Consider the following 45,748-nt stretch of genomic DNA (forward strand, 5'->3'; position numbering starts at 1 on the left):
GTTTGTTCCGCAATATTCGTAATCGCCTTTAAAGCTTTATCTATGTCTTGCGTACGCATAACAAGACGTTCTATCACCGTAGATGTTTCTTCAACAACTTTATGAACATTATTCATTTGCGTAATAGATTGCTTAATTACTTTACTTCCACTATTCACACGATCTGTTGTGACAACAGCAACTTCAGCAACTGTTGATGCTGATTCAGCTACTGTTTGAACCCCATCTGCTACGTTATTCATTGCTGTTGAACTCTCTTGAATACTCGTAACTTGTCCTACTATTTGTTTGTTCACCTCATGAATTATTTGAACTGCTTCATTAGAGATTTGAGATGCTTGATTTGTATTTTGCAACATGCTATCAGTTGAGGAAGTAACCTCGTGTGCCGTTACCTTTATTTTTCCCATTAGTTGTTGTAAGTTGTCTAACATATGATTAAAAGATGTAACGATACTTCCTAATTCATCATTTGCTTGATAAGACGTACGTATGACTAAATTCCCATCCGCTACTTCTTTCATATCGTGTTCTAATAAAGTAATTGGACGCTGAATAGCTGTTTTAATAATATATCCAATGAAGATAATAATTACAGTCGATATAACTGAAATAATAATAAACGTCGTTATTGTGGTTTCCGCACTGCTGGCATTGCTTTTCTGTAATTTTTCTGCATTATTACTATTATACTTAATAAGCTCGTCAATACTATTACTTGCTTTTTCCATGTCGGGCTCGACTTCTTTTAAATAATAAGTATACGCCTCTTCGTTTTTATTTTGCATTGCCAAATTTTTTGCTTCATTTATGTGCCTTCTTAATTCTTTAAGGTTTTTTTGGAGATTTTCATATAATTGCTTTTCTTCTTGTTCATCTATCTTAGATTCATATTCTTTTAATAATTGATTGTCAGCGCTCTGCAATTGATCCATTCTATCTATTAATTCTTTATTTCTGTTTTCATCAGTTGTGACCATAAGTTCCACAAGGTTCTTAATAGTATAATTAAAATTAGATTCCACAGACTCTATCCAGTAAATTGGAAGTAGTCTTTCTTCATACATGCTTGCAGAAGCTTCTCCTGTTTTTACTAATCCCTTATATCCTATAAACGATAAGAGAATACATGCAATACTAGCTATAATCATTAGTGCATTTAATTTCGTGCCGATTTTACTATTTTTCAACAATGACATTACTCTACACCTCTTTCTATCTTTATATTACGTTTTATAGTTTATAACAAAAAATTACAAAACACGATATATTATTTAAAAACTACCGTTTTTTTGTCATTTTTATTCCAAATTAATAACTCCTGTATTTAAACAAACGTTTGATTAATGCTGCCAAAGCGGAACGAACATGTTAATCAAACGTTTGTTTAAAAATTGTTTCACCCCTATCGACACCTTAAAATATGATATATATGAACCACTCCTACGCACAGCCGCCTATCTTAAAAAGAAAGGTTTTCAATTTTTCAGTTTTTCAATTTGCATTCATACAGTGACAAAACTGTAAGGTTATTTGCAAAAAATGTTAGAAAAATCGATGGTTCAGTTCCATTTTTTATATTATAATTTTTCAAGTTCCAAGTTATTACATTACAAACAGGAGAATTACTATGAAAAATAATAAGTTTTCAGCCTTTATCCCATTATCTTATCTACTCCTACTTATACCTGTAAGTGCTCTTTACGACGTACTAAATCACTCAACAGTAGGCGCTGTAAATGTAACAACAAAAATAGATGAATGGATTCCATTTACAAAAGAATTTATCGTTCCCTATTTACTTTGGTTTCCTTATTTGTATGGTACTCTTATTTATTACTGTTTTGCTGATCGAAAGCTCTATTATGTTACATTAAGTAGTATCTTATTTGGGAAACTCACTTCCTTTAGCGTCTATTATATGTGGCAAACAACGGTAACACGCCCTGAAGTAATCGGCAATGATATATTTGCTAATTTAGTGCGCTATATTTATAGTATCGATCAGCCCGTGAATTGTTTTCCTAGCATTCATGTACTTACAACATTTGTCATTATGATTACAGCCTATAAACGGAAAGAACAAAATAAATGGGTGTACGGCCTGCTAACATTTGTTGGTATACTCATTATTTTATCTACCTTATTTACAAAGCAGCACGCCTTTGTAGATGCGGTAGCAGGCGCTGTACTAGGAAGCTTCCTCTATGCCGCTATACACTATGTATTTGAATTACGCGAACAAAAGGTTACTGTGCAAGCCGGAGTATAATCTATAACAAAAAAAGCAGACTGCGGCTTCTTCAGTCTGCTTTTCTCTATGTAAGAGGAGATTTTCAAATTGGCATATTTTTAACGCTCTTACTAGTCTTTAAGATTGTGGCACAGTCATATCACCTGGTTTAATGCGACCGGCCTTTTTCAACATGATATACAGTATATAAGAAACAGCTACTGGAATTACGATATAAGTAATCACGATCGCTGGAACTACGCTAAGTCCTTGATTAGAAATTAAATTAATTGGTGCGATAAGGGAACTAAGCCCAAGACCGGCAATTTCTTTCCCTGCTGTAAGGTGGAATCCAAGTGCCGATACAGGCCCTACAATTGCACTCGCAACAACAGTTGGTACAAGAATCATTGGATTTTTAGTAATATTAGGGAGCTGCACTTTCGGTGTACAAAGAGCCTGGGCTAATATACCACCTAAATTATTTTCCTTCGCAGAGATAACAGCGAATCCAATAAATTGAGCAACGCATCCTGCTAGTGCAGCACCACCTGCCACGCCGTCTAAGCTAAGTGCAATTGCTAAAGCTGCTGATGACGCTGGAGAAATTAATAACAATCCCCAAACAACTGCAAGTACAATAGAAGCGATAAATGGACTACCAGCTGAGCTATCTTTAATAAATGCGCCAACTGCATTTAAGACCGGGTTAATATTTTGAGATAGCCAAATACCAACTAAACCTGAACCTAATATTGCCGCAAACGGAACGAGCATCATATCTAAAGCTGTTTTTCCGCTTAATCGTTTACCGATATAAACCGCTAAAGTCGCTGTTAATAACGCACCGATTGGTTCACCAGTTTTAATCATCAAACCAGCTGCAGTAATCGAAATCGATCCAGCTCCAATCGCTCCGGCAACCATCGCTGAGAAAATGACAAGTCCATTTGCTCCGAGCATAAAAGCAATTCCTGCTCCAATTGCCGGTGCCATAAGTGATTTCGCAACAACTCCTATTGTAATTAACATCGGAATATCAGCAATTCTTCCTATATTCTCAATAAGTAGGCCAATTCCAAGAGATACGAAAATACCTTGTGCAATTCCTGCAGACCCTTTAAATATACGAGGCATGATATATTTCTTCATCTGTTTTACCTTCCTCTAATCTAGCAACCAATTATTTTCATATAGTCCCGTAAAATATCATTTGATTGTGCAAATTGGCTTTCTTCAGCTTCTGTTAAGCTCAGCTCAACAATCTCTTTTACACCATCTCTTGTTATGATAGCTGGGACACCTGTACAAATTTCATATTCACCATATTCACCATCTAGAATTGTTGATACAGCCATAACACGATAATCATCATTAAAAATAGAACGTGCAATATAAGCTAAGGAATTCCCGGTACCGTAATAAGTTGTTCCTTTTCGTTTAGAAATTTCTAAACCCGCTTTTGCAGTTTGTTCGACAATTGCATCTAAATCAATATCTGCAAACCGTTCTTTTTGCTCTTCTAAAATTTGGAGAATTGGTTTTCCGCCAACTGTTACGTGAGACCAAGCAACCATTTGTGAATCGCCATGTTGTCCTAATGAGTAACCGTGAATGCTACGCGGATCTACCTCAAATATTTCAGACAAAATTGTTCGTAAGCGCGAAGAATCTAAAGATGTTCCAGTACCAATTACGCGGTTTCTCGGAAAACCGGATAACTTCCAAACCTGGTAAGTCATAATATCAACTGGATTAGAGGCAATTAAGAAAATACCTTGAAATCCGCTTTCCATAACCCCCGATACAACACTTTCCATAATTTTTGCACCTGCTCTTAAAGTATCAAGACGACTTTGTCCTGGTTTTGGAGTAGGTCCTGCTGTAATAATAACAATATCCATATCCTTACAATTTTCATAAGTTCCTGCATATACTTTTGTTCTTGTATTTATAAAATTCATGCTGTGTGACAAATCCATCGCTTCGCCAACTGCTCGTTCATGATTAATATCAATTAACACTAATTCTTCACAGATTCCTTGATTCACAATAGAATACGCACAGCTAGATCCAACTAACCCAGTACCTATAATTGCAACTTTTCTTGTACTTCTATTCATGATGATCTCCCCTGCTTCCTAATATAGCCTTCTTTGTTTTATATACCTAACACGTTTTATTATAGAAGCTTTTTCCATAGAAACCATGTACAACTTGTGAAAAGTATCACAAATAATATAGACATTTTATGTCCCTTTGCACATAATTCCGACAAAGTTCCGAATGTTTTATTTTCACAAAAAAGCGAATAACGTCTCGATTACGCTATCCGCTTTGAAATATTTCTGTTTTTATCCCGCTATTTGCAGGCAGTAATACTCCCACCTCAAAGTTCAGTGAAAGCAGAGAAGCTAAGTGGGGGATACACTGCCCGTAAAAGCCCGATTGGTGAGGGATGATAATCAGCGGGGATGAAGAAAACCCCCACTGATTAAAGTTGCACTTTATTGTGCATTCAATTGACTTTTTAACTGCTGTACAACCATTGGATTAGCCGGTGCTGCTGGTTGATAATAGCCCTTTTGCATCGCATATTCATATAGATTGCGCTGTCTTACTTCATCTTGATTACGAATTTGAATTAATGTTTGATGTAATTGTTCATTATTCGCTTGCGCAATATAGTTTGCATAACCCGTTAAACTTGCATTTAACCCAGCTAAATAATCATTCACCATATCTTTTTCATTCATATTCTCTGCACTCCTATCCTAGAAACAACATTAATTGTTGTTTCGTATTTTGTGCATCTTGCACATCTTTTTGCAACATCTGTTTCAGCTGCGGATCGGTACATGTCTGTGCATACTCTTGTAGTTTGTTAATAACTGTTGCATGCCCGCCAATCAGATGACGCAAATTTTCTACTTCAAGTTCCGTTAAATTTTGCATTGTGACGACCTTCCTTTCTTTGTTCATTCACGATTTAGTATTTATTTCTTTTGAAATTGTATGCACGAAAAAACCTTAGAATCGCTTCTAAGGTTTTATCCTTTCATCACATGCAGTCCTTTAATAAATGTTTCCAATAATAAATGTAAACTCACATCTAAATCCAGCGGCAACCCAAATCCGCCTTGCTGTTCGATCGACGCAAATCCGTGACAAATACTTCTTAGTCCGCGCGTCGCATGAAGTACATTCTCTCCTTCTAAGCCGTATTGCTGTAAAACCCGAAGACAAAGCTCTACAATTCCGTCTCCTGCTTGTTGCACTTCTTCATCTCGTAAAAAAGTTGCTTCATACAATCCAGGATGTTTTCGGACAAACGCCACGTACGCTTCTCCTAATGCATGAATTGCTTCGTCCATACTTTTATCCTCTACCGCCTCTTTCAGCGCCCCATGTAGCTGGTCTACTCCGTAAACACCAAGGTTTTTTCGTACGTCCTGTAAACTTTTCACATGATTATATAAAGAGGGAGAACGTACCCCCAGCCTTTGCGATAATGACGCTAATGTTACTTCTTGTATGCCATTTGTATCTGCGATTTCTGCCGCTGTGACTACGATTTTCTGTAATGTAAGTCCGATTCTCGGTGACATAAATTAACCCTCTTTCATACTTTCTATATTTCGCTTTGCTTCCTGAATAGCACGGTCTATTGCAGCACCTGGATTATTTATCATTTTTCCATGCCCTGCCGCAAGTAAGGACGGTTCATATTCTCTTAGCTTTTCTGCACTCTGTAATGCTACTTCTTTACTCCACGTTGCCATCGCAGGAAACGGGAACCAAAATTTCATTTGTCCCGAAACAGCTATGCCCCCTCTTGTTTGCAATGCATCCCCGGCAATAAGAGCTTTATTTCGCGTATCAAGAAATGACATGGAGCCTGGTGTATGTCCCGGCGCTGCTATCGCAAGAAGCGATCCAATTCGGTCTCCATCCTCTAATAAAACATCTGGCCCTGTCTTCACTTTTTTTGGTACACCGCCTTTTATCGGTGTATTTGGTTCATCTCTTTGTAATGTCGTATCTCCTTCTAACAAACGTGCATCCCGCTTAGAAATATAAACTGGAACATCAGGAAGTACTTCCTTTAATGCGTCTAGCGCACCGATGTGATCATCATGTGCATGTGTTAATACAATATTAATAATTGGTTTCCCTATTTTCTCAGCCGCTTGTAAAATATCTTTTGCGCTATATGGAAGTGCCGCATCAATTAAAGTTAACCCCTCTTCTTCCTCCACAAAGTAACAATTCACAGGAAACACTCTTGGTAAAAATGACAATTGATATACTGTTTTTTCGTGCATCATTCTCATATTTCCAGCTCCCTTTCCAAAAACTAATGTCATTAGTTTCATTATACTAATACCATTAGTTTTTGTCACCATAAATTCCATTTTCGGGCAAAAAAAGAAGAAGTAGTCGTTTTATATGACTACTTCCTTTCCCCTAATTAAATTACTCTTGGCAATCTTTGTATGCCTCATACCAATGATACGGCTGTATTTCTTGTAACGTCTTGAAAATAAGTTTTCCCTCTCGAGAATAAATTGCCGCTTTCACATCCGAGCCCCAATAAAATAAACGCTCTTGGCAAACGCCGCATGGGGTCAATACTTTGAATTCATCATGTTCGTCATCTCTTGTCACACAAATACTATGTGTGATCCTCTTATTTAACTTATGCGCCTCACATATCGCCCCAGTTTCCATACATAATTCGGTTGAAGCATTAATAACTTCAGGAGCAACACTAATCAATATATCGCCGTCTTCCGTACACATTGCCGCAGCTCCTCCCCATCCTACGGGATAGCGCTTCTTAATAAACTGAGTAGCTGCTTCATATAGTTCTTGTTCAATTGACATGACATCAATACCCTTCTACATTGTCTCTTTCTCTAAAAGCTGCTTCTTCATCGAGCTATATAAAAATAAACTTTGTGTAAAGTACATTCCCGCTAACAATAAAGTAATTGACCCGATTAAATACAATTGAGATGACGGTACATAATCAGCTAATACTCCGCCAAGTAAGTATCCTACAGAAGCCAGTGCACCTTGAATCGCATACACAACTGTTAATGCTCTCCCTAAATACTCCCCATCAATACTTGTTTGCAGTATAGTGGTACATACCTCCAACCTTTCTTTTCCATTTTTTATAGAATAACACAAATACGAGGGTTGTTCACTTAATTTTCAGACATTTTTCTTATGTCGAATATCGTCGAAGGGTCTTTATTTCATGTCGAAGCGCCGATATATCCCAAAAAGCGTTGATAAATCAGCAGCGGACACAAAAAGGAGCTGCCCTCCATGGCAGCTCCTTCATATTTATTAAACTGTATAACGCTCATCCTCTAATACTTTCGCTGCAATTTCACGCTTCTTCGGAATAACGTTAATTGGTGTGTGACGTGTTAGCTTACGAAGTGCAGATAACATCATGCGTAGCATGTCACCATTTTCAACTGCGATAACTGTTTCTTTTGCGTCTGCTTCGATTTGGTTGAACGCTTCTTGGCAGAATACTTCTGTATAAAGAACTTTTTGTTTGTTCTTCTCAAGGCCAGTTACTTTGATTGCTTTTTCTGTACGAAGAACAGCTGATTCCATTGCGTATAAGTTATTTACGATATCTGCAATGTTCACAAGAACTTCTTGTTCTTTGTCTAAGGCTTTACCGTATTTTTGAGCAGCTAAACCAGCAATCATTAAGCCGATTTTCTTCGCATTTTTTACTAAATGTTTTTGAGCTGCTAATGGCTCATCGCCTACTTCTTCTGGCATCATCATCATTAACTCTTCTTGTAATTTTTGTGCTTCTTGTAGAAGTGGTAATTCACCTTTCATTGCTTTACGCAAGAATGTTCCTGGTACGATTAAGCGGTTAATTTCATTCGTACCTTCGAAAATACGGTTAATACGAGAGTCGCGGTACATTCTTTCAATCTCGTACTCTGCCATAAATCCGTAACCACCATGGATTTGGACACCTTCATCTACTACGTAGTCTAGTACTTCAGAGCCGAATACTTTGTTTAAAGAACACTCAATTGCATATTCAGCGATAGAAGCTGCAACAGCTTTTCCGTCTTTTACTTCTTCTTCAGACAATGTGCTCATACGACTTTCAAATAAACCAACTGTACGATATACAGAGCTTTCTGCTGCATAAATTTTCGCTGCCATATTTGCAAGTTTCTCTTGAATTAATGGGAAGCGAGAAATTGGTTGTTTAAATTGTTGACGTTGATTTGCATATTGCGCTGAAATTTCTAACGCGCGTTTTGAAGAGCCAACTGTACCAACACCTAATTTATAGCGACCGATATTTAAAATGTTAAAGGCAATAACATGACCTTTACCAATTTCACCAAGTACATTTTCTTTCGGTACTAATGCATCTTCTAAAATTAATGTACGAGTAGAAGAACATTTAATACCCATTTTCTTTTCTTCTGGGCCCGTAGATACACCAGGGTATTCTTTTTCTACGATAAATGCTGTGAAATGTTCGCCGTCTACTTTCGCATATACAACGAATACATCAGCGAAAGCAGAGTTTGTAATCCATTGTTTTTCACCGTTTAATACGTAGTGTGTGCCTTCCGCATTTAAGCGAGCCGTTGTTTTTGCGCCTAACGCATCAGATCCAGAACCTGGCTCTGTTAATGCGTATGCAGCTAACTTTTCGCCTGTTGCTAACGCAGGTAAATATGTTTTCTTTTGCTCTTCGTTCCCGAATAATACGATTGGTAACGATCCAATCCCAACGTGAGCACCGTGCGTAATTGCAAAGCCGCCTGCAAGAGAAAACTTCTCTGAGATTAATGCCGAACTAATTTTATCAAGACCAATACCGCCGTATTCTTCTGGTACATCCGCACCTAATAAACCAAGCTCTCCGGCTTCTTTTAATAAGCGAACAGAGCGATCAAACTCATGTTTCTCTAAATATTCAAGCTCTGGTAATACTTCATTTACGATAAAATCTTCTGTCGTTTTCGCAATTAATTTATGCTCATCGCTATAATCTTCCGGCGTAAATACTTGCTCGATTGTAATATCATCAATTAAAAAGCTACCGCCTTTTACTGCACTTCCTACTGTTTTTTCCATGAAAAATTCCTCCTTCATATTTTCATAGGCTGCTTCTCTTGTTCTAAGAAAAGCTAGCCTTCTTTTTTCCTACCCTCTTGTTTCATCTGCTTTTTATCTATTAAATCTGTTTTGTTTATTCACCGTATAATGTGAAACAAAAGATGACCGCACCTTGCTTTCTCCCTTTGTTTTAAAACTCTTGCACGTGACAGAAAAGGGCCCTAACCGCTCCTGTTCTGAGCGAGCCGGCTCCGCTTTTATAATATCCAGTTCCAGCGGCTAGAACAGTCGGTGGCTTCGCGTCTTCCGCCGAGGCAAAAAGCGCCTCTATGTCAGAAGCTCCATCCCCCTCTTGTTCTGAGCGAGCCGCTTCCACTTTTAAAGTAATTCAAACACTCCAGCAGCACCCATTCCTCCGCCGATACACATTGTTACAATACCGAATTGCTCATTGCGGCGTTTCATCTCATGAATAAGAGATAATGTTAATTTCGATCCTGTACAGCCAAGTGGATGTCCAAGGGCAATCGCTCCGCCGTTTACGTTTACTTTTTCTTCATCTAGTCCAAGTTCACGAATAACTTGGATGGATTGCGATGCAAATGCCTCATTTAGTTCAAATAAGCCAATATCAGATAACTCTAAGCCCGCTAATTTTAATGCTTTTGGAATCGCTGCAATTGGACCAATTCCCATTACTTCTGGCGGTACACCAGCTACTGCGAAGGAGCGGAATTTCGCCAGCGGCTGTAATCCGTCGCTTACTGCTTTTTCACGATCCATCAGTAGTACTGCTGCTGCGCCGTCACTCATTTGTGATGAGTTACCAGCAGTTACAGTTCCGCGCACATTAAATGCTGGGCGCAGTTTCCCAAGTACATCTAACGTCGTATCTGCTCTTACGCCTTCATCTTGTGAGAACAAAATAGTCTCTTCTTGCAACTTGTTATTTGCTCCAACAGTGCGAAGCGTTACATCAACAGACACAGTTTCATCTGCAAACTTTCCTTCTGCTAATGCTTTTGCTGCACGCTGATGGCTTCTTACCGCAAATGCATCTTGCTCTTCGCGGGAAATACCATACTTTACAGCAACTTGTTCTGCAGTATGTCCCATGCCCATATAATATTCCGGAGCCGCTTCAACTAGGCGGCTATTCGGACGAACAACGTGCCCCATCATTGGCACTAAACTCATTGATTCAGCGCCGCCTGATAATACCGCCTCTGAATGACCAAGCATAATACGCTCTGCACCGTAAGCGATACTTTGCAGACCTGAAGAACAGTAGCGGTTAATCGTAATAGCTGGAACGTCATAAGAAAGTCCTGCTAGCCCGCCAATATTACGTGCCATATTTAAACCTTGCTCTGCTTCTGGCATCGCACAGCCAAAAATTAAATCGTCAATTGGACCGTCATAGTTATTTGCACGTTTTAGCGTTTCTTTTACAACTAATGCTCCTAAGTCATCAGGACGCACTGTATTTAATGATCCTCTCTTCGCTTTCCCGATAGGCGTTCTTGCCCCTGCAACAATAACAGCTTCTCTCATGAACAATCTTCCTCCTTAGTTACGTAATGGTTTTCCTTTTACAAGCATGTGCTGCATTCTTGCTTGTGATTTCATTTCGCTCACTAAACTAATAAACGCCTCGCGTTCAATATCTAATAAATATTGCTCATCCACTTCTGTTCCGTATGGGACTTTTCCGCCAGCAATGACATATGCGAGTTTTTTCGCAATGTGCAGATCATACTCGGAAATATAGCCAGATAAATGCATTGCTTCTGCTCCAAGCGCAAGCGTTGCATATCCTGTTTCCCCAACAACTGGAATCTTTTTACGAATTGGTGCTTTATAGCCTGCTTCATATAAAGTAAGTGCTTTTTGTTTTGCATCGTATAGTAAGTGATCACCATTGACACTAATGCCATCTTTATCACCTAAGAAGTTATGAGAGACTGCTTCTTGCGCAGATGTTGAAACTTTCGCCATCGCTACTGATTCAAACACTTTGTTTGCAACTTTTTGCAGATCAAACTCAACACCATTTGCCATTTTGTTCAGGTGTTTAATGTATAGCTCTTTGTTACCGCCTCCGCCAGGGATTAAACCAACACCAACTTCTACTAATCCCATATACGTTTCACTAGAAGCTTGAATGCTAGCTGCCGGTAAGCAAACTTCTGTACCGCCGCCAAGTGTCATACCGTAAGGCGCTGCCACAACTGGCTTTGAGCAGTACTTAATTTTCATCATTGCATCTTGGAAGCTTTTCACAACCCACTCAATTTCAAAGTAGTTGTCATCTTGTGCTTCCATTAAAATCATCGCAAGGTTTGCACCTACGCAGAAGTTTTTCGATTGGTTCCCGATTACAAGCCCTTTATAATTCTTTTCTACCTCATCAACAGCGTAGTTAATCATTTGCGTAATATCCATGCCAATTGCATTGCTCTTAGAATGGAACTCTAAGCAAAGAACGCCGTCCCCTAAGTCAATTAAGCTTGCACCGCTATTTTTCTTTAATACGCCATTTTTCTCTTTCAATTGTTTTAGAGAAATTGCTTTTTTATTACGAACGATTTGTTTGTATTCACCGTTATCATAGTAGTAGCTTTCGCCATTATCATGTTTATAGAATGATGTAACACCGTTCTCAATCATTTCTTTTACCCAATTTGGAACAACTCCGCCGTTCTCTTCCATCTTCTGAACGGACTTCTCAACGCCGATTGCATCCCAAATTTCAAACGGACCTTGCTCCCAGCCGAAGCCCCACTTCATCGCATTATCAATCGCAACAATATCATCAGCAATTTTTTTCGTAAGCTTTGCTGCATATAAAAGAGTTGGTGTAATAATGTTCCATAGCAATTCACCAGCGCGGTCTTTTGTATATACAAGCGCTTTCAATTTATTTGCTAATCCTTTTTCTTGTTTACTTATTTCAACAGAAGCTGCTTTTAATTTTCTGCGCGCTTCGTATTCCATCGTTTCAGGATTTAACTCTAAAATCTCTTTTCCTTGTTTTAAGAAGAAGCCTTGACCTGTTTTACTTCCAAGCCATTTTCTTTCTAACATGTCATGCATGAAAGCTGGCACTTTAAAGACTTCGCGCTCTTCTTCTTGTACATTTTCATATACGTTATTTGCAACGTGAACGAATGTATCTAATCCGACAACATCTAATGTGCGGAACGTTGCGCTTTTTGGACGGCCAATTAATGGACCTGTTACAGAATCTACTTCTCCAACGCTGTAGCCGCGTTTTACCATTTCTTGCAGCGTCACAAGCAGTCCGTACGTACCAATGCGGTTTCCAATAAAGTTTGGTGTGTCTTTTGCAACAACAACACCTTTACCAAGTACATCTTCGCCAAATAATTTCATGAAGTCTAACACATGTGGATCTGTATCTTTTGTTGGTATAATCTCAAGAAGTTTTAAATATCGTGGTGGATTAAAAAAGTGCGTTCCTAGGAAATGTTTTTTGAAGTCATCTGAACGCCCTTCAATCATCTTTTCAACGGAAATACCCGATGTATTTGAGCTAACAATAGAGCCTGGTTTACGAACAGCTTCTATCTTTTCAAATACTTTCTTTTTAATATCTAAATTTTCAACAACTACTTCAATAATCCAATCAACATCAGCAAGGCGTTCCATATCATCTTCCATATTGCCCGCCTCAATTAATGCTAAGTTTCCTTTTACAGTAAGAGGAGCGGGTTTTTGCTTTAACAACTTTTGCAGTGCTCCGTTACTGAAACGATTTCGTACACTTTTATGTTCTAATGTAAGTCCCTTCGCTTCTTCCTCTTTCGTAAGCGATGGTGGTACAATATCAAGCAATAATGTCGGTATACCGATGTTAGCTAAATGTGCAGCAATTCCAGAACCCATTACACCAGAACCAAGAACTGCAGCCTTTTTAATTTGGAACATCCAATTCTCCCCCTTATTCTTGAATGAATGCTCATTCAATTTTTCGACAAACGTCGCAATCAATGAGTGAGCCTCTACTAATAAATATATGCTAACATCGAAATTTTCGCAATATATTTAAAAATAAAATTTTCTGAACTTATTTCTTTTTTCATATTTTGGACATGATATGTAGTGAACTTCCTTTCTTAAAACACTTGTTCAAACGGAGGCATAACTTATGGCTAAAATGAAGAGAAATCCATCAAAAGCAGGTATTAGCTCAACAAGCGTAACAGGAAATGCCGGCCCAGTTGATCGCGGCATCGAAAAAGGACGCCAAGGAAATAATCAGCAATATAAGAAACAAAACATGGGTGAAAAATAATAGTACAAATATAGACAGCGAACATGGCATAATGAAAAATGGGCTATATCGCTGTCTATTTCATACATAAAAGAGGGTACATAATGAAACGAACCATTACACTACTTGTTATTTCAGCTACTTTATTTATTGCAATGATTTTTTCTTTATATTCGCATAGACAAATAGTTAAGGCCGACCAGCCTGATATATCTGGAAGATATGGCGTGACGATTGATGCGAAAACAGGAGATATTTTATACGGAAAACGTGAACATGAACGTTCCTATCCGGCAAGTGTAACGAAAATGATGACCACACTTCTTTTGCTGGAAAATGTAAAAGAAGATGAAGAAATTACGGTGACAGAACATGCGGTAAAAACAGAAAGCCAAAGCAAAAAAATTACATTACATGCTGGTGAAAAATTAAAGCGCGATGAAGCATTAAAACTCATGCTTGTCATTAGCGCCGATCCAATTGCCGAATCAATCGCAGAGCATATCGCCGGTTCCAAAGAAAAGTTTACAAAAATGATGAATGAACGTGCAAAACAACTCGGAGCAACACATACAACATTTAAAAACGCTAGCGGAGCTGATGCACTTGGAAATAAACTTTCACCATATGATCTAGCACTTATTACAAAAGAAGCATTAAAATACCCAATAGTGTTGCAAGATATGAATACCATTCATACAACGGTGCACACATCTATGCAAACGAAAAAGGTTGCAAACTATGGACGGGAAGAATTGTACGCTGATCCACATGCAATTGGAAGTAAGAGTGGCCTTTCAGCATTAGCAGAATACACAGTCGTTACAATAGATGAAAAAGACGGGAAAAGAGTGATTAACGTTGTCCTCTCTACTGGCCGCAAAACAGTGTATCCCGATACCAAAAAGATGGCAGAATATGCTTTTGAACAATTAAAATAACCAAGGAAGTTTATACTTCCTTGGTTATTTTTTAACCATTCCTTTTAATACGAACGCTACGTTAGCTGGACGTTCTGCTAAGCGGCGCATGAAATAACCGTACCAGTCGTTTCCATATGGTACATACACGCGCATTTTATATCCTTCTTTCACAAGCTCAAGTTGACGCTCTGTGCGAATACCGTATAACATTTGAAATTCAAACTGATCACGCGAAATGTTGTATTCTTCAGCAAGTTTTTTTGTATATTCAATAATTGCATCATCATGTGAAGCGACTGCTGTATAATTGCCATTTAATAAGTGCGTTTTAATAATCTTTTTATAATTTTCATCTACATCTTTCTTTTCTGGGAATGCAACTTCCTCGGGCTCTTTATATGCCCCTTTTACAAGACGTAAATTTGGTGTATACGCATTCAAATCATCTATATCTTTCTCTGTACGATATAAATACGCTTGAATTACTGTACCAACATTGTCATATTCTTCTTTTAACTTCTTGAAGATATCAATTGTTTTCCCACAACGTGAATAGTCTTCCATATCAATTGTTACAAACACACCGTTTTCTTTCGCTGCTTCTAAAATACGGCGCATATTATTCATAACTAAATTTTGTGAAATATCCAGACCCATAGATGTCATTTTTAATGAAAGCTGAGAATCTAGCTTTTCACGACCGATTGCACGAATTGCTTCAATCGATTCATCTGCCATCTCATTTGCCTCTGCTTCATTATCAACAAATTCCCCCAAATAGTCGATCGTAACACAAAGGTTTTGTCTGTTTAAATCTTTAATAGCCGCTACTGCTAAGTCGATTGTTTCTCCCGCAACAAAGCGCCCCGCTCCAAAGCGTAAGCCGTACTTTTTCGCTAGTTTTGTTAGCGCTTTATTTTTTGATAAAAACAGGAAAGAATTACGCATTAATTGTTCCATGTCTTTCACCCCTATGACTGTACTTTGTCTGTTTTTTGCCCCTCCTCTAAATTATATCACTGTTTAAAATTATTTGATACAAATAATTATTTAGATAATTAACACAATAATAGGGGAATGTTTACAACTCCAAATTTTAAAAGGAGAAATCATATAAAAAAATTTTCGACATCTAGAAATATTAAGAGATGAATAGCCTATTACATCTCTCAGCAGTAAATTCGACAAATGGTTTTCATATCCCATCCTATAGTCAAAACGAAGATACCCATTTGATTCCATACGACAAATGAACATTATATAAAAATAATTCGTAACTACTCAGTCGCTCTCTCCTCTCTAAAAAGAAAAGTGGTTTTCTGTTGCTTTTCAACTTATACATATTCATTTCGATTTACTAACAAACAAATCTCTGCTATAGAGGATACAACTGGCTCGCTCGGGGCAAAAAAAGGAACTGACCGCTACTATGCACGGCCAGTCCCTCTCGACCTCCCCTAAAAAGAAAAGCGTTCTTATGCTTGTTTTCTTTCCTTCTTACTTCTTTTGTCTATGCTCGTCATTCAGCTTCTTAATTTCTGCAATTAACTGGATCATCTCTTCTTTCGCATCTGGATACGTTTCATTCCAATGCTTGACAAGAGCTGGCATCGTTTTAGCGACATACGAATATAACGCCCATTTCTCAACCTTTTGCTTATATTCCTCATTGCTCTCTCCTAATAAGAGCTCTGTATACTTCTCTAACAAACCATCAAACTGTTCTTGAAATTTTTCGCTCATTCCGTTGATCTCCCCTTCACACTTCTTTTATGTTTAATATTAAAGAAATTACAAGATAGAAACAAATTTCCTATGCTACTTGTTTCCTCCCTTTATTTTCACATCGCCCGTGGCAGAAAAAAGGCACTAACCGCTCCAAGCATGACCAGACACTCTCGCCCATCTAAAAAAATCGGGTTTTATGTTGGTTTTCAAGTTACATTTATATATGAAAGGAAGCAGACTACTATAGCTGCTTCCCTTACACCTTATAACTTTGATTGTACAGATTGTAACTTCTTCTCCATTGAGCTAACCTTATCACGGCGATCATCAACGCGAATATTTGTTGCTACGCGGCCTGCACCTTTAGAAAACGGAACTTCATGCATTTGTTGAATCACTTCAAATAATACTGAGAGTTCTCCTTCAATAATTGTATTCATTGGTGTTAATTGATACTTCACACGATCTGCATTTTTCTCAAGTACTTTTTGTATTTCTGCTACATACTCACTTACACTTGTAGTACCTGTTCCAACTGGAATAATGGTAACATCAACAATTGCCATTTCTGTTCACCTCTTCTATAGATTCTTTACTATTGTACAAAATTTTCTTCCTCTTTAAAAATATATCGGCGCTTCGACACGATATAAAGTGAAACCTCCATCAGCGACGCTTTTCTCGCTGATGGAAAGCCCTACCCAAAAAAACAGCTGCCGAGAAACCTCGACAGCCTAACTCTCTATTTGTCTATTTTAAATTGTTCTACTACCTTTTCCAGATCGTTCATTTCCACTGTTAATTGCTTCATCGTTCCTGATACTTTTTCTAGATGAGTTACTTGCATTTCTGTTGCTGCATTCACTTCTTCTGATACAGCTGCACTCTCCTGACTCGTTTCAGCGATGGTTTGCATAACTTGTGTAATGTCTTTCTGTTCATGTCCAATCTTTTGTACTTCTGTCGAAATTCTTTCAACGGAAGTAATAATTGTATTTACAACAGAAATAACAATTTGGAATGATTGTTCCGCATCTTTCGTTACATGATCTTGCACATTAGCAATGTCTTTTAAACTTCCAATCACTTCTACAACGCGAGTTACTTCTTGTTGCACTTCTGCAATAATAGAAGCGATATCTCCAGTCGCTGCTTTTGATTGTTCTGCTAATTTTCGTACCTCTTCTGCGACAACAGCAAAACCTTTTCCTTGTTCTCCTGCGCGCGCTGCTTCAATGGAAGCATTTAATGCTAATAAGTTTGTTTGATCAGAAATTCCTTTAATGAGCTCAACAACATTTTGAATCGATTGTACACTATGCTCAAGTTTCTCAGCTGCACTTTCTGTTTCCAGCACAATGGAAGCAGACTCATCCCTTGTGTCCACTAAACGTTGCATCGTCTGTAATCCGCTTTGTGATGCTTGTTCTGCTTGACTTGTTACATCTTTAATGGAAGTTACTGAGCCATTTACTTGTCCCACGGACTGTTTCATATTGTCTAGCTGCGCTGAAATTTCCTCCACACTATTGGCTAATGTTGATGCACCGCCCGTCACATCATCCATCGCACTGGAAACTTCCCTACTCGAAGCAACCGTCTCATTTGTTAAATAATGCAAGTTATCTGCTGATTGTTGCACTGATGATACGTTATTTTTAATATGACTAACCATTTCATTCATTTGTCCGACCATATCGTTAAAGTGCTTTGTAAGTACCCCCACTTCATCGTTCGTTTGCACTTTCATCTGTAGCGTTAAATCTCCTTCTGCTACTTTTTGTACTTGTTGTGTTAACGATTGAAGTGGTTTTGTTAATCTTCTTGCAAAGAAATAAGATACAACAATTGCCGCAATTACACCTGCACACGCTAATCCTATAAACATATTTCTTAACGTTGTTAATAAACCATCAACTTCTTTTTTCGGATAAACAATTCCGATCTTCCAATTCATAGATTTTATCGGCTGACTATATGCAACGACATCTTGTCCTTTTAACTTCGTAACAACAAAATCATTTCGATCTTGTTTTAAACTTTGAATCAGTGGTTCTTTTGAGACATCTTTTCCAACTTTATCTGGATACACGATTCCCATGTTTTTATCATTAACAATAAACATTTCTCCACCATAGTTATACTGAATGTTATGAAGTAACTTTTGAATGGTGCCTAATGACACATCCATCGCTACAACACCAAGTACTTCTGAACCATCTGGAGATAAAAGGGCTTTCGAAACACCTACACTTAATTTTCCTGTTGCAATTTCATATTGTGGCTGTCCCCAATGTACATTTTTCGTATCGCTTAACGCAGCCTTATACCATGGCCTTGTTGTTGGGTCATATCCTTCTGGCACTTTTCCACCATCCGCAAGATTTGCACTTAATGTCTTTTTATCTTTCGTTCCGATATAAAGGTCTAAAATATCAGGGTGATTATTTTTAAACTCTAAAAACCCCTTCATTATTACCATTTCTTCTTCTGGTGTAACCCCGTCTTGGAACATTCCAACAATGGTTCCACTACTAGAATAGTACTTCATATCCTCCCCAATACCAATAATAAATCCATTCATTTGTTCCGTTAACAATTCCATCGTGTTATGAGAATATTGCTCAAGAACACGGGACTCTTTTTCTTTTTCTAACTGATACACAGTTGTCCCTAAAATAGCAAACATCATGGAAATAAGTACTGAAAATACGACTGTTACTTTCCAACGTAAACTTTTCATAGTTCCTGCTCATCCAACTCCTTCTTCTTTAATTTCATACACTTATATATATTATTATATTAATAATAAATGATATTTGTAAAACCTTAATCTTCCTTTTTATTAAAGTTTTCATAAAAACATTTAGACCCTCTTGAATAACTGTACTTGTATTCCGAAGAAGAGTTATTTATTCTTAAGACACAAGAATTTTTCGCCCGGGAGGAATTATGTTACAAAGATTCGGTTTCTCACAATATGAAAGTCAAGCATACGAAGTTCTCGTTTCAAGCGAAGATCCACTTGATGCAACGAGCATCGTAAAGTATTCTGGTGTTCCAAAGGCAAAGATATACGAAATATTAGTACGCCTTGTCGATAAAGGTATGGTGATGGATTCTGTTTCAGAAAAGAAAAAGCTATATACAGCTCTGCCGCTGCAGCTTGCTATTGAAAAATTAACAGCAGAATTTCAAGCAAATATTGAAGAGTTACAAAACAACGTATCAAAGAAAATATTTACAGATGACCGTGTCTGGAGTTTAAAAGTACAATCTTCTATTCACGCGCAAAGTAAACAACTTGTGCAAGGCGCAAAGAAATCTATTCGTATGTCTGCATGGAATGATACATTCCTAGAGTATATGCCGCTTCTAGAAGAAAAGAAAAAGCAAGGCGTCGAGATAGAAGCGCTTATTGTAGGAAGTGTGGATACGACATTAGAAAACATCCATCTCCTCATCCCAACAGAAGAGCACCATGCGCTTGAGCGCTTTTTACTCATCATTATTGATGATCGTGAAATTTTATTTGCGGGCGCCGAGCAAAACTCATGGCAAGCAATGAAAACAATGTCCCAGCCATTCGTTAAATTTTTCATAGAGTTTTTCTATCATGACGTTGCCCTTGCGAAAATTACCGAGAAACATCATGATTTATTTATGGATGATGAAGAAATCCGAAGCCTCTTAATGAAACTGCGTTATTAAAAAACGGACATGTATTCTATTCATGTCCGTTCTTCATTTTGCTTCTTAATATCCGATAATAATGAGATAATTTTTTCATTTTGTTTGATTTGTTCCTCTGAGTTTATATAGATAAATCGAATCCAGCGAAATACAAAGCAAAGTATCAAAATAGGAAGTATACTAAATAGAAAACCAATTATAGATCCTGTCATCATAACTAGCACCTCTTCTGTTTATATAAATTTATTTTAATGTTCCGACACATAGTCCCTGCTATGAAAAAACAACATATCCTTCACTCGCACGTGGCAGGAAAAGGCCCTGACCGTTGCTACAAACATCCAGATTCTCTCACCCCTCCCTAAAAAAGGGGGGTCTATCTTTTTTTACTTATATATAACGAACATATTCCACACTCTCTTCCCATATCCTTGCACAAAAAAATAGACATCTTCAAAAGATGCCTATTTTCAAAATCTCTATTTATTTACTTGCTTCTTATTTAAATACCAATACACTGGTAATCCTGTTAACACGATAGCAATTGACAAAAAACATCTAGTTGGCTCATTAATAATCGCACTTCCGATTACAAATAGTGATCCTAAAATTGCTAATGCTGGTACGATTGGATATAAAGGTACACTATATTCACGTTTTTGTCCTGCATTACGCTTTCTTAAAATGAACACCCCGATAAATGTCATAACATAGAAAATATAAATAATAAATACGGAAATCTCAGACAGTTCATTCGGATCACTGATCAACATTAAAATAATACCAAGTAGAATTTCAACAAAGATTGCGTTTGCTGGCGTTTGAAACTTATCATTAATTTTTGAAATAAATTTTGAGAACGGAAGTTGACCACGCTCCGCCATTGATACTGGAATACGAGGGAACGTTAAAATTTTTCCATTCAAACATCCGAATATCGAAACGATAACACCTATACTAATCAATTTCCCACCATATTGGCCTAATAACATATCAGCTGCTGTCGCTGTTGCATTCTCACTAAGAGCAACAATTTGCGGTGCTGGTAAAACATTTAATAATGCCATATTAATTAACACATATGCTGCTGTTACAATAAGAATCCCAACTGTCAATGCTTTTGGTAATAACTTTGTTGGATTTTTCATTTCACCGCCGATAGACGCGAGTAGAATCCAGCCATCATATGCAAATAATGTTGCTAAAATTGCCATCCCCATACTTTGATTTGCAGAATCTGGTACAACAACGTTAAATACATCGCTATTCCCTTTCCAAAATCCCATCACAATAATAAGCACAATTGGGATCATTTTCCCGATTGTTGTTATTGTTTGAACAATGCCCCCATATTTTGTTCCTACACTATTTATAACCCCAAGAAATACAACTGTTCCAATCGCAATTGGTAAATTCCACACTTTATCAATATGGAAAAAGTTTAAAACTAATGAGCTAAAATACAATCCTAATGTTCCAATAATTGCTGGTCCATATACAAGTGTTTGCATCCATCCAGATAAATAACCCCAAAACTTACCATAAATCTCCTCTAGATACGTATACAAACCACCATTTTTCGGAATTTGCGCTCCGATTTCTGCAACCGTTAAACCACTTGCTAAGGTTAAAATACCCCCTACTACCCAAGCAAAGATTGCCATGTTAGAACTACCGGCGTAATCCAATACCTTACCTGGTTTCATAAATACGCCAGACCCGATAATTGTTCCAACAACAATTGATAATGCGACCGTTAGGCCAATTTTGTTTTTGTCATCGTGATGCATAACTGTGTGTCCTCCCTCTAACCCTAGTATGATTTAAATAAAAAAAACACTCATCCCTAATAAAAGGGACGAGTGTTATATTCGTGGTTCCACCCTTGTTCCAATTGGCATGAAGACACAAATCACCAATTGCTCAAGTTTCAGATAACGGCGATTGCCGGCAAACAATTACTAGATATCCGTTCACTGCTGCAGTTCAAAGGTGGTAAACTATTCTTTCGTATTAGGAAACTCACAGCCTAAGGCTTCCCTCTCTGAAAATCGTAAAAAATAGATCATGTCCTTATCAGTACTTTTATAATGTCGAATTTTATTATTAATATTCATTATATTGAATTTTTTTAAAAAAGCAAGTGTGTTTTATAGTACATAGTAGAATTATTTCAGTATAGTATAACAGTTATATCAAACAAAGCTAATATTAGTGGCGCTTTTTCAACATGTAAATCGTTGTTACGCAGAATAAAACATACCCTCCCACGCATCGCCAGTTCCTCTCGCCCATCTAAAAAAATGGTTTTTCATTTTGTATTTATAAAAAAAGAGTTAACCAAAATCCTGCTAAAGCAGTATTTTAGGTTAACTCCTTCTTTATATCATAACAACGATCTTCTCTTATGCCTCTTGCAGTTGTCCATCTTCACGGTCCATTACTTTCTTTAATAACACAGTTTGAATGACAGTAAATAAGTTACTTGTAATCCAGTACAAGACGAGTCCTGACGGTGCAGCAAATCCCATAAATAAAATCATTGCCGGCATCATAAACTGCTGAACTTTTAATACTTGGCTTTGTTCTCCTGTCATATTAGATTGAAATACTTTCATCTGCAGGAATGTTGACAGAGCAGCAAGGACAGGTAAAATGTGATACGGATCTGGATGCCCTAAATTTACCCATAAGAAAGAAGCTGTACGAATCTCTTCCGTATGACTAATGGCATAGTACAATGCTGAGAAAACCGGCATTTGCAACAAGAGTGGTAAACATCCCATCATTGGGTTCACACCGTTCGTTCTCATTAAAATCATCGTTTCTTGTTGATATTGCTTTTGCTTCTCTGGATTTTTCGTCATATCGCCGTACTTCTCCTTCAATTTCTGAAGTTCCGGCTGTATTTTCTTTGTTTTTAATTGACTACGATATTGCGTAATCGTCAGTGGCAGTAAGATCGTACGAACTACAATCGTAATAATGATAATGGCGATTCCAAAGCTATGATTCGGCAAATGGTGTGCCACAAACTGCAACATAACAGAAATTGGATATAAAATATAGTGATTCCAAAATCCAGGACTACTCGCATCAATTGGTGCTGCACTTGCACTTGCATTCGCATTTGCATTACCACATCCCGATAAAACAACAACAAGTAATAATGATAAACTTACGAGCCAAGCTCGGTATGATTTAAACATATATATTCCTCCAATGTTTCATAATTCGTTAGCGAAACATTGGTATATACGGACCTACATCATCACTCTCTCCGCTTGCTTCTTGCCTGCGGACTGAGCGGGCCATTCCATGTTTATAAAAGACAGAGAAAAACGAAGTATTCCCTATATGCTTCTCGCACGTTTCAACACATGCAAAAGCCTTCTGTCTCCCTCTATATGTTTGTTGGCGTACAAAACGCGAAACATTAGTGAGAAACAAAACTTCTAATAAACAAAGTGCCGTTGTTACAACAGATATATATAACATTGCATCTTGCAACAGAAATTCCATCTCTTCACATCCTTATGACAGGATTATATCACACCACTTCAACATGTAAATTCCTTATATTTGACATATTCATGTTTTTCTACATACGCTTAAATTGTAAAAATTTTATAAAATTTTTGCAATTTAATAAAACTATTGTCAGTTGGTGAAAAAAGCATTATTCTCTTCTTGTAAACAAAAAAGAATATGGAGATGAAAACAGACATGGGCCAACTAGGAGACGCCGATTACGTTCCCGATACCGCCTTTTTATCATTCCCAGCTGCAAAAACATGGCATTTAGAATTCATCATTCAACTGATTGTTATTTTAGTTGCTTCAACTTTTTATGCGGTTTCAATGAATATGTTTTTTATTCCACATCACATGATTAGTGGCGGCTTTACTGGTGTTGGGATGATTATCGGTTATTTAATGCACTACAACATTGGTGCGCTCATCTTTTTATTAAACATTCCACTTCTCTTTCTTAGCTATTTTTACTTAGGAAAGAAAACAACTTTTTTAACAGCATATTTCGTTACGATATCGACGCTTACGATGAATATTATTCCCGTTCATCAAATCTCAGATGATATTTTATTATCTTCTGTCTTTGGCGGCGTGCTGTGTGGGGCTGCCACAGGAATCATTTTCCGATTTGCTTCTTCGACGGGCGGATTCGATATTATTGGGTTAATTGTTGCAAAACATAGAGATATTTCAATTGGTTCTATTATTTTTGTCTTTAACCTTATTCTACTTGTAATCGCTGGTTTTATTTTCGGATGGGATATTACACTTTACACACTGATCAGCCGATTTGTAGCAAGTAAAGTAATCGATTCCATTCATACAAAGCACATTAAATTAACAGTGATGACTGTTACAGAAAAAGGGGATATCGTGAAAAGAGCTTTGCTCCAAAACGGAATTCGCGGTGTAACAATGGTCGATGCTGTCGGCGGATATACAAATCATAAGAAAAAAATGATTTACACAGTTGTTACGCGCTATGAACTAGGAGAAATTAAACGTCTAATAAGGCACGTTGATTGTCATGCTTTTATTAACATTACAGAAACCGTAGAAGTAGTCGGACGCTTTAAACGTATATAACAAAACGCAAGGATGATGTCCTTGCGTTTTCATTTTCACTTTATGCTATCGTTGGATAACGTACGCCAAAATTCAAAATATCTGATAATTATTTTTATTCGAATCTGAAACATGTTATACTATGTGTATATCATAAAAGTAAGTAATACACATATATAAATCCATTTTAATTTTTCGACATATAAGTAGCTGTTATGCAGAGTGCAACACGACCTGTACTCGCTTGCTCCCTTTGTTTTAAAACATCGCATCTGGCAGAAATAGGCACTGACCGCTTCTATGCATGGCCAGTTGCTCTCTCCCACCGAAAAAGAAGGGGTTTTATGTTAATTTTTCAATTTGCATCTATATATAGTATCTTATTTCATTCTTATATAAATCTAGATTTTGATTTATATATTGGTTCTCCTATTCAAATGATAAAGGAGTAAAACGTATGAACAAAAAAATTAAACTTATGATCGCAACATTATTTTCCATAGCAGGCGGTCTCTTATGCTTTTGGACAAATATTCATATTGGTGAAAATGTATATATTAATGGAATTGATTCAATTGTAAGCGCTTCCGTTCTTGGTTCGTTTATTTTCTTCCTTTTTAGTTCAGCAGAAAATGCTAGAAAAACGAAGCTTTTAATAATGATCGGTATCGTTGGCGCTTGCATCTCATTTTCAACAACGAATTATGACTTACCATTGCAGCTTAGCACAGCTTTCTTCCATGGTCTATGGACGTGGTTTATTGCATTTTGCATAGCCGATATCTTTGATTTGCTGCAAGATGACAGTCCTGTTCAGGCGGAAAGCAATTCATAATCATTTCTTGCTATATCAAATAAAAGATCATCCTTATTCAGTTCACTTTGAAAAAGGATGGTCTTTTTATATCATATATATCCATCTTAATTTCCCAGCGTATAGATTGCGGCTATACAAAAGAACCTGCACTTGCTTTTTCACTTTGTTTTACCTCGCATGTGGCAGGAAAGGGCACTGACCGCTTCTATGCATGGTCAGATGCTCTCTCCCCTCTAAAAAAAGGGGTTTTATGTCGTTTTTTTACTTATATATTTAGTTTCTCAACTGAACCACTATAAATACAGGTTTCACTTTATGACAGTGTAAAGCGCTTCGTTTGTTCACTCAATTCGTGAATTTGCGCTGCCATTTCTTGCACTTCTTGTGTAAACACATTCATATGTTTTGCCACTTCTTCTATTGTAACACTTACTTCTTCGGTAGCTTCAGCAGTTTCTTCACTTGCAGCCGTAACAGACAATACTTCTGTATGAATCACGCCCTGTTGCTGTTTCATCGTTTCCATTTTTTCAATCACATGCTGCAGTGACTCATTTAATTCGTTTGAAATATATTGCAATGCCTTCATTTGCTCTGCTACAACACTTACTTGATTGAACTGCGCATCATATTGCTGCAACGCTTGTGACAGTTGCTCTGTCGTACCAGACGCTTCTTGCTGCATCTTATAAATTAATTGACGAATATTCCCTGTTTGCTCCGCAGTACGATCCGCTAATAATTTCACTTCTTCTGCCACAACCGCAAATCCTCTTCCCGAATCTCCCGCTCTAGCTGCTTCAATAGCTGCATTTAAGGAAAGCATATTCGTTTGCGCCGCAATATCTTCAATTGTATATAAAATTTCTCCCGTATGGCTTACTTGTGATAATAAAGAATTGACTGTATCTTCAAATTGATAGAACGTCTCTTTCATTTCTTTTCCTTGCATAACTGTATTATGTAACATTCCCTGGCCTTCTTCGCCAGCCTGTGCCATCGCCTGAGAAATACTTTTCATATCTCCTACCGCATGCTCAACGCCGCGTATTTCTTCTTCAAAAGAATGCATCGCACTCGAAACTTGTTCCATCGAAGAAACAGTTTGTGCATTACTATTCGTAATTTCTTGACTCGATAATAAAATGGTCTGGTTCTGTTCTTTCATCTCATGTGTAGAAGAAAGTAACATTTCCGATGTTTGCGTTACAGAGTGTGTCGCCTTCTGTACACCTTGCAATATTCCTCTTAAATTCTCCACCATATATCCGAAAGAACGAATCATATGTCCAATCTCATCTTTTTTACGAGATGAAATACGAAGTTCTCTTAAATCCCCTTCTGCAATTCGTTTCGTTTCTTCTTTCAACGTATGAAGCGGCTTTAACCCTCGATAAATAAAATAGAACAAACATACAAAGGCAGCGGCCACAATTCCTATATTAATAAGAGCCATTTTTACCATTCGATCTGACAACAAGTTATGCATAATCGTGTCGACAACAGAAGCTTTTATATCCATTCCTAGTGCTCCATAAACTTGGCCCTTTTTATCTTGCAACGGCACAAGAACGGACATGTATTTCCCGTAGTTTTCATCATTTATAATGGGACTGTATACCCATTCACCTTGTTGCAGCTTTTTGATTTCTGCCTGACTACTATCAGACTTCTCCCCAATCGGTGAAGCTTCTTCTGAACTTGGCTGCCCATCAATCATAATAACCGCTTCATCCTTCTTAAAATTCAGCGTATATACATATAATGTACCGTTATATTCACGCATTTCATTTAATGCAGTTCGCAGCTTTTCATATGCATCATTTTTTTGGGGATCTTTTAACCACAATTCATATGTGTCTTTATCAAATTGCTTTTTCATTGCCTCAACTTGAACCTTCCCTAACTCACCAATTGTTTGTTCGCCAGTGCCTTTCGCAGTAAAGTATAAAAATATAAAATTCATACTCGCCAGCCCTAGGATGACTACAAATACAATTCCTAAAATTCGTGTTCGTAAGCTCATAGTAGTTCTCCTTTTATCATTAAATTAAAACATAAAGAATATTAGATACATAAAACTTTAAAGGGCCCTCGCATCTTTAAATTGTACATATAAAAAACTTAAAATACCCGATTATCTTACTAATTAACATTTAAAATACGTTATATTATGTATATAACATAAAAGCACATACTATATAAGTATAAATTGAAAAAACGCCTAAAAATCCCTACTTTTTAGATGACCAACAATTCATAATACAAAATATTTACAGCTTCCATGTTATACCTTATAACTAAAGTGTAATATTACACTTTAGTTATAAGGAAGGAGTACATATTATGGTACTATTACTTTTGTCGATTATATTGTTTGCACTTCTACTAATAATTCAAGGTATTCGTGATAAAAATGTATTATTTACTTCGCTAGCCTGTATTCCCTTTCTCATGATTTTCATGACTATTCTATTCTTCATTCTTGGAATACCTGAAAATTCGCTGCCTATTACAAATTCTATCAATGTATTTTGGAGTATTCTTACCATCCTTTACAGCTTACTTTTCGTTATAAGTGTATTAAAAAAGAATGTAGTAGCACTCATAATAAGCTTTATACAAATATGTACTACTGCTTTTTGGTTCTCTGTTATCTCTGGTTTTTGGGCCTCTCCTACCTTTGTTTTTATATTATAACTACGTATATTTCTGTTCTTACCGATAATGAACAACACACTAGCTTACCTATACAAAAAGGCAGCGCTTCTCTCAACAGAAGCACTGCCTTCCTCAACATGAAATGGATTATTTTAATTTACTGTGTGTGCAAACACACGTTTAATTTCTTTACGAAATCGTATAGCTACACTTACCGCCACAATCACCACAACACCGATAATAATCTTTCCGATATGATTCTCAAGCAATCCAAAAATAGCATCTATGTTGCCGCCTAACCAATAACCGCCTACTAAGAAGAACAATACCCAAAACAATGCTCCGCAATAAACTGTTATCGCAAAGCGGCGAAATGGTAAATTAATAATTCCTGCAAAATATCCTGTAAAATGGCGCACACCAGGAATAAAGAATGCAACAAATATTAAGGAATGCCCATATTTATCGAACCACTTCCTCGTTAAATCAATTTTACGCTGCGTTAAAAAGACATATTTTCCGTACTTTTGAATAAATGGCATACCGAGCTTGTTCCCTACAAAATATTGAATTGTCATCCCAACACTTGTCCCTAAGAAAGAGAAAACGATTAATAATGGTAAGTGTAACTCACCTGTATGCGCTAAATATCCTGCGTAAGCTAATGTTGGCTCTCCCGGAAACGGAAGTGCAATATATTCTAACAGTAACCCAACAAGTACAACGTAGTATCCATACTGTTGAAATAATTCATGAACCCATTCCATGTTGACCTCTCCTTTTCTTTCTAATACGCAATCTTCTATAACGTTCTTATTTCATATTTTTATTGTATAAAAACTCCTAGAAACCTGCTATTGTAATAACTTACAATAAGCTTACATTTTTGTAAGGAGAGGGAGGCTATATATCATCAACCGAGACGTATCCCACTTCTCATATACCATTGAAAGACTCATTCAGTTTTTCAACTTCTTCCGCAATTTTCTTCACATCAATCCGTTCAAATAACGGCGATACATTTAAAATACGAACTGGATTCTCACTCGTATAGTTCCATCCATTCTTTGAAACTCCTAACATTTGCTGCACTTGCTCGGACGAAAATGGAAGAAACGGTGCTAATACTTGCGCAAAATTCACGATGAAGTGAATACAGTTTCTCATCGTGTCATCACACGCCGTCTTGTCTTCTTTTATTTGTTTCCATGGCTGCCTTTCATCGAAATATTTATTTGCATAGCGAACTTGCTCAAAAATCGTCTCCAACGCTTGTTTAAAATGCGCTTTTTCAATGAATTCTCCTATTTCAACGTATAATCCCTCTAGCTTTTCTTCAATCTCCTCATTCATTTGGCCAGTCGGTACAGTGTTCTCATAATATTTTTCAAGAAATTTTAGCGTTCTATTTACAAAATTCCCATATGCCCCTAACAATTCGCTATTATGACTATAAATAAATTCCCGCCATGAAAAATCCGTATCCCGATTTTCAGGTGCATTTACAGTTAAAAAATAGCGGATCGAATCAGGGTGATATTCCTTCAAAATTTCAGGAACCCAAACAGCCCAGTTTTTACTTGTCGATAACTTTCTTTTTTCGATCGTTAAATATTCATTCGAAACAATATATTTAGGCAATGCTTCTACTTGTATCCCCTGCAAAATAGCTGGCCAAATGATTGTATGAAACGGAATATTATCTTTGCCATGCACATAATACGTCCGTGTCTCTTCTTGCCAAAATGGTGAATCATCACTGTTTGTTTCTTGCGCCCATTGCTTACTTGCTGAATAATACCCAGACACAGCCTCAATCCACACGTACACCTTCTTATCTTCGTATCCAGAAACAGGAACGCTCACGCCAATTGATAAATCTCTTGAAACAGCACGGTCTTGTAAACCCTCTTGTAAATAACGTAGCGTTAATTGCACAGCGTTCTCGCGCCACGTACCGCTTTGCTTTACTGTTTCTACATATTCTTCTAGCTTCTGCTGTAATGACTTTATTGCAAAATAAAAATGCTCTGTCTCCTTAATTGTTGGTGCAGTGCCGCACAGTTTACATGTTTTCTCCAATAAATCTAGCGGATCTAAAATAGCAGAACACGCATCGCACTGATCACCACGTGCACCCGCACCGCAGTGCGGACAAACGCCTTCCACATACCGATCCGGTAAAAATTGGACACAAGTCTCGCAGTATGTTTGCTCTGCTGTCTTTTTATAAATAAATCCATTTTCTAAAAGCTCTAAGAAAATCTTCTGAACGACTTGATGGTGAGCAACAGAGTCAGTACGAGCATAATAATCATATGAAAACCCAAGCGCCTGAAAACATCGTTCAAATTCTTCGTGATAGCGATCCGCAATTGCTTTAACACTTACCCCTTCCTGCTTAGCCCGAATCGTAATCGGTGTACCGTTACAATCACTTCCTGATACATATAACACATTGTTCCCTTTTAACCGAGAATAACGTGCTAAAATATCTCCTGGCAGTAAACTAGCGATATGCCCAAGATGCAACGATCCATTTGCATATGGCCAAGCGCCTCCAATAAAAATATTCATCCTACATTCCTCCTTTAAAAATATAAAAGCCCCGCCCTTATCTTTTAAAAAGATAAGGACGAGGCTGTATATACAGTCGTGGTACCACCTTATTTCATCAATTGCTCACACAATTGACCTTTGCAAATACGGAGCAATCATTACTCGTATACTGTGACTTTGATAACGAGAGTCAAGGCTCGCCGCCGCCTACTATTATCAAGTGATAAGTTCAGGACGAAGCTCAGAGGCCATTGTTCAAATGATCATTCTTGCTTCTTTTCAGCTCCCGAAGCTCTCTGGAAAGAATGGGGGCATTCTACTTTTCCTCTTCAATGCTTTTCGTATGTAATTTAAATTGTATATATATTATGCAGAAAAATCAAACTTTTTTATAAATACGCAGAAGGATTTTTTATTTTCGCAAGGAAACTATATACCTTTACGGAAAGGAGAGATTGTTTTGAATCAAGAGCAATTAAGCGCAACGAATAAAACTGGCTGGAGTAAATCAGCTTATGAAGCTTGGACAAATCGCCACGGAACACCGCAGTCTTACGGCAAGCGAATACAAGAAAATCCAGCTGTCGAGGTCACACATTATGTACCTTATATCGGTGAAGTGCACGGGAAACGAATTATAAATCTAATGGGATCAAAAGGAAGTAAAGCAGTTGCTCTTTCACTGCTCGGAGCAGATGTAACCGTTGTTGATATTTCGGAAGGCAACGCAAAATATGCAAGGGAACTTGCCGCATCCGCTGAAACACATATTGAATACATCGTGTCCGATGTGCTCAATATACAAGAAACAATCGGCTCATTTGACGTAGTATTACTTGAGCTTGGCGTGCTTCACTATTTTGTAGATTTAAAGCCGTTATTTACTATCATTTCTCAATTACTAAAACACAGGGGCATATTTATTTTACGAGACTACCACCCTATGTATACAAAACTGTTGCAAGTAGAAGATGACAAAATAATTGCAAGCGGGAATTACTTTCAAAAAGATATAATCGAGGTAGATGTAGCCTACAGTACACTCTTATCAGAAGCAGAGCGTATCGCTTTACCAAAAAACATGATCCGCAGATGGACATTAGGAGAAATCGTAACAAGCATTTCCCAGGCAGACCTTCATATTGAGGAGCTCATAGAAGAATGTGGCACACAGCAAAAATGGGTCTTTCCTCCTCATGCTCCGAAAGGAACGGAAGACCGTATTCCTGGACTATATACACTCATCGCCAAAAATATATAGAAAAGCTCTCTTCCAAAATGAAGAGAGCTTTTCTTCTGTGTATAGTAAGTATAAGTTGAGATAAGAGATTACCAATTGTTAGATAGGACAATTAGTTTTTGGGACTACACAACCCAAAAAGGTATAACAACACACATGACGATAATAATGATAATCATTATCGATTTATTAGGATTATACAGCATCTACTTTAGAAATACAATACATATTTTTATATTTATAAACTTCTAAAACTCCTATATATAAATGTATACATTTTCCGAACAAAAGCCTATCTCTATATTTCTCTTTTATACTATTTGTTATAATTTTCACATATCTACTTTATCTCATGACAATGCCCTCCCAGCAGTATGAGATAAAGTGAAACTTCACCCCCACCAATCCTCTTCAGAAAAGTGTAAGTGGATTGGTGGGGGTTTACTTCCCGTCAACGCGGGATAAAGCGCTTTCCTTTTGAAAATTATATATAAATACAAGTTGATTTTTCAACATATAAGTCGCTTCTATGCATGGCCAGTTGCTCTGGTCTCCTTCCCTAAAAAAGTGGTTTTTATGTCATTTTTTCAATTTGTATTTATATAAAAATCCTAATAAAAAGATAAAGGACGGGATTATAAATGAAGTACGTTAGCATTCGTAAGAAACTCATCTTTATGCTACTAAGCGTTTGCTTATTATTTAGCATTGCTTTAGCAGTTATTTTATTTTTCTCTACTAGTCAAGCACACCAAGCGGAAATATTACAATCTGATGTTTCGCGCAAAGCAACTATCTTAAAAGAACGCGGGGATTTATTCCAAGCTCAAGTCTCTGGCTTACATGACTATTTATTGGCGCACAATGAAAAAGATCTAGCAAAGTTTAATAAGGCAGGAAAACAATTAGCCGATACACGCGAAAAAATAACAAGCGATACAAGTCTCCCACAAGAAATGAAAGATACCATTAACATGGGAGGAAAATGGCGTAGTGTAATGGATGACCAAGTTCTTCCTCTTACAAGAGAAGGAAAATGGGAGGAAGCAAGCAAAATTTCCTTGCAGCAAAACGAAATTGGCGATACCATTTTAGCTAATTTCAAAAAATATACAGATCAAGAAAACGCAAAGCGGGATGAGTTAATAAATCAGATAAAGCACTCATCAACCGTTATGCAGTTTACTATTTTCTTGTCCCTTATCCTATGTACAATAATAGCTCTTATACTAGCATGGTGGTTATCTGGTAAACTTGTAAAACCTATTCGAGAGATTGATTCTAAATTAAAAGAACTAGCATCTCAAGACGGTGACTTAACAGTTCGCCTTCCTATACGTAGTAATGATGAGATTGGCGACATTGCCGTATCATTTAATCAAATGCTTTCCAATTTACAAACTATTATTAACCAGGTGAAAAAAACATCTTCGGACGTGAAAACAGCTTCTGAAAGAATGTTAACAGAAACGAAACATTCGATAGGCGCAACAACTCAAATTCAAACAACAATGCGGGCGTTAGATCATAGCATTCACTCTCAAGTTTCTAGTATTGAAGAGGGCTCTACCGCAATGGATGATATGACCGTTAGTGTACAACGCATTGCTGAATCCGCTTCTACTGTTGCAGAACTTGCTGTGACAACTTCAGAACAAGCTGATGTTGGTAGTCACGTAATCGAACAATCTATTACACAAATGAGTGCGATCCACAAAGCTGTTCACGCAACATCGGAAGTTGTTGAGCACCTGATTTCTCATACAAAGTCGATTGATTACGCTGTCCAAGCAATCTCTAATATTGCAGAACAAACGAACCTTCTTGCATTAAATGCTTCCATTGAGGCCGCCCGCGCTGGGGAACATGGAAAAGGATTTGCGGTTGTCGCAGATGAAGTGCGAAAACTTGCCGAACAATCAAAAACAGCTGCAACAAATATTAATCAGTTGCTTCATCATATTCAAAATGATACGAGTGCTGCAAATACGATGATGCTGCAAGGTCAAATAGAAGCTGCTGAAGGAATTGCAATTATGCAAAAAGCTGGTTCTTCTTTTACAACCATTGTCAAACAAATTAATGAGGTATCCTCACAAATGCAGGAAGTTTCAGCAACTGCTGAGGAAATGGCTGCGAGTGCAGAAGAAATGAATACCTCTCTGGGCAATATCGCTTCTATCTCTCATGAAGTAGCAGCAGAAACTACCCAAACCGCAAGCTCTGCCGGTAAGCAAGTAAACGTAATAAACGGCATGTCTATTATGTCTGAACAGATGAAACACGTTGTAGAAGAACTTGAGTCGCTCGTTTCTCGTTTTAAAACTGAGTCTTAAACAAGATTGTATAAAAGCGACTTATACACAGTGGAGGAAAGTAAATTCTTATAAACGAATAATAAAATATTTTCTCACTTTCTATACTATAGTCTGCTATAATTTCTATAGGAACAAAAAGTGCTTTATTTCGATGTCACTCGAAATAAAGCACTTTTTAATCATAATATTAATTAATCTTTATAAACAAATTACAAAAGGAGGATTTATCATTATGAAATACGTGAGCATTCGTAAAAAAATGATGTTTATGATGGGAACAATTTGTGCTTTATTTGGTATTGCATTAGCTTTTATCTTTTTCTTTGCAAAAAGTGAAAACAATGTAGCAATAACATTACAAAAAGATGTTGCACCAAGAACAACGCTTTTAATAGAACGTAATAAGGCGTATCAAGTACAACTTTCGGCTTTTCGAGGTTATCTATTAACACATGATTCTGCCGAATTAGATAAATTTTATGAGATGGATAAACAATTAGAAGATACAAAAGGACAGCTATTAAACGCCCCAAGTATTTCGCAGGATCTCAAAAATACAATGGAGTCGGGAGCACAATGGCGTCATTTTGTTATTGAAAAGGTACTTCCTCTTACTAAAGAAGACAAATGGGACGAAGCAGCAAAAATTACCGCTGAACAAAATGGAACTATTTTTAAAGTAATCGGGGATTTCGAAAAATATAGCAATGCCGAAAATAAAAAGTGTGATCAACTTATTGAGCAAGTAAAAAATTCATCCTCACTTGTTAAATCTATTGTTCTTCTCTCTCTTATCCTTTGTACAATTATTGGCATTATGGTAGCCTGGTGGTTCTCTAGTAAACTTGTGAAACCAATTCAGGAAATTGATACAAAGCTCAAAGAACTCGCTTCTCAAGATGGGGATTTAACAGCACGTTTATCTGTAGAAAGCAATGATGAAATTGGTGCCATTGCCGCTTCCTTTAATCAAATGTTAGAAAACCTCCAATATATCATTGGACAAGTACAAAAAACATCGTTAAATGTACGAAGTGCTTCTGACAACATACTAAAAGAAACAAAGATTTCCATGAACGCAACAACTGATATCCAAATGACAATGTCTGAATTAGAACATAATATTCAATCACAAGTTTCTAGTATCGAAGAAAGTTCTACTGCAATGGATGACATGGCAATCGGTGTACAACGTATCGCCCAATCTGCTTCCGCCATTGCGGAACTGACTGTAACGACTTCTGACCGTGCAAGTGAGGGTAGTCAAGTAATCGAAAAATCAATTACGCAGATGACAACCATTCATAACGCAGTGGATGCTACATCTCAAGTTGTCGAACGTCTTATCACTCATACAGAGCATATCGATACAGCTGTTCAATCGATCTCTAATATCGCGGAACAAACAAATCTTCTTGCGTTAAATGCTTCTATTGAAGCAGCACGTGCCGGGGAACAAGGCAAAGGGTTTGCCGTTGTTGCAGATGAAGTGCGAAAGCTTGCAGAACAATCAAAAGCTGCTGCAACAAGCATTAACCAATTACTTCACCATATTCAGACTGATACGAAGACTGCAAATTCGATGATGGAACAAGGTCAAGTAGAAGCTGCTCAAGGAATTACAGTGATTCGCGAGGCTGGTTCTTCCTTCGCAACCATTGTCGAACAAATCAATGAAGTATCTTCACAAATGCAAGAAGTTTCAGCAACTGCGGAAGAGATGGCTGCAAGTGCAGAAGAAATGAATGCTTCTCTTAATAATATTGCTTCTATCTCAGGTGAAGTAGCAGCAGAAACAACACAAACTGCAAACTCTGCTGGAGAGCAAGTAAACATCATGAAAGACATGTCTGTTAAATCTGAGGAAATGAAACATGTTGTAGAAGAACTCGACACACTCGTTTCTCGTTTTAAAACAGAATCTTAAACAGGTTTATCAGAATCGAAAATCAAATGTTTGATCTTCACATGATTACGAAGGTATTGAAACAATCTCATAATCGTAAGATAGGTTATGTGCGATAAGATGAAATGCCACTTTCGATAACTTATTCACACATGCAACGGATGCAACTTTATGACATTTGTTATAAGGTTGCATTTTTAATTTATCGTAGTATTCCACGAAATGATTGTTCCTAAAGAAGCTTTGGTGAATCATACCTTGCATCATAAAATACAACATTTGTCGTAAATGTCTATTGCCACACTTAGTAATTTTATTCTTGTAAAACAATATGCTAAATTGAAAACATTTTATATCGAAGAGTGATTTCCACGTTTTAAAGATGATCTCTATTTGCCAACGCAAAGTGTATAATTGATGTATCTGGTACTAAGAATAAATCTATACTTTATACAAATATCGTAGATGTAATTTTTAATATTTCGTTTCTTAAAGCTATATATAGCTTTAAACGTGACTACTCAGCTATACCTTTTAGAAATTTAGAAAAGGGTATGATTCTAGTGAAGATGTGTCTCTCTATTACTTATAAATTCATTTTTTGGCATATAGACTGCTGTCATGCAAACAGGGCAGGGGCCTGCACTGTTTGGCTACTTTTGTTTTCAAACCTTGTACGTGGCAGGAAAGGCCCTAACCCCTTTTCCATGCACAACTAGATGCTCTCCCCTCCTCTAAAAGAAAGGGGTTTTTATGTCGTTTTTTAACTTGGATATATATAAGAATGTAAAAAACTCATATCGTTATTAAAACATTATCTTTTTGGTATGTAAATCCCAAATTCTTATTATAAGTATATAAAAATTTCCATAGTAATATTTTACAAACAAGAAATAATTATATTAAAAAAACAATAAACATTTTCTTTTCATAAATTCTAATCATTTTAACCTAATATCCCCACAAGAAATAGCATAATTTTAATTTAATGCGAAAAAATAGCGCACAAAAAATGTTTATAGTATAACAAAACAACATTTTACATGCCATTCACCTATATTTTCGTATGCAAAATTGCATACGAAACAAAGAAAAATTACAGTAAAATAAGAATATCTTTAAACGATTTACTATAAACTAACTTTCGATATTAATATATGAAAATAAAAATTTTATTTTTTATAAATAATATTATCTCCTTACTTTACATACCAAACTTTTCTATAATTTTTAATGTCAGGTAATAATACCAAATCATTAAATATTAATTAATCCTAATAAATTAATGTTAAAAGGAGGATTTATCATTATGAAATACGTAAGCATTCGTAAAAAAATGATGTTCATGATAGGTACAATTTGTGCTTTATTTGGCATCGCATTAGCTTTTATTATTTTCTTTGCCAAACTCGAAAATAATATAGCCGTAACATTACAAAAAGATGTTGCACCAAAAACAAACCTTTTAATAGAACGCAATGAGGCATATCAAGTGCAACTTTCAGCCTTTCGAGCTTATCTATTACAACGTGATCCTGCCGAATTAGATAAGTTTTACGAGTTAGATAAACACTTAGAAGATACAAAAGGAAAACTATTAAACGACCCAAATATTTCACAAGATATCAAAAATACAATGGAGTTAGGAGGACAGTGGCGTAAGTTTATTAATGAAAAGATAATTCCTCTTACTAAAGAAGGAAAATGGGACGAGGCAATACAACTTACCGCTGAACAAAACAAAACTGTTTATACAGTAAGCCGTGATTTCACCAAATATAGCAATGACGAAAATACGAAGTGTGATCAGCTTATCAAACAAGTAAAAGACTCATCCTCACTCGTTAAATCTATTGTCCTTATTTCTCTTATCCTTTGTACAATTATTGGTATTATCTTAGCCTGGTGGTTCTCTGGCAAAATCGTGAAACCAATTCAGGAAATTGATATAAAGCTAAAAGAACTTGCTTCTCAAGACGGCGATTTAACAGCAAGATTAGATGTAAAAAGTAATGACGAAATTGGCAGAATTGCCGCTTCCTTTAATAAAATGCTAGAAAATCTACAATATATCATTGGGCAAGTGCAAAAAACATCGTTAAATGTACGAAGTGCTTCTGACAATATACTAATAGAAACGAATATCTCTATGGATGCAACAACCGCTATCCAAACGACGATGTCCGAATTAGAACATCATATTCAATCACAAGTTTCTAGTATCGAAGAAAGCTCTACTGCAATGGATGATATGGCAGTTAGTGTACAGCGTATTGCCCAGTCTGCTTCCGCCGTTGCTGAACTGACTGTAACGACTTCTGATCGAGCAAACGAAGGTAGTCGAGTAATCGAAGAATCCATTACACAGATGACAACCATTCATAACGCAGTGAATGCTACATCTCAAGTTGTCGAACGTCTAATCACTCATACAGAGTATATCGATACAGCTGTCCAATCTATCTCTAATATTGCGGAACAAACAAATCTTCTTGCATTAAATGCTTCCATTGAAGCGGCACGTGCCGGAGAACAAGGAAAAGGATTTGCCGTTGTTGCAGATGAAGTACGAAAACTCGCCGAACAATCCAAAGCTGCTGCAACAGGCATTAATCAATTACTTCACCATATTCAGGCTGATACGAAAGCTGCAAATTCGATGATGGAACAAGGTCAAGTAGAAGCTGCTCAAGGAATTACAGTCATTCGTGAAGCTGGTTCTTCCTTCACAACCATTGTCGAACAAATCAGTGAAGTATCTTCACAAATGCAAGAAGTTTCAGCGACTGCTGAAGAGATGGCTGCAAGTGCAGAAGAAATGAATGCTTCTCTTAATAATATTGCTTCTATCTCAGGTGAAGTAGCAGCAAAAACAACACAAACTGCAAACTCTGCTGGAGAACAAGTAAACATCATGAAAGACATGTCTAGTAAATCTGAGGAAATGAAACATGTTGTAGAAGAACTCGACACACTCGTTTCTCGTTTTAAAACAGACTCTTAAACATAGGTTTATATATAGATGCAAATTGGAAAACTAACATAAAAACCCTTTTCTTTTTCGATGGGCGAGAGCAACTGGCCATATATAGAGGCGGTCAGTTCCTTTTCCTGCCACGTGCAAAGTTTAAAACAAAGATAGACAGCAAGTAGCGTCCATGTTTTGTTCTGCATAGCAGCGACTTATATGTATTGATTTATATAAATTAAAACTCAAAAAACGAACTGCCCCTAAATTATTTTGGGCAGTTTTTTATATTCTCAAAACCCTTGGTATCTCTAGGCTGAAGGTTATACAATTCCTTCGTAATAAATCAACGAAAAAATTTCCCCTTACTTTCCATGATACAGTCTGCTATAATCCCTAATATCAGGTCATAATATCAAATCATAATATTAATTAATTTGTATAAATTAATTAATAAAAGGAGGATTTTATACTTATGAAATACATGAGCATTCGTAAAAAAATGATGTTTATGGTAGGTACAATTTGCGCTTTATTTGGCATCGCATTAGCTTTTATTTTTTTCTTTGCCAAACTCGAAAATAATATAGCCGTGACATTACAAAAAGATGTTGCACCAAGAGCAACACTTTTACTAGAACACGGTAATACATATCAAATACAACTTTTAGCCTTTCAAGATTATTTATTAACACATGACCCTGCCGAACTAGATGAATTTTATGAAATGGACAAACAATTAGAAGATACAAAAGGAAAACTACTAAACGATCCAAAGACTCCTCAAAATATAAAAAATACAACGGAGTTAGGAGCACAGTGGCGTCAGTTTATTAATGAAAGAATAATTCCTCTTACTAAAGAAGGAAAATGGGACGAGGCAATAAAAGTTGCCGCTGAACAAAATAAAACTGTTCATACATTAGTCCATGATTTCACCAAATATAGCAATAATGAAAATGCGAGGTGTGATCAGCTCGTCCAACAAATAAAAGATTCATCCTCACTCGTTAAATCTATTATCTTTATTTCTCTTATCCTTTGTACAATTATTGCCATCATCACGGCTTGGTGGTTCTCTGGTAAACTTGTGAAACCAATTCAAGAAATTAATACAAAGCTCAAAGAACTTGCTTCTCAAAATGGGGACTTAACAGTACGATTAGATGTAAACAGTAATGATGAAATTGGTGCCATTGCTGCTTCCTTTAATCAAATGTTAAAGAACCTCCAATATATCATTGGACAAGTACAGCAAACATCGTTAAATGTACGTAATGCTTCTGACAATATACTAACAGAAACGAATATCTCTATGGATGCAACAACCGCTATCCAAACGAAGATGTCCGAATTAGAACATCATATTCAATCACAAGTTTCTAGTATCGAAGAGAGTTCTACTGCAATGGACGATATGGCAGTTAGTGTACAGCGTATTGCCCAATCTGCTTCCGCCATTGCTGAACTGACGGTAACGACTTCTGACCGTGCAAGTGAAGGTAGTCAAGTAATCAAAAAATCAATTACACAGATGACAACAATTCATGATGCAGTGAATGCTACATCTCAAGTTGTCGAACGTCTAATCACTCATACGAAACATATTGATACCGCTGTCCAATCGATCTCTAATATTGCAGAACAAACGAATCTTCTTGCATTAAATGCTTCCATTGAAGCAGCGCGAGCTGGAGAGCAAGGAAAAGGATTTGCCGTTGTTGCAGATGAAGTGCGAAAGCTTGCAGAACAATCAAAAGCTGCTGCAACAGGCATTAATCAGTTGCTTCATCATATTCAGGATGATACGAAAACTGCAAATTCGATGATGGAACAAGGTCAAGTAGAAGCTGCTCAAGGAATTACAGTGATTCGCGAGGCTGGTTCTTCTTTCGCAACCATTGTCGAACAAATTAATGCAGTATCTTCACAAATGCAAGAAGTTTCAGCGACTGCTGAAGAGATGGCTGCAAGTGCCGAACAAATGAACGCTTCTCTTAATAATATTTCTTCTATCTCAGGTGAAGTAGCAGCAGAAACAACACAAACTGCAAACTCTGCTGGAGAACAAGTAAATATCATAAAAAACGTGTCTGTGACATCTGAGCAGATGAAACACGTTGTAGAAGAACTTGACACACTCGTTTCTCGTTTTAAAACAAAGTAGTAACAAAAGCATTCCTTGTTATGTGGAATGCTTTTTTCCTATATGAAAATACTGTGAGCCAGATCACTGCATCTTCATTGCAAACCCGCTATAATGAGAATAAATATCATTCATTAAAAGAGGTGCTACTATGTCTCAAACTTTAGAAGATAAAGTATATGCCAACTTGGAAGCTGTTATTGATCCTGAACTTGGCGTCGATATTATAAATCTTGGATTAGTATATGATGTTACAACGGACGAACAACAGAATGCCGTTATTACAATGACAATGACTTCAATTGGTTGTCCGATGGCTGGACAAATCGTATTTGATGTCAAAAAAGTATTAGCAACAAATGTTCCTGAATTAAATGAAATTGAAGTAAATGTTGTTTGGAATCCACCATGGACAAAAGATCGCATGTCACGGCTTGCTAAAATCGCATTAGGCATTCGTGATTAAACGAGAAAAAAGACCTGATATGAGTCAGGTCTTTTCGTTTCTTATCCCGCATTAACGGGTAGTAAAACGTGGAAAAACAAGAAAAAAACTGCTCGTAAAAGCCCGATTGGTGAGGGCTTTCTATCAGTGGGGATGAAGAATCCCCACTGATAGAAATTCCACTTTATTTTACTCCTACTGCATCATATGCTTTCTTTACGGCTTGTACTTCTTTAGAATTTTGGCCGTATAAATCTGTAGCTGCTTGAATTGCAGCTTGGCGCATCATCTTAAAGTTTGAGTTTGCAGTTAAATATTTTGAAAGAGCGCGGTAATAAATTTTTTCTGTTGCTTCGCGGCCTACGCCATTTACAGTAACGTCGTAATGCTTGCCACCTTCAGAAATTAAGTATGCCGCTTTATTATTAATGCTGCTGTTAATATGAACACCGCCATTATCATACTTTCCTGTGTAACGCTTACTATAATGATCTGGGTAGCCTTCACCTGGCTTTAATGGATTTGGAATAGAAGCTGGATTACTTAAAGAACGCAATGCATCACCTTGTTCATTTGGCGTATAAATATCTTCTCCAAGCTCCCAATCATCACGGTCTACCATTGCCCCCATAATATCAGATAACGATTCATTTAATGCTCCAGATTCATTTTTATACTCTAGATTTGCAGTGTACTCTGTTACTGCATGAGTGAGCTCATGTGCAATAACATCAAGTCCTGCTGATAATGGAATGAATTCTGTCCCATCACCGTCTCCGTACATCATTTGGACACCGTTCCACGCTGCGTTATTCCACCCTTCCCCCACATGAACAGTAGAAATCAACTTCGCTCCCTCGTTATCAAATGAATTACGGTTGAATGTTTTCTTGTAATAATCGTATACTTTCTCAGCATTAGCGTGCGCATCAACAGCTGCTTTATCCTCAAAGAATTTATTTTTACTTTCTATTTCTTCACCAGTATATCCAAGCCATTGCGAGAATAAGTTGAACCAATTTTCATCCATATTTTTTGCATCAAATGTATGAACACCTTTTCCACGTTTTCCATCGAATAAATGAAAAGCCCCAGTTTTTGAATCCTGTGCAATTTCAAAACTTGTTCGATTCCCTAACACACCGTATCCAAACCCTGTGATATGATCAATCGCATTATATTTCTCAATTACATTTCCGTTTGTTGCATCAATAAAGTAATGCCAGTATCCTGGTGCTGGTTTTGAAACTGATGCTTTTACAAGATATGAAAGATAATACTTCCCATCTTTTTCATATACATATAAATCTTTTTTAATGCCATCATAGTTATCTACTTTGCCGATTTCTTTCTCAATATCAGCCTTCGCAGCATTTACAGCCTCATCTTCTGAAATGCTCGCATTCGATGGAATATTTTTATCTTCTAAATTCGGGATAACTTGCCCGAAAAACGCTTTTACATTATTATCTTTATCCAACGCTACTGTTTGATCAGATCCATAAACAGGAACACCATTATGTTTTTCAATAAGCTTCACATGTGTCGTTTCTGCCTGTGCATCTTTTTCTTCACCAACGACTTCAAAATGTTTCTCAATATTTCCTGCTAACTTAAACATGTCTTTTTTACTCTTTAAATACTCAAACACCGTTTCTTTTTTATCTAATCCTTCCGGTGCTTTCCACTCTTCCCCAATAAAAGATGGTGTTTGAAACTCTTGGTTGTATTGAATCTTTTGCTCATCTGCATATGTACTTGACGTACCTAATGTCGCAAATGCTCCTAAAGCCATAGACAAAGCTACCGTTGAAGATAGAACTTTCTTTTTCAAAAAAACAACACTCCCCATCCCTATTTTTTTGACACTTTTATACAATTCTAGAGGAGTTAGCAATACCCTTCATTTAATTTTTAGAAAATTTCGACAAAATATTCAAAAAAATTAGTAGCGCCCTATTTAAACGCTACCATTGGAATACACTTATTGTTTCTTCATCTCAATTACTAAATAATGGGCTGTTTCCGCTGCTTGAATGCGAATATCCTCTTCAATTGCTTCTGCTGCATCTCTCATTACTAGCGTTTCACCGTTCACAACACCGCTTCCTTCAATTTGAACTAAATAAGCTTGGCGTCCTTCACCAACTGAGAATGTAAGCTCTTTTCCTTTTTCTAAAGCAAGCGAGTACAAGTTTGCATCTTGATGAATTTCAACCTTTGCACCGCCATCAATTGGCGAAACCATGTGGAACCATGTATTCTCACGTTTATTCCAATCAAATTTAAATTCACCGTAATTTGGTGTATGACCAGAACGGTCTGGTAAAATCCAAATTTGCAGAAGACGCAATGTTTCATCACCTAAGTTATGCTCGCTATGGAAGACACCTGTTCCAGCACTCATATATTGCACATGTCCACGTTCAATTGTTCCACGGTTTCCCATACTATCTTGGTGTGTTAACGCTCCGTCCACTACGTAAGAAATAATCTCCATATCACGGTGCGGATGCATCTCAAATCCTGTTTGTTCTGCTACCAAATCATCATTAATAACACGAAGTGCACCGAATCTCATATTATTTGGATTATAATAATCTGCAAATGAAAAATGGAAATGTGTATTTAACCAACCGTGATTTGCTCTTCCCATTTTTTTATGATCAACTTTTTTAAACATATTTTTCACCCCACATTATCTCGAATTCGAGATAATTATTTAAAATTTTTTCGAACTGTACTTAAAAAAATTGTGTTACCTACAAGCGGAACTACTACTGTATGCTTCCCTAACTGATTTGTACTAATTCACTTAATTATGTTACTTAGCTTTGTAACTACAGTTTAGAACTAAACTTAATAATTGTCAATTACTATATTTTTGTAAGTTAATAACAAAAGAATATTATACACCATATTTTAGTTCACATACCTTCTTCTATATTCTCTCAGCTTTCTCTTCGCAAACACCCTTGCATCTTTTTCAATCCACCGCTCTTCATACATTTCATCTCCAACGTACAATAACTTATATTCATGCTGCATGTCGTGCCGAAACTCATGCAACAATGTTTCTAGAACGCTCTCATACTTCTCCCACATACAAACAAAAATGAGCCGCTTTTCTTTATGGTAAAATCCACTCAAAGGAAATAAAAATTCTTCTTCCTCTTCTCCTAATCGTATTAACACATCATTCGTTTCGCACGTATCACAAAAAATAACAGGTACCTCACGCCGTTCAATTAATGAGAAAATATCCTTCTTTACTTGATTTACATCCCACGGAAAATCATCATCCAGTACATACCAGTTCCCAGCTTGTTGATATATCCGTTCAAATGGGAGCTGCATTTTCATTCTCCTTTCTCTTTACTCGCTGTTATTTATATGTCACATTGGCGCTTATTTTAAACGTACATGTGTGTCACAAAAATATTTTAAATTATATATGCAGAAAGGGTTGATTTCATACCAATTATTAGATTATAATAATTATAAATTAACAAACGTTATAAAAATAACATTTTAAAGGGGATTGATCATATGAACACGCAAGTAATTGAAGCATTAAACAAACAAGTAGCAAACTGGAACGTTTTATTCACAAAATTACACAATTTCCATTGGTACGTTACAGGACCTCAATTCTTTACACTTCATGAGAAATTCGAACAATTTTATACAGAAGCAGCTACGAACATTGATGAAATTGCGGAGCGTATTTTAGCAATTGGCGGCAAACCAGTAGCGACAATGAAAGAATATTTAACATTATCTTCTGTTCAAGAAGCAAGCTACGGAGAAACTGCAGAAGAGATGGTCGCAGCAATTATGAAAGACTACGAAATGATGCTTGGCGAACTGAAAAAAGGTATGGAAATCGCACAAGATACAGACGACGAAATGACATCTGACCTACTACTTGGCATCTACACAGAACTTGAAAAACACGCATGGATGTTACGTGCATTCTTGAATCAATAAGAAAAGCGGAAGCGGCTCGCTCAGAATGTGAGGGGGATGGAGCTTCTGACGTAGAGGTGCTTTCTACCTCGCAGGAAGAAGCGAAGCCACCGAACATTCT

The 45,748-nt window shown here is 36.8% G+C and carries 39 protein-coding genes, 1 pseudogene and 2 other annotated features; of the genes and pseudogenes, 13 read left to right on the forward strand and 27 right to left on the reverse strand.

Translation table 11 applies throughout. From position 1 onward, the window contains the following. On the reverse strand, positions 1 to 1,199 hold a 1,199-nt coding region (locus tag H280_RS0116880), incomplete at its 3' end, for a methyl-accepting chemotaxis protein (RefSeq protein WP_020062314.1). Positions 1,200 to 1,630: 431 nt separating this feature from the next. Between H280_RS0116880 and H280_RS0116885 the strand changes: the two genes are divergently transcribed. Next, positions 1,631 to 2,272 carry a phosphatase PAP2 family protein gene (locus H280_RS0116885; RefSeq protein ID WP_020062315.1) on the forward strand — a complete coding sequence of 214 codons (642 nt, stop codon included), beginning with the start codon at positions 1,631 to 1,633 and terminating at the stop codon, positions 2,270 to 2,272. A 99-nt stretch (positions 2,273 to 2,371) separates the two neighbouring features. Here H280_RS0116885 and H280_RS0116890 read toward each other — a convergent pair whose 3' ends face one another. The 11 genes from H280_RS0116890 to H280_RS0116945 form a co-directional block, all read right to left on the reverse strand. Next, complete coding sequence (locus H280_RS0116890) at positions 2,372 to 3,385, reverse strand: PTS transporter subunit IIC (protein WP_020062316.1); 1,014 nt, start codon at positions 3,383 to 3,385, stop codon at positions 2,372 to 2,374. Positions 3,386 to 3,405: 20 nt separating this feature from the next. Further along, entirely contained in the window at positions 3,406 to 4,356 is a 951-nt protein-coding gene (locus H280_RS0116895; protein WP_020062317.1) for an L-lactate dehydrogenase, read from the reverse strand. A gap of 384 nt (positions 4,357 to 4,740) precedes the next feature. After that, entirely contained in the window at positions 4,741 to 4,989 is a 249-nt protein-coding gene (locus H280_RS0116900) for a spore coat protein (protein WP_020062318.1), read from the reverse strand. 13 nt (positions 4,990 to 5,002) lie between these two features. Next, positions 5,003 to 5,188, reverse strand: coding sequence for a hypothetical protein (locus tag H280_RS0116905; RefSeq protein WP_020062319.1), 186 nt, complete (start codon positions 5,186 to 5,188; stop codon positions 5,003 to 5,005). Positions 5,189 to 5,283: 95 nt separating this feature from the next. Next, complete coding sequence (locus H280_RS0116910) at positions 5,284 to 5,841, reverse strand: TetR/AcrR family transcriptional regulator (protein ID WP_020062320.1); 558 nt, start codon at positions 5,839 to 5,841, stop codon at positions 5,284 to 5,286. A 3-nt stretch (positions 5,842 to 5,844) separates the two neighbouring features. Beyond that, positions 5,845 to 6,567 carry an MBL fold metallo-hydrolase gene (locus H280_RS0116915; protein WP_028411277.1) on the reverse strand — a complete coding sequence of 241 codons (723 nt, stop codon included), beginning with the start codon at positions 6,565 to 6,567 and terminating at the stop codon, positions 5,845 to 5,847. A gap of 142 nt (positions 6,568 to 6,709) precedes the next feature. Then, a complete protein-coding gene (locus H280_RS0116920; protein WP_020062322.1) occupies positions 6,710 to 7,120 on the reverse strand; it encodes a cytidine deaminase in 411 nt (136 codons plus the stop codon). Positions 7,121 to 7,135: 15 nt separating this feature from the next. Next, the gene (locus tag H280_RS0116925) at positions 7,136 to 7,396 is read right to left on the reverse strand and encodes a hypothetical protein (RefSeq protein WP_020062323.1); all 261 of its coding nucleotides are present in this window, start codon (positions 7,394 to 7,396) and stop codon (positions 7,136 to 7,138) included. Positions 7,397 to 7,591: 195 nt separating this feature from the next. Continuing rightward, complete coding sequence (locus H280_RS0116930) at positions 7,592 to 9,376, reverse strand: acyl-CoA dehydrogenase family protein (protein WP_020062324.1); 1,785 nt, start codon at positions 9,374 to 9,376, stop codon at positions 7,592 to 7,594. 360 nt (positions 9,377 to 9,736) lie between these two features. Continuing rightward, positions 9,737 to 10,912, reverse strand: coding sequence for an acetyl-CoA C-acetyltransferase (locus tag H280_RS0116940; RefSeq protein ID WP_020062326.1), 1,176 nt, complete (start codon positions 10,910 to 10,912; stop codon positions 9,737 to 9,739). A gap of 15 nt (positions 10,913 to 10,927) precedes the next feature. After that, on the reverse strand, positions 10,928 to 13,309 hold the full coding sequence (locus H280_RS0116945; RefSeq protein ID WP_020062327.1) for a 3-hydroxyacyl-CoA dehydrogenase/enoyl-CoA hydratase family protein: 2,382 nt from the start codon (positions 13,307 to 13,309) through the stop codon (positions 10,928 to 10,930). A gap of 220 nt (positions 13,310 to 13,529) precedes the next feature. Here H280_RS0116945 and H280_RS25265 point away from each other — a divergent pair, with 220 nt between their 5' ends. Both H280_RS25265 and H280_RS0116955 read left to right on the forward strand, forming a co-directional pair. Then, positions 13,530 to 13,676: a YuzL family protein gene (locus H280_RS25265; RefSeq protein WP_020062328.1), complete on the forward strand. Its 147-nt coding sequence runs from the start codon at positions 13,530 to 13,532 to the stop codon at positions 13,674 to 13,676. Positions 13,677 to 13,759: 83 nt separating this feature from the next. Continuing rightward, entirely contained in the window at positions 13,760 to 14,596 is an 837-nt protein-coding gene (locus H280_RS0116955; protein WP_020062329.1) for a D-alanyl-D-alanine carboxypeptidase family protein, read from the forward strand. Between the two features lie 24 nt (positions 14,597 to 14,620). Here H280_RS0116955 and H280_RS0116960 read toward each other — a convergent pair whose 3' ends face one another. The 4 genes from H280_RS0116960 to H280_RS0116975 form a co-directional block, all read right to left on the reverse strand. Further along, positions 14,621 to 15,538: a proline dehydrogenase family protein gene (locus tag H280_RS0116960; protein ID WP_020062330.1), complete on the reverse strand. Its 918-nt coding sequence runs from the start codon at positions 15,536 to 15,538 to the stop codon at positions 14,621 to 14,623. A gap of 537 nt (positions 15,539 to 16,075) precedes the next feature. Then, positions 16,076 to 16,321, reverse strand: a complete 246-nt coding sequence (locus H280_RS0116965) for a DUF2573 family protein (RefSeq protein WP_020062331.1) — start codon at positions 16,319 to 16,321, stop codon at positions 16,076 to 16,078. A 248-nt stretch (positions 16,322 to 16,569) separates the two neighbouring features. Further along, positions 16,570 to 16,872, reverse strand: coding sequence for an MTH1187 family thiamine-binding protein (locus H280_RS0116970; RefSeq protein ID WP_020062332.1), 303 nt, complete (start codon positions 16,870 to 16,872; stop codon positions 16,570 to 16,572). A 176-nt stretch (positions 16,873 to 17,048) separates the two neighbouring features. Beyond that, the gene (locus tag H280_RS0116975; protein ID WP_020062333.1) at positions 17,049 to 19,049 is read right to left on the reverse strand and encodes a methyl-accepting chemotaxis protein; all 2,001 of its coding nucleotides are present in this window, start codon (positions 19,047 to 19,049) and stop codon (positions 17,049 to 17,051) included. A gap of 209 nt (positions 19,050 to 19,258) precedes the next feature. Between H280_RS0116975 and H280_RS0116980 the strand changes: the two genes are divergently transcribed. Next, positions 19,259 to 20,017, forward strand: coding sequence for a TrmB family transcriptional regulator (locus H280_RS0116980; protein ID WP_020062334.1), 759 nt, complete (start codon positions 19,259 to 19,261; stop codon positions 20,015 to 20,017). A 20-nt stretch (positions 20,018 to 20,037) separates the two neighbouring features. Here H280_RS0116980 and H280_RS25820 read toward each other — a convergent pair whose 3' ends face one another. The 4 genes from H280_RS25820 to H280_RS0117000 form a co-directional block, all read right to left on the reverse strand. Beyond that, positions 20,038 to 20,214 (reverse strand): hypothetical protein, encoded by a 177-nt coding sequence (locus H280_RS25820; protein WP_020062335.1) that lies wholly within the window; start codon positions 20,212 to 20,214, stop codon positions 20,038 to 20,040. A gap of 264 nt (positions 20,215 to 20,478) precedes the next feature. Then, entirely contained in the window at positions 20,479 to 21,789 is a 1,311-nt protein-coding gene (locus H280_RS0116990) for an APC family permease (RefSeq protein ID WP_020062336.1), read from the reverse strand. Positions 21,790 to 21,850: 61 nt separating this feature from the next. Next, positions 21,851 to 22,088: a binding site (T-box leader), on the reverse strand. 316 nt (positions 22,089 to 22,404) lie between these two features. Next, positions 22,405 to 23,208 carry a membrane protein insertase YidC gene (yidC, locus tag H280_RS0116995; protein WP_020062337.1) on the reverse strand — a complete coding sequence of 268 codons (804 nt, stop codon included), beginning with the start codon at positions 23,206 to 23,208 and terminating at the stop codon, positions 22,405 to 22,407. 28 nt (positions 23,209 to 23,236) lie between these two features. Continuing rightward, complete coding sequence (locus H280_RS0117000) at positions 23,237 to 23,521, reverse strand: hypothetical protein (protein ID WP_020062338.1); 285 nt, start codon at positions 23,519 to 23,521, stop codon at positions 23,237 to 23,239. A 204-nt stretch (positions 23,522 to 23,725) separates the two neighbouring features. Between H280_RS0117000 and H280_RS0117005 the strand changes: the two genes are divergently transcribed. After that, positions 23,726 to 24,619 (forward strand): YitT family protein, encoded by an 894-nt coding sequence (locus tag H280_RS0117005; RefSeq protein WP_020062339.1) that lies wholly within the window; start codon positions 23,726 to 23,728, stop codon positions 24,617 to 24,619. A 436-nt stretch (positions 24,620 to 25,055) separates the two neighbouring features. Then, positions 25,056 to 25,433 carry a DUF3938 domain-containing protein gene (locus H280_RS0117010; RefSeq protein ID WP_020062340.1) on the forward strand — a complete coding sequence of 126 codons (378 nt, stop codon included), beginning with the start codon at positions 25,056 to 25,058 and terminating at the stop codon, positions 25,431 to 25,433. 295 nt (positions 25,434 to 25,728) lie between these two features. Here the strand turns inward: H280_RS0117010 and H280_RS0117015 are convergent, their stop codons facing one another. The 3 genes from H280_RS0117015 to metG all read right to left on the reverse strand — a co-directional run bounded on the left by H280_RS0117015 (position 25,729) and on the right by metG (position 30,653). Continuing rightward, positions 25,729 to 27,441, reverse strand: a complete 1,713-nt coding sequence (locus H280_RS0117015) for a methyl-accepting chemotaxis protein (protein WP_020062341.1) — start codon at positions 27,439 to 27,441, stop codon at positions 25,729 to 25,731. A gap of 787 nt (positions 27,442 to 28,228) precedes the next feature. Then, the gene (locus tag H280_RS0117025; protein ID WP_020062343.1) at positions 28,229 to 28,843 is read right to left on the reverse strand and encodes a DedA family protein; all 615 of its coding nucleotides are present in this window, start codon (positions 28,841 to 28,843) and stop codon (positions 28,229 to 28,231) included. A gap of 169 nt (positions 28,844 to 29,012) precedes the next feature. Beyond that, complete coding sequence (metG, locus tag H280_RS0117030; protein WP_020062344.1) at positions 29,013 to 30,653, reverse strand: methionine--tRNA ligase; 1,641 nt, start codon at positions 30,651 to 30,653, stop codon at positions 29,013 to 29,015. A 51-nt stretch (positions 30,654 to 30,704) separates the two neighbouring features. Further along, positions 30,705 to 30,977: a binding site (T-box leader), on the reverse strand. 118 nt (positions 30,978 to 31,095) lie between these two features. Between metG and H280_RS0117035 the strand changes: the two genes are divergently transcribed. The 3 genes from H280_RS0117035 (at position 31,096) to H280_RS0117045 (ending at position 36,120) form a co-directional block, all read left to right on the forward strand. After that, entirely contained in the window at positions 31,096 to 31,896 is an 801-nt protein-coding gene (locus H280_RS0117035) for a class I SAM-dependent methyltransferase (RefSeq protein WP_020062345.1), read from the forward strand. A 620-nt stretch (positions 31,897 to 32,516) separates the two neighbouring features. Beyond that, complete coding sequence (locus H280_RS0117040; protein WP_020062346.1) at positions 32,517 to 34,211, forward strand: methyl-accepting chemotaxis protein; 1,695 nt, start codon at positions 32,517 to 32,519, stop codon at positions 34,209 to 34,211. A 214-nt stretch (positions 34,212 to 34,425) separates the two neighbouring features. After that, complete coding sequence (locus tag H280_RS0117045) at positions 34,426 to 36,120, forward strand: methyl-accepting chemotaxis protein (RefSeq protein WP_020062347.1); 1,695 nt, start codon at positions 34,426 to 34,428, stop codon at positions 36,118 to 36,120. A gap of 318 nt (positions 36,121 to 36,438) precedes the next feature. Here the strand turns inward: H280_RS0117045 and H280_RS25825 are convergent. Next, positions 36,439 to 36,525: pseudogene (locus H280_RS25825) on the reverse strand (transposase); the annotation flags it as partial. 883 nt (positions 36,526 to 37,408) lie between these two features. Here H280_RS25825 and H280_RS0117050 point away from each other — a divergent pair. The 3 genes from H280_RS0117050 (at position 37,409) to H280_RS0117060 (ending at position 41,679) form a co-directional block, all read left to right on the forward strand. Further along, entirely contained in the window at positions 37,409 to 39,103 is a 1,695-nt protein-coding gene (locus tag H280_RS0117050) for a methyl-accepting chemotaxis protein (protein ID WP_020062348.1), read from the forward strand. Between the two features lie 439 nt (positions 39,104 to 39,542). Continuing rightward, positions 39,543 to 41,234 carry a methyl-accepting chemotaxis protein gene (locus tag H280_RS0117055; RefSeq protein ID WP_020062349.1) on the forward strand — a complete coding sequence of 564 codons (1,692 nt, stop codon included), beginning with the start codon at positions 39,543 to 39,545 and terminating at the stop codon, positions 41,232 to 41,234. Positions 41,235 to 41,364: 130 nt separating this feature from the next. Continuing rightward, entirely contained in the window at positions 41,365 to 41,679 is a 315-nt protein-coding gene (locus H280_RS0117060) for a metal-sulfur cluster assembly factor (RefSeq protein WP_020062350.1), read from the forward strand. A 163-nt stretch (positions 41,680 to 41,842) separates the two neighbouring features. On the opposite strand, the gene H280_RS0117065 is transcribed toward H280_RS0117060, so the two are convergent. The 3 genes from H280_RS0117065 to H280_RS0117075 form a co-directional block, all read right to left on the reverse strand. Next, positions 41,843 to 43,492: a M4 family metallopeptidase gene (locus H280_RS0117065; protein ID WP_020062351.1), complete on the reverse strand. Its 1,650-nt coding sequence runs from the start codon at positions 43,490 to 43,492 to the stop codon at positions 41,843 to 41,845. A 150-nt stretch (positions 43,493 to 43,642) separates the two neighbouring features. After that, a complete protein-coding gene (locus H280_RS0117070) occupies positions 43,643 to 44,341 on the reverse strand; it encodes a pirin family protein (RefSeq protein ID WP_020062352.1) in 699 nt (232 codons plus the stop codon). Between the two features lie 239 nt (positions 44,342 to 44,580). Beyond that, positions 44,581 to 45,015, reverse strand: a complete 435-nt coding sequence (locus H280_RS0117075; RefSeq protein ID WP_020062353.1) for a DUF3920 family protein — start codon at positions 45,013 to 45,015, stop codon at positions 44,581 to 44,583. A gap of 192 nt (positions 45,016 to 45,207) precedes the next feature. Here H280_RS0117075 and H280_RS0117080 point away from each other — a divergent pair, with 192 nt between their 5' ends. Beyond that, entirely contained in the window at positions 45,208 to 45,648 is a 441-nt protein-coding gene (locus H280_RS0117080; protein ID WP_020062354.1) for a Dps family protein, read from the forward strand. The last annotated feature ends 100 nt before the right edge of the window (positions 45,649 to 45,748 follow it).

It is taken from the genome of Bacillus sp. 123MFChir2 (assembly GCF_000383235.1).
Lineage (GTDB): Bacteria > Bacillota > Bacilli > Bacillales > Bacillaceae_G > Bacillus_A.

Excerpts from the sequence above, each read along its gene's own strand:
- H280_RS0117080 (WP_020062354.1), top strand. The coding sequence starts at position 45,208 with ATGAACACGCAAGTAATTGAAGCATTAAACAAACAAGTAGCAAACTGG.
- H280_RS0116975 (WP_020062333.1), bottom strand. The coding sequence starts at position 19,049 with ATGAAAAGTTTACGTTGGAAAGTAACAGTCGTATTTTCAGTACTTATT.
- H280_RS0116990 (WP_020062336.1), bottom strand. The coding sequence starts at position 21,789 with ATGCATCACGATGACAAAAACAAAATTGGCCTAACGGTCGCATTATCA.
- H280_RS0117040 (WP_020062346.1), top strand. The coding sequence starts at position 32,517 with ATGAAGTACGTTAGCATTCGTAAGAAACTCATCTTTATGCTACTAAGC.
- H280_RS0116905 (WP_020062319.1), bottom strand. The coding sequence starts at position 5,188 with ATGCAAAATTTAACGGAACTTGAAGTAGAAAATTTGCGTCATCTGATT.
- H280_RS0117045 (WP_020062347.1), top strand. The coding sequence starts at position 34,426 with ATGAAATACGTGAGCATTCGTAAAAAAATGATGTTTATGATGGGAACA.
- H280_RS0116955 (WP_020062329.1), top strand. The coding sequence starts at position 13,760 with ATGAAACGAACCATTACACTACTTGTTATTTCAGCTACTTTATTTATT.
- H280_RS0117050 (WP_020062348.1), top strand. The coding sequence starts at position 37,409 with ATGAAATACGTAAGCATTCGTAAAAAAATGATGTTCATGATAGGTACA.
- H280_RS0117075 (WP_020062353.1), bottom strand. The coding sequence starts at position 45,015 with ATGCAGCTCCCATTTGAACGGATATATCAACAAGCTGGGAACTGGTAT.
- H280_RS0116915 (WP_028411277.1), bottom strand. The coding sequence starts at position 6,567 with ATGAGAATGATGCACGAAAAAACAGTATATCAATTGTCATTTTTACCA.
- H280_RS0116945 (WP_020062327.1), bottom strand. The coding sequence starts at position 13,309 with ATGTTCCAAATTAAAAAGGCTGCAGTTCTTGGTTCTGGTGTAATGGGT.
- H280_RS0117060 (WP_020062350.1), top strand. The coding sequence starts at position 41,365 with ATGTCTCAAACTTTAGAAGATAAAGTATATGCCAACTTGGAAGCTGTT.
- H280_RS0117010 (WP_020062340.1), top strand. The coding sequence starts at position 25,056 with ATGAACAAAAAAATTAAACTTATGATCGCAACATTATTTTCCATAGCA.
- yidC (WP_020062337.1), bottom strand. The coding sequence starts at position 23,208 with ATGTTTAAATCATACCGAGCTTGGCTCGTAAGTTTATCATTATTACTT.
- H280_RS25820 (WP_020062335.1), bottom strand. The coding sequence starts at position 20,214 with ATGATGACAGGATCTATAATTGGTTTTCTATTTAGTATACTTCCTATT.
- H280_RS0116900 (WP_020062318.1), bottom strand. The coding sequence starts at position 4,989 with ATGAATGAAAAAGATATGGTGAATGATTATTTAGCTGGGTTAAATGCA.
- H280_RS0116930 (WP_020062324.1), bottom strand. The coding sequence starts at position 9,376 with ATGGAAAAAACAGTAGGAAGTGCAGTAAAAGGCGGTAGCTTTTTAATT.
- H280_RS0116920 (WP_020062322.1), bottom strand. The coding sequence starts at position 7,120 with ATGTCAATTGAACAAGAACTATATGAAGCAGCTACTCAGTTTATTAAG.
- H280_RS0116940 (WP_020062326.1), bottom strand. The coding sequence starts at position 10,912 with ATGAGAGAAGCTGTTATTGTTGCAGGGGCAAGAACGCCTATCGGGAAA.
- H280_RS0117015 (WP_020062341.1), bottom strand. The coding sequence starts at position 27,441 with ATGAGCTTACGAACACGAATTTTAGGAATTGTATTTGTAGTCATCCTA.
- H280_RS25265 (WP_020062328.1), top strand. The coding sequence starts at position 13,530 with ATGGCTAAAATGAAGAGAAATCCATCAAAAGCAGGTATTAGCTCAACA.
- metG (WP_020062344.1), bottom strand. The coding sequence starts at position 30,653 with ATGAATATTTTTATTGGAGGCGCTTGGCCATATGCAAATGGATCGTTG.
- H280_RS0117025 (WP_020062343.1), bottom strand. The coding sequence starts at position 28,843 with ATGGAATGGGTTCATGAATTATTTCAACAGTATGGATACTACGTTGTA.
- H280_RS0116895 (WP_020062317.1), bottom strand. The coding sequence starts at position 4,356 with ATGAATAGAAGTACAAGAAAAGTTGCAATTATAGGTACTGGGTTAGTT.
- H280_RS0116890 (WP_020062316.1), bottom strand. The coding sequence starts at position 3,385 with ATGAAGAAATATATCATGCCTCGTATATTTAAAGGGTCTGCAGGAATT.
- H280_RS0117055 (WP_020062349.1), top strand. The coding sequence starts at position 39,543 with ATGAAATACATGAGCATTCGTAAAAAAATGATGTTTATGGTAGGTACA.
- H280_RS0116960 (WP_020062330.1), bottom strand. The coding sequence starts at position 15,538 with ATGGAACAATTAATGCGTAATTCTTTCCTGTTTTTATCAAAAAATAAA.
- H280_RS0117070 (WP_020062352.1), bottom strand. The coding sequence starts at position 44,341 with ATGTTTAAAAAAGTTGATCATAAAAAAATGGGAAGAGCAAATCACGGT.
- H280_RS0117005 (WP_020062339.1), top strand. The coding sequence starts at position 23,726 with ATGGGCCAACTAGGAGACGCCGATTACGTTCCCGATACCGCCTTTTTA.
- H280_RS0116980 (WP_020062334.1), top strand. The coding sequence starts at position 19,259 with ATGTTACAAAGATTCGGTTTCTCACAATATGAAAGTCAAGCATACGAA.
- H280_RS0116885 (WP_020062315.1), top strand. The coding sequence starts at position 1,631 with ATGAAAAATAATAAGTTTTCAGCCTTTATCCCATTATCTTATCTACTC.
- H280_RS0116965 (WP_020062331.1), bottom strand. The coding sequence starts at position 16,321 with ATGAGCGAAAAATTTCAAGAACAGTTTGATGGTTTGTTAGAGAAGTAT.
- H280_RS0117000 (WP_020062338.1), bottom strand. The coding sequence starts at position 23,521 with ATGGAATTTCTGTTGCAAGATGCAATGTTATATATATCTGTTGTAACA.
- H280_RS0116970 (WP_020062332.1), bottom strand. The coding sequence starts at position 16,872 with ATGGCAATTGTTGATGTTACCATTATTCCAGTTGGAACAGGTACTACA.
- H280_RS0116910 (WP_020062320.1), bottom strand. The coding sequence starts at position 5,841 with ATGTCACCGAGAATCGGACTTACATTACAGAAAATCGTAGTCACAGCG.